This window comes from Streptomyces sp. NPDC029674, assembly GCF_044903205.1.
Lineage (GTDB): Bacteria > Actinomycetota > Actinomycetes > Streptomycetales > Streptomycetaceae > Streptomyces.
This window is the reverse complement of record NZ_JBJDPY010000002.1, coordinates 170,150-226,002: the sequence shown is the minus strand read 5'-3', so window position 1 is coordinate 226,002 and position 55,853 is coordinate 170,150. Positions and strand designations below refer to the sequence as shown.

53 protein-coding genes and 1 tRNA gene (2 of these 54 running past the window's edge) are annotated in these 55,853 nt (G+C 71.0%); 22 read left to right on the top strand and 32 right to left on the bottom strand.

All coding sequences use genetic code 11. The annotated features are described in order from the left end of the window. The 5 genes in view from ACI2L3_RS04900 to ACI2L3_RS04880 are tightly spaced (at most 4 nt apart) and all read right to left on the bottom strand, a layout consistent with a single transcriptional unit that may run on beyond the window. Positions 1-687, bottom strand: the 5' portion of a protein-coding gene (locus ACI2L3_RS04900) for a polysaccharide deacetylase family protein (protein WP_404750886.1). 102 nt of this gene lie to the left of the window's left edge; only the first 687 of its 789 coding nucleotides appear in the window; it begins with the start codon at positions 685-687; the stop codon falls past the left edge of the window. Continuing rightward, entirely contained in the window at positions 677-2,350 is a 1,674-nt protein-coding gene (locus ACI2L3_RS04895; protein ID WP_404750885.1) for a lipid II flippase MurJ, read from the bottom strand. The genes ACI2L3_RS04900 and ACI2L3_RS04895 overlap by 11 nt, the downstream gene beginning before the upstream one ends. After that, positions 2,347-3,744 (bottom strand): O-antigen ligase family protein, encoded by a 1,398-nt coding sequence (locus ACI2L3_RS04890; RefSeq protein WP_404750884.1) that lies wholly within the window; start codon positions 3,742-3,744, stop codon positions 2,347-2,349. The genes ACI2L3_RS04895 and ACI2L3_RS04890 overlap by 4 nt, the downstream gene beginning before the upstream one ends. A 4-nt stretch (positions 3,745-3,748) precedes the next feature. Further along, entirely contained in the window at positions 3,749-5,245 is a 1,497-nt protein-coding gene (locus ACI2L3_RS04885) for an exopolysaccharide biosynthesis polyprenyl glycosylphosphotransferase (RefSeq protein ID WP_404750883.1), read from the bottom strand. After that, entirely contained in the window at positions 5,242-6,387 is a 1,146-nt protein-coding gene (locus ACI2L3_RS04880) for a glycosyltransferase (protein WP_404750882.1), read from the bottom strand. The genes ACI2L3_RS04885 and ACI2L3_RS04880 overlap by 4 nt, the downstream gene beginning before the upstream one ends. Before the next feature lie 392 nt (positions 6,388-6,779). Between ACI2L3_RS04880 and ACI2L3_RS04875 the strand changes: the two genes are divergently transcribed. The 7 genes from ACI2L3_RS04875 to ACI2L3_RS04845 all read left to right on the top strand — a co-directional run bounded on the left by ACI2L3_RS04875 (position 6,780) and on the right by ACI2L3_RS04845 (position 11,087). Continuing rightward, positions 6,780-7,019 carry a chaplin gene (locus tag ACI2L3_RS04875; protein WP_404750881.1) on the top strand — a complete coding sequence of 80 codons (240 nt, stop codon included), beginning with the start codon at positions 6,780-6,782 and terminating at the stop codon, positions 7,017-7,019. Between the two features lie 237 nt (positions 7,020-7,256). After that, positions 7,257-7,844 (top strand): hypothetical protein, encoded by a 588-nt coding sequence (locus ACI2L3_RS04870; protein WP_404750880.1) that lies wholly within the window; start codon positions 7,257-7,259, stop codon positions 7,842-7,844. A 215-nt stretch (positions 7,845-8,059) separates the two neighbouring features. Then, positions 8,060-8,338 carry a hypothetical protein gene (locus ACI2L3_RS04865; RefSeq protein WP_404750879.1) on the top strand — a complete coding sequence of 93 codons (279 nt, stop codon included), beginning with the start codon at positions 8,060-8,062 and terminating at the stop codon, positions 8,336-8,338. Positions 8,339-8,579: 241 nt separating this feature from the next. Then, the gene (locus tag ACI2L3_RS04860; RefSeq protein WP_404750878.1) at positions 8,580-9,080 is read left to right on the top strand and encodes a DUF5949 family protein; all 501 of its coding nucleotides are present in this window, start codon (positions 8,580-8,582) and stop codon (positions 9,078-9,080) included. Next, complete coding sequence (locus tag ACI2L3_RS04855; RefSeq protein ID WP_404750877.1) at positions 9,080-9,754, top strand: vitamin K epoxide reductase family protein; 675 nt, start codon at positions 9,080-9,082, stop codon at positions 9,752-9,754. The genes ACI2L3_RS04860 and ACI2L3_RS04855 overlap by 1 nt, the downstream gene beginning before the upstream one ends. Positions 9,755-9,795: 41 nt before the next feature. Then, a complete protein-coding gene (locus tag ACI2L3_RS04850; protein ID WP_404750876.1) occupies positions 9,796-10,200 on the top strand; it encodes a tyrosinase cofactor in 405 nt (134 codons plus the stop codon). 17 nt (positions 10,201-10,217) lie between these two features. Then, positions 10,218-11,087 (top strand): tyrosinase family protein, encoded by an 870-nt coding sequence (locus tag ACI2L3_RS04845; protein ID WP_404750875.1) that lies wholly within the window; start codon positions 10,218-10,220, stop codon positions 11,085-11,087. Between the two features lie 64 nt (positions 11,088-11,151). Here the strand turns inward: ACI2L3_RS04845 and ACI2L3_RS04840 are convergent, their stop codons facing one another. Beyond that, positions 11,152-11,484, bottom strand: a complete 333-nt coding sequence (locus ACI2L3_RS04840) for a chaplin (protein ID WP_404750874.1) — start codon at positions 11,482-11,484, stop codon at positions 11,152-11,154. A gap of 269 nt (positions 11,485-11,753) precedes the next feature. On the opposite strand from ACI2L3_RS04840, the gene ACI2L3_RS04835 reads away from it, so the two are divergent. Next, positions 11,754-12,050 (top strand): hypothetical protein, encoded by a 297-nt coding sequence (locus ACI2L3_RS04835; RefSeq protein ID WP_404750873.1) that lies wholly within the window; start codon positions 11,754-11,756, stop codon positions 12,048-12,050. A 15-nt stretch (positions 12,051-12,065) separates the two neighbouring features. Here the strand turns inward: ACI2L3_RS04835 and ACI2L3_RS04830 are convergent, their stop codons facing one another. Continuing rightward, on the bottom strand, positions 12,066-12,725 hold the full coding sequence (locus tag ACI2L3_RS04830) for a M23 family metallopeptidase (protein WP_404750872.1): 660 nt from the start codon (positions 12,723-12,725) through the stop codon (positions 12,066-12,068). An 84-nt stretch (positions 12,726-12,809) separates the two neighbouring features. Continuing rightward, positions 12,810-13,232 (bottom strand): STAS domain-containing protein, encoded by a 423-nt coding sequence (locus tag ACI2L3_RS04825; RefSeq protein ID WP_404750871.1) that lies wholly within the window; start codon positions 13,230-13,232, stop codon positions 12,810-12,812. A 270-nt stretch (positions 13,233-13,502) separates the two neighbouring features. Between ACI2L3_RS04825 and ACI2L3_RS04820 the strand changes: the two genes are divergently transcribed. After that, a complete protein-coding gene (locus ACI2L3_RS04820; RefSeq protein ID WP_404750870.1) occupies positions 13,503-14,732 on the top strand; it encodes an FAD-dependent monooxygenase in 1,230 nt (409 codons plus the stop codon). On the opposite strand, the gene ACI2L3_RS04815 is transcribed toward ACI2L3_RS04820, so the two are convergent. The 4 genes from ACI2L3_RS04815 to ACI2L3_RS04800 all read right to left on the bottom strand — a co-directional run bounded on the left by ACI2L3_RS04815 (position 14,729) and on the right by ACI2L3_RS04800 (position 16,681). Next, complete coding sequence (locus ACI2L3_RS04815) at positions 14,729-15,094, bottom strand: hypothetical protein (protein ID WP_404750869.1); 366 nt, start codon at positions 15,092-15,094, stop codon at positions 14,729-14,731. The two genes, ACI2L3_RS04820 and ACI2L3_RS04815, sit on opposite strands and share 4 nt — an antisense overlap. Before the next feature lie 85 nt (positions 15,095-15,179). Continuing rightward, positions 15,180-15,434 carry a hypothetical protein gene (locus ACI2L3_RS04810; protein WP_404750868.1) on the bottom strand — a complete coding sequence of 85 codons (255 nt, stop codon included), beginning with the start codon at positions 15,432-15,434 and terminating at the stop codon, positions 15,180-15,182. Between the two features lie 90 nt (positions 15,435-15,524). Next, on the bottom strand, positions 15,525-16,118 hold the full coding sequence (locus ACI2L3_RS04805) for a hypothetical protein (RefSeq protein WP_404750867.1): 594 nt from the start codon (positions 16,116-16,118) through the stop codon (positions 15,525-15,527). 113 nt (positions 16,119-16,231) lie between these two features. Next, positions 16,232-16,681 (bottom strand): DoxX family protein, encoded by a 450-nt coding sequence (locus ACI2L3_RS04800; protein ID WP_404750866.1) that lies wholly within the window; start codon positions 16,679-16,681, stop codon positions 16,232-16,234. A gap of 185 nt (positions 16,682-16,866) precedes the next feature. Here ACI2L3_RS04800 and ACI2L3_RS04795 point away from each other — a divergent pair, with 185 nt between their 5' ends. Continuing rightward, a complete protein-coding gene (locus ACI2L3_RS04795; protein ID WP_404750865.1) occupies positions 16,867-18,090 on the top strand; it encodes an amidohydrolase family protein in 1,224 nt (407 codons plus the stop codon). A 55-nt stretch (positions 18,091-18,145) separates the two neighbouring features. Beyond that, complete coding sequence (locus ACI2L3_RS04790; RefSeq protein WP_404750864.1) at positions 18,146-19,081, top strand: FkbM family methyltransferase; 936 nt, start codon at positions 18,146-18,148, stop codon at positions 19,079-19,081. A gap of 7 nt (positions 19,082-19,088) precedes the next feature. Here the strand turns inward: ACI2L3_RS04790 and ACI2L3_RS04785 are convergent, their stop codons facing one another. The 9 genes from ACI2L3_RS04785 to ACI2L3_RS04745 form a co-directional block, all read right to left on the bottom strand. Continuing rightward, positions 19,089-19,850, bottom strand: a complete 762-nt coding sequence (locus ACI2L3_RS04785; protein ID WP_404751323.1) for a glycosyltransferase family 2 protein — start codon at positions 19,848-19,850, stop codon at positions 19,089-19,091. A 281-nt stretch (positions 19,851-20,131) separates the two neighbouring features. Next, positions 20,132-24,139, bottom strand: coding sequence for an AAA family ATPase (locus ACI2L3_RS04780; RefSeq protein ID WP_404750863.1), 4,008 nt, complete (start codon positions 24,137-24,139; stop codon positions 20,132-20,134). A gap of 484 nt (positions 24,140-24,623) precedes the next feature. Then, a complete protein-coding gene (locus ACI2L3_RS04775; protein ID WP_404750862.1) occupies positions 24,624-25,433 on the bottom strand; it encodes a GAF and ANTAR domain-containing protein in 810 nt (269 codons plus the stop codon). Between the two features lie 219 nt (positions 25,434-25,652). After that, on the bottom strand, positions 25,653-26,558 hold the full coding sequence (locus ACI2L3_RS04770; RefSeq protein WP_404750861.1) for a phosphorothioated DNA-binding restriction endonuclease: 906 nt from the start codon (positions 26,556-26,558) through the stop codon (positions 25,653-25,655). 50 nt (positions 26,559-26,608) lie between these two features. Then, on the bottom strand, positions 26,609-28,117 hold the full coding sequence (locus tag ACI2L3_RS04765) for a hypothetical protein (protein ID WP_404750860.1): 1,509 nt from the start codon (positions 28,115-28,117) through the stop codon (positions 26,609-26,611). Between the two features lie 469 nt (positions 28,118-28,586). Then, positions 28,587-28,835, bottom strand: coding sequence for a hypothetical protein (locus ACI2L3_RS04760; RefSeq protein WP_404750859.1), 249 nt, complete (start codon positions 28,833-28,835; stop codon positions 28,587-28,589). A 978-nt stretch (positions 28,836-29,813) separates the two neighbouring features. Then, on the bottom strand, positions 29,814-30,170 hold the full coding sequence (locus ACI2L3_RS04755; protein ID WP_404750858.1) for a hypothetical protein: 357 nt from the start codon (positions 30,168-30,170) through the stop codon (positions 29,814-29,816). Between the two features lie 669 nt (positions 30,171-30,839). Beyond that, positions 30,840-30,913 (bottom strand) — tRNA-Pro (locus tag ACI2L3_RS04750). Between the two features lie 108 nt (positions 30,914-31,021). Beyond that, positions 31,022-31,948 (bottom strand): metallophosphoesterase, encoded by a 927-nt coding sequence (locus ACI2L3_RS04745; protein WP_404750857.1) that lies wholly within the window; start codon positions 31,946-31,948, stop codon positions 31,022-31,024. Between the two features lie 128 nt (positions 31,949-32,076). On the opposite strand from ACI2L3_RS04745, the gene ACI2L3_RS04740 reads away from it, so the two are divergent. Next, entirely contained in the window at positions 32,077-32,541 is a 465-nt protein-coding gene (locus tag ACI2L3_RS04740; RefSeq protein ID WP_404750856.1) for a GatB/YqeY domain-containing protein, read from the top strand. Between the two features lie 126 nt (positions 32,542-32,667). Here ACI2L3_RS04740 and ACI2L3_RS04735 read toward each other — a convergent pair whose 3' ends face one another. Further along, positions 32,668-34,986 (bottom strand): transglycosylase domain-containing protein, encoded by a 2,319-nt coding sequence (locus ACI2L3_RS04735; protein ID WP_404750855.1) that lies wholly within the window; start codon positions 34,984-34,986, stop codon positions 32,668-32,670. Positions 34,987-35,370: 384 nt separating this feature from the next. Between ACI2L3_RS04735 and ACI2L3_RS04730 the strand changes: the two genes are divergently transcribed. Beyond that, entirely contained in the window at positions 35,371-35,715 is a 345-nt protein-coding gene (locus tag ACI2L3_RS04730; RefSeq protein WP_030782081.1) for a WhiB family transcriptional regulator, read from the top strand. Positions 35,716-35,839: 124 nt separating this feature from the next. Here the strand turns inward: ACI2L3_RS04730 and ACI2L3_RS04725 are convergent, their stop codons facing one another. Together ACI2L3_RS04725 and ACI2L3_RS04720 are read right to left on the bottom strand one after the other, a co-directional pair. After that, positions 35,840-37,117, bottom strand: a complete 1,278-nt coding sequence (locus ACI2L3_RS04725; RefSeq protein ID WP_404750854.1) for an ArsA family ATPase — start codon at positions 37,115-37,117, stop codon at positions 35,840-35,842. Further along, positions 37,114-38,094, bottom strand: coding sequence for an ArsA-related P-loop ATPase (locus ACI2L3_RS04720; RefSeq protein WP_404750853.1), 981 nt, complete (start codon positions 38,092-38,094; stop codon positions 37,114-37,116). Before ACI2L3_RS04720 ends, ACI2L3_RS04725 begins: the two co-directional genes overlap by 4 nt. A gap of 82 nt (positions 38,095-38,176) precedes the next feature. On the opposite strand from ACI2L3_RS04720, the gene ACI2L3_RS04715 reads away from it, so the two are divergent. The 4 genes from ACI2L3_RS04715 to ACI2L3_RS04700 all read left to right on the top strand — a co-directional run bounded on the left by ACI2L3_RS04715 (position 38,177) and on the right by ACI2L3_RS04700 (position 40,769). Continuing rightward, positions 38,177-38,338: a DUF4177 domain-containing protein gene (locus tag ACI2L3_RS04715; protein ID WP_003975360.1), complete on the top strand. Its 162-nt coding sequence runs from the start codon at positions 38,177-38,179 to the stop codon at positions 38,336-38,338. Beyond that, on the top strand, positions 38,335-38,805 hold the full coding sequence (locus ACI2L3_RS04710) for a RidA family protein (RefSeq protein WP_404750852.1): 471 nt from the start codon (positions 38,335-38,337) through the stop codon (positions 38,803-38,805). Before ACI2L3_RS04715 ends, ACI2L3_RS04710 begins: the two co-directional genes overlap by 4 nt. 115 nt (positions 38,806-38,920) lie before the next feature. Next, positions 38,921-39,796, top strand: a complete 876-nt coding sequence (locus ACI2L3_RS04705) for an NUDIX hydrolase (RefSeq protein WP_404750851.1) — start codon at positions 38,921-38,923, stop codon at positions 39,794-39,796. Positions 39,797-39,938: 142 nt separating this feature from the next. Next, complete coding sequence (locus ACI2L3_RS04700; protein WP_404750850.1) at positions 39,939-40,769, top strand: MBL fold metallo-hydrolase; 831 nt, start codon at positions 39,939-39,941, stop codon at positions 40,767-40,769. A 66-nt stretch (positions 40,770-40,835) separates the two neighbouring features. Here the strand turns inward: ACI2L3_RS04700 and ACI2L3_RS04695 are convergent, their stop codons facing one another. Continuing rightward, positions 40,836-41,510, bottom strand: coding sequence for a Crp/Fnr family transcriptional regulator (locus ACI2L3_RS04695; protein ID WP_016642758.1), 675 nt, complete (start codon positions 41,508-41,510; stop codon positions 40,836-40,838). Positions 41,511-41,870: 360 nt separating this feature from the next. Here ACI2L3_RS04695 and nth point away from each other — a divergent pair, with 360 nt between their 5' ends. The 3 genes from nth (at position 41,871) to ACI2L3_RS04680 (ending at position 44,974) form a co-directional block, all read left to right on the top strand. Next, positions 41,871-42,905, top strand: a complete 1,035-nt coding sequence (nth, locus tag ACI2L3_RS04690; protein WP_404750849.1) for an endonuclease III — start codon at positions 41,871-41,873, stop codon at positions 42,903-42,905. 154 nt (positions 42,906-43,059) lie between these two features. After that, positions 43,060-43,719, top strand: a complete 660-nt coding sequence (locus ACI2L3_RS04685) for an NUDIX hydrolase (RefSeq protein ID WP_404750848.1) — start codon at positions 43,060-43,062, stop codon at positions 43,717-43,719. A 49-nt stretch (positions 43,720-43,768) separates the two neighbouring features. Continuing rightward, positions 43,769-44,974, top strand: a complete 1,206-nt coding sequence (locus ACI2L3_RS04680) for a MarP family serine protease (RefSeq protein ID WP_404750847.1) — start codon at positions 43,769-43,771, stop codon at positions 44,972-44,974. A gap of 30 nt (positions 44,975-45,004) precedes the next feature. On the opposite strand, the gene ACI2L3_RS04675 is transcribed toward ACI2L3_RS04680, so the two are convergent. From ACI2L3_RS04675 to ACI2L3_RS04650, 6 genes are all read right to left on the bottom strand, one after another. Then, positions 45,005-45,193 carry a hypothetical protein gene (locus ACI2L3_RS04675; protein ID WP_362999345.1) on the bottom strand — a complete coding sequence of 63 codons (189 nt, stop codon included), beginning with the start codon at positions 45,191-45,193 and terminating at the stop codon, positions 45,005-45,007. Between the two features lie 119 nt (positions 45,194-45,312). Next, a complete protein-coding gene (locus ACI2L3_RS04670; RefSeq protein WP_404750846.1) occupies positions 45,313-46,254 on the bottom strand; it encodes an alpha/beta fold hydrolase in 942 nt (313 codons plus the stop codon). Beyond that, complete coding sequence (locus ACI2L3_RS04665; protein ID WP_404750845.1) at positions 46,251-46,748, bottom strand: phage holin family protein; 498 nt, start codon at positions 46,746-46,748, stop codon at positions 46,251-46,253. Before ACI2L3_RS04665 ends, ACI2L3_RS04670 begins: the two co-directional genes overlap by 4 nt. 52 nt (positions 46,749-46,800) lie before the next feature. Further along, positions 46,801-48,207 (bottom strand): Na+/H+ antiporter NhaA, encoded by a 1,407-nt coding sequence (gene nhaA / locus ACI2L3_RS04660; protein ID WP_404750844.1) that lies wholly within the window; start codon positions 48,205-48,207, stop codon positions 46,801-46,803. A gap of 382 nt (positions 48,208-48,589) precedes the next feature. Continuing rightward, positions 48,590-50,551: an acetate--CoA ligase gene (gene acs, locus ACI2L3_RS04655; protein ID WP_404750843.1), complete on the bottom strand. Its 1,962-nt coding sequence runs from the start codon at positions 50,549-50,551 to the stop codon at positions 48,590-48,592. Between the two features lie 201 nt (positions 50,552-50,752). Next, positions 50,753-53,110 (bottom strand): bifunctional SulP family inorganic anion transporter/carbonic anhydrase, encoded by a 2,358-nt coding sequence (locus ACI2L3_RS04650; RefSeq protein WP_404750842.1) that lies wholly within the window; start codon positions 53,108-53,110, stop codon positions 50,753-50,755. 297 nt (positions 53,111-53,407) lie between these two features. Between ACI2L3_RS04650 and ACI2L3_RS04645 the strand changes: the two genes are divergently transcribed. Continuing rightward, positions 53,408-54,679, top strand: coding sequence for a hypothetical protein (locus ACI2L3_RS04645; protein ID WP_404750841.1), 1,272 nt, complete (start codon positions 53,408-53,410; stop codon positions 54,677-54,679). 19 nt (positions 54,680-54,698) lie between these two features. On the opposite strand, the gene ACI2L3_RS04640 is transcribed toward ACI2L3_RS04645, so the two are convergent. Next, on the bottom strand, positions 54,699-55,679 hold the full coding sequence (locus tag ACI2L3_RS04640) for an ATP-binding protein (protein ID WP_404750840.1): 981 nt from the start codon (positions 55,677-55,679) through the stop codon (positions 54,699-54,701). 101 nt (positions 55,680-55,780) lie between these two features. Between ACI2L3_RS04640 and ACI2L3_RS04635 the strand changes: the two genes are divergently transcribed. Then, positions 55,781-55,853 carry the 5' portion of an oxidoreductase gene (locus ACI2L3_RS04635; RefSeq protein WP_404750839.1) on the top strand. 743 nt of this gene lie beyond the right edge of the window, so only the first 73 of its 816 coding nucleotides appear in the window; its start codon is at positions 55,781-55,783; its stop codon lies off the right edge, out of view.

The window sequence follows — 55,853 nt, the reverse complement described above, 5'->3', positions numbered from 1 at the left end:
GCGGGGCAGGGCGTACGTCCCGGCGAGCGTCCCCGGCGCGATCGCGCACCCGTACCGGTATCCGGCCTCGCGCACCGCGGTCACGACGCGCTCGTCGACGTGGCCGTACGGATAGCAGAAGCCCTGCGGCTCGGTGCCGGTCAGGTCGCGCAGCGCCGCACGGCTGCCGCTGATTTCGCGACGCAGCTGCCGGTCGTCGGCGGCGGTCAGGTCGACGTGGGTGAGACCGTGCGAACCGATCTCCATGCCGCACTCCGCCGCGTACCGGATGCCCTCGGCGCCGAGGAGCGGTTTGCGCGGGCCGAGCGGGTCCCAGGCGTTGTCGCCGTCGAGCCGGCCCGGCAGCACGAACAGGGTCGCGGTGCAGTCGTGCAGTCGCAGCAGCGGCAGCGCCTGCTCGGCGAAGTCGCGGTAGCCGTCGTCGAAGGTGAGGCCCACCAGGTTGTGCTCCCGGCCCTGCGCGCACGCCTCCAGCAGGTACCTCATCGACACGCCGCGCAGCCCCTGCCGCCGCATCCAGCGCAGCTGCGCGGCCAGCCGGTCGGGGGCGACGGTGATCTCGTACGGGTCGTCGGACGGGTCCGCGACGGAGTGGTACATCGCCACCCACGCCGGGTTGCGGGGTGGCCGGAACCGCAGGAAGGGCTCCGTACCGGACGGCGCGGGCGGAGTGAGGTCAACGGACATGACGCAGCTTTCTGCCGACGGAGCGAAGGGCGGTTGCCCAGGGCTGCGCCCCCAGGAGCAGGCCCAGGAGCGCGAAGGAGACGGCCACCACCGCGAAGCCCGCGAGGACCGCCGGGGCGGGTTGCGCCACGCCCCGCACGGCCGCCGCGCCGAGCAGCGTGGCGCCCGCGGCGGCGAGCACGAGCCGGCCCAGCTGCCCGACGACGGCCCGCTTCCTGATTGGTACGGTGCGCGGGCCCAGGCCGCGGAGCAGGAGCAGCGCGGTGACGCAGATGCCGGTCGCGTTGGCCCCTGCGATGCCGAGGACGCCCCAGGTGCCGACGGTCAGGAATCCGATGCCGGCGGTGGTGACGATGCCGAGGAACATGGCGTGGAGCGGGATCCAGGTGGTCCGGGCGCCGGAGAAGTGCGCGCGGGCCAGCGCGCCCACCAGCGTGTGGCCGAGCAGTCCCAGTGCGTAGACGCGCATGACCGAGGCGGTGGTGGCGGTGTCGCGGGCGGTGAAGGCGCCGCGCTGGAAGAGCAGTTCGACGAGCGGGGGAGCGGTGGCGATGACGGCCGCCGCACCCATCAGGACCAGGCACCCGGCCAGGACGACATCGCGCTCGACGCGCTCGCGGGCCCGCTCCGTCTCGCCCATGGCCAGCGCCCGCGCGACCACGGGAAAGGTGACCGTGCAGAGCATGAGGGAGAGCGCCATCGGCATCTGCGCGACCTTCTGCGCGTAGTTCAGGTGCGAGATGGCCCCGGCTGGCAGCGACGAGGCGAGGAACCGCTCGATGAGGACCTGCGACTGGCGGCACAGGGCGAAGAGCAGGACCGTCCAGATGATGGCCGTCTGGAGGGTTCTGGCGGGCTCGGCCCCGCTGGTGCTCGTGCTCGTGGTCTCGGTGTCGGTCGTGGTCTCGGGCTCGGGACGGTACGGGCGCCGCAGCTGCCGCCACAGCGAAGGCGCCTGTACGACGACCATGAGCGCGCCGCCCACGGCCACGCCCGCCGCCGCGGCCCGTACCCCCAGGGGCACCGCCAGGGCGAACAGGGCGGCGATGATGACCGCGTTGTAGGCGACGTAGACCGTCGCGGGCGCGACGAACCGCTGGTGGGCCCGGAGCGCCGCGCTGCAGTAGCCGGTGAGCCCGAAGGTCAGGGCGCAGGTGGCGGTCAGCCGGGTGCAGTCGACGGCCAGTCGGGGATCGGGCAGCCCGGGGGCCAGCACCGCGACCAGGTACGGCGCCGCGACGATCAGCAGTACGGCGGTGCCCGCGAAGCACAGGGTCATCCGGGGCAGCGACGCCCGTACGAGCTCGTGGACCGGGTCGGCGGACGTGCTGTCCGCGCGGCGCGTCAGCGCCAAACTGAACGCGGGCACGAGGAAGAAGGCGAGGCCGTCCTCGATGAGCAGCGTCGCGGCCAGTTCGGGGACCGTCCACGCCACGAGGAAGGCGTCCGTGTCGGTCCCGGCGCCGAAGAAGTGGGCCAGCGCCTGGTCGCGTACGAGACCCAGGAGCGAACCGGCGACGGACAGCACGGCCGTGACCAGCGCGGCCTTGGCGAGGAACGAGCCGCCGGTCTTCCCGCCCGCTCCCGGACCACCGCCGGAGCCCCCGGCCGGGCCCCTTTCCGCCTCCGCTTCCGGGGCGACCGGTGACGGCACGCCCGTCATCGCGTACCCCCTTCCCCGGGCCGCCCGCGCAGGCCGACCGCCCACCACGCCGCGAGGCCGAAGGCGACCCCGGTCAGGACGGTGGAAGGCCCGCCGATGTCGGCGTACACGAAGTCGGTCAGCTGCCAGATCAGCAGCCCGCAGGCCACCAGCGCGCAGTCCAGCTCCGGGCCGCCGGTGCCGCCGGGACCGTTCCGCCCGGTCCGCTGCCGCCGCCACCGGCGCACCCCGCACACCACGAGCGCCGCCCAGCCGCCGACCAGCGCGGTGAGGCCGAGCAGCCCCTGCTCGCCGAGTACGAGCAGGTACATGTTGTGCGGGGAAAGCAGCGGCTGGCGGACGAAGCCGCTGCCGGCGCCCGCGGTGTCGCTGGCGGCGGACAGGGCGAGCGAGGCGTGGCTGTCGCGGTGGTCGGGGAACCCCTTCAGGCCGACCCCGGTCAGCGGCTCCCCGCGCCACATGTCGACCGAGGCGGCCCACATCGTGTAGCGGTCGGTGACCGACTGGTCCGGTGCGCCGGTGACCTGGGTGATGCTGCTGAGGCGCTCCTGGAGCATGGCGGAGCCCACCCCGAGCCCGGCCACCAGGACGACGCCGGCGGCCGCCGCGGCAAGGAGCGCCCGGCCCGCCCGGCGCACCCCGCCGAGCAGCAGCACTCCGGTGCAGGCCGCCGCCGCGGCGATCCACGCGCCGCGGCTGAAGGACAGGGCGAGCGGCACGGTCAGCAGGGCGGCGCACAGCAGCGCCGCGGACCGCTGGCGCGGCGCGCGGGGGCGGAAGGCGAGGGCCAGCGCGCAGACGAGCCCGTACGAGACGACGGTGGCCATCCCCATGACGTCCGTGGAGCCGAACGTCCCGACCGCGCGGATGTCCTCGCCCATGTACGAGGCGCCGGTGCCGGTCAGGTTCTGGTGTACGCCGATGACGCCCTGCCACAGCCCGAGCGCCACGAACGACCAGGCGAGCAGGCGGAATTGGCGGGCGTCCCGGATCAGCAGCAGTACGGCGGCCGGCACCAGGACGAAGATCTGCAGATAGCGCGCGGCCCCGGCGACGCCGGTCGCGGCGGACGAGGCGCCGAAGGCGGCCATGGTGATGCCGACGACCGGCATCCCGAGGAGCACCGCGGCGGTGCGGGTCAGCGGGCGCCGCCCGGCCCGCACGGCCCGCGCGGCGCGTACCGCGCAGAAGCCGACGACCAGGGCGGACGCCGCGTCGGCCACGGTGCCGGTACCGCCGCCCCCGGAGGCGGCGGCCCCGGCGGGCACCGGCAGCGCGAGCAGGGCGACGAGCAGCACCACCGGCAGCACCGGAGCGTTCCGCCGCAGCTCGGGCAGCACCACGTCGAGCGGACGGGTGCCCCGGGCCGGGGCGGTGGGGGCGTGGGTGGTCACCGGCTCAGCTCCCCGTGCGGCGTACGAGGCAGCCGACGGTGCGCAGCAGGATGCACAGGTCCTGCCAGAACGACCAGCTGTCGATGTAGGCGTTGTCGAAGCGGCACCGGTCCTCGATGGAGGTGTCGCCGCGCAGCCCGTGGATCTGGGCGAGCCCGGTGATGCCGGTCGGCATGCGGTGCCGGTGGGCGTAGTCGGGGTAGGCCTGGCTGAACTGCGCGACGAAGAACGGCCGTTCGGGCCGCGGTCCGACGAGGCTCATGTCGCCCCGCAGTACGTTCCACAGCTGGGGCAGCTCGTCGAGCGAGGTGCCCCGCAGGAACCGGCAGAACGCGCTCATCCGGCGCTCGTCGGCGACGCTCCACCGGGTCGCCGCCTCCTGCTGGTCGGCGGGGCGGTGGGTGCGGAACTTCAGCAGGGTGAAGAGCTGCCCGTCCTTGCCGACGCGCTCCTGCCGGAAGATCACGCCGGGTCCCTCGACGGCCCGCAGCACCAGCGCGCAGACCGCGAGGACCGGCGCGGCCGCGAGCAGCAGGACGCCCGACACCGCGATGTCCAGGAGCCGCTTGCCGAACCCGGTCCCGTGGCACCCGGCGGTCAGCGGACGGCAGGCGAACCCGGCCACGTACTGCCGGGGCCCGTCCGGTCTGTGCCCGCCCTCCGCGCAGTGCGGGTCGAGCTCCCACAGGTCGCAGCCCAGACCGTGCAGCGCCGGCAGCCACCCGGTGAGCCCGGGACCCCGTCCGGCGAGGAGGAACACGGCACGGACGTCGTTCTGGATCACCGCCCGGTGGAGTTCGTCCTCCGTGCAGAGCACCGGCAGCTCGGGCCCGGACTCCGCCGCCGCCTCACGATCACCGTCCTCTTCCTGTGGCGGGTCCCCCGTCTCGCTGACGATGCCGACCGGCCGCATGCCGCAGCCGGGGCGCCGCAGCAGCGCCGCGGCCACCCCGCGCGCCTGCCCGCTCGGCCCGAGGACCAGGACCGGGCTGGGCCTGCGCAGGGTGGCGGCCCGCCGCTGCCGGTGGACGAGCGCGCGCCCGCAGAAGCTCAGCAGGCACTGCGCCGCGGCCATGCCGAGCAGCGTGCCCGGCGGGAGCGGCCCCGCCCCGGGCAGCGCGGACGCGAGGACCGCGGTGAGGGACCAGCCGAGCGCGATCCGCCCGGCGAGCGACGGCAGCCGGCCGAGCGTGTCGGGCAGCGCGGCGTACTCGTACAGGCCGCCCCGCGCGTTCAGGAGCAGCACACTGGCCACCAGCAGGGGCGCCAGTACGGCCTGCTGCCGCGGGTCGTCGAGGAGCAGCAGCCCGAGGAGGGCGGCGGCGCAGTCGGCGGCCACCAGTGCGGCGGCCGAGCGGCGGCGGCGGGCCGGCCGCCGTGCCGACGCCCCGGCGCGGCGGACCGTCGCCTCGCGTGGTGCGACGACGAAGGTTCCGGGTGGGGCCTGGGTGTCCTGCCGTGGCTGAGCCGATGAGGAGGCAACGGTCCGTTCCGCACTCACGTGGTGGTGCACTCCCTGTATCCGGTGGGCGCCGTGCCCAGAAGCTCGCCGTAGACCGCGTCGATCGCGGCCGCGGCACACCGTGCGTCGTGGTGGTCCAGTACGTGCCTGCGGCCCCGCCGCCCCAGCTCGGCGCGGAGCTCTCCGTCCCGCAGCAGGGCGACCAGCGCCCGCGCCAGGGCTTCGGGGTCCTCCGGCGGTACGAGGGCGTGCGCGCGGTGGGCCGGCGGGAGGCTCTCGCGGGCACCGTCCACGTCGGTGACCACCACCGGACGGGCACAGGCCATGGCTTCGAGCGGGGCCAGCGCCATGCCCTCCCAGCGGGACGGCAGGACGACCACGTCGGCCGCCCGGTACCAGGGCGCGGCGTCGGCCGCCGCCCCGGCGAACGCCACCTCCGGCCCGGCCCACTCCCGCAGCCGCTCCCCGTCGAGCCCGTCGCCGACCAGCACCAGCCGGGCCCCGGGCACCCGCGCGGCCACCGCGGGCCAGGCGCGCAGCAGCACGTCCTGCCCCTTCTGCCGGCAGAGCCGCCCGACGCACACCACGAGCGGCCCGCCCGCGGGGTCGTGACCGTCGGGCGCGACCCCGTCGGGCGTGAACCGGCCGGTGTCCACGCCGTTGGGGACCACCGTGTACGAGCCGACGACACCGGCCCGCAGGCCGGTGACTCGCTCGGCCTCGCTGACGCAGACGATGCGCGTCGCCCAGCGGGCCGCGCGGCGCTCCCAGAGGCGGGCCACGAGTGCGGTGGGGCCGCCCACCGCCTCGAAGGACCAGGCGTGCGGCTGGAACACCGTGGGGATGCCACCGCGCAGCGCGAGGCGCGCGGCGAGCCCGGCCTTGGCGCTGTGCGCGTGGACGAGCGCGGGCCCCGCCGTACCGATGACGCGCTTCAGGTCCCTCACCTCGGCCGCGAGGCGGGGGCCGGGGGAGCGGGACGCGCCCCAGGGGTGGACGCGGATGCCGAGGGCGCCCAACGCCGAGGCCAGGAAACCGTCCTGAGGGCACGCCACATGTACGTCCGTACCGGCGGCGGCCTGCGCCGTGGCCAGGTCGACGACGACCCGCGCCACGCCGCCGTCCACGGGCTGGCTGACGTGCAGGATCCGAGGGGGCGGGGGTGCTGAAGGCAGAGGCATGCGCGTCTCCCTTGAGTCAGTGCGGAGCGACGCGGGGCTCACCACGGAGAAGTTGGGGCGATGTGCGGCGAATGTACGAATCAGTAGGCGTATGAGTGGAATGTCCTAAAGGGAAGCGCAACTGTAACCGCTGAAGCGAGCCGCTCCGGCGACCTCGGTACGTGTGTCGGATTGGTGAAGAGGGCCGCGGACGGCATCCGTACGTGTGATCGGTGGCAGCACGGGGCAGCGGAGGTCCCCGGCGCTCCGGCGGACCCGCGGCGCCGTCACCGCAATGAATCGCGCCCCTTATCACCCGTCTGGGCGCACAACTCGGCGTCGAGGTCGGCAGTTGATGCCTCTAGACGGGCATCCCGCCCGTACGTCGCATCATCACCAAGGAGCAGCACCCCATGTCGCGTACCACCAAGGCTCTCGCCCTGTCCGCCGTCGCCGCCGCAGCCGTGGCCGGATCCGCGGGTGTCGCTGCCGCCGACGCCGGCGCGCAGGGAGCCGCCACCAGCTCCCCCGGCGTCATCTCGGGCAACGCCGCGCAGGTGCCGGTCCACGTCCCCGTCAACGTGTGCGGCAACAGCATCAACGTCATCGGCCTGCTGAACCCGGCGTTCGGCAACCAGTGCGCCAACGACTGACGCACCGTCCGATCTGAACGGCCGTCCCCGTGCGAACGGGGGCGGCCGTTCCGCGTGCCCCGAATGGAGTGTGCGCCCCCCGGCCGCCGACCGACCGTCACATCCCCGCCTCACCTGCGCGGATGTCCTCACGTCCGGAGCGAGCCGGGGGCGCCGCCGGGGGCCGCTCGGTTGCGGGCGGCGTACGCGACTCCCACGGTGATCACAAGATCCGACGCATCACCGAAAGGGAACACTATGCGCGCTCTGCCCGTACGGCGCCTCGCGACCACCACCCTGTGCGCGACGCTGATCCTCGGCACGGCAGGCCCGGCCTTCGCCTCCGAGGGCGACGCCACCCGCGACGACGCCCGGACCGCCCCGCGCGCTCCCGCCCCCGATGCGAAGGCGCTGCTCGGCCAGGTCCAGCAACTCGACAACCCCGGCGGTGTCCTCACCCCGATCACCGACCTGCTCACCGCGGTGCTCACTGCGAAGGACCACAAGCTGGCCCCCGAAGACGTCGAGAAGCGCACCCCGGAGGTGCGGCAGGCGCTGGACGCCGTCGCCCCGGCGCAGCTCGGACCGAAGGAAAACTCCGCGGCCAGGCTGCAGAAGGCGGTCGACGACCTGCTCAGGTCGGCCTCGGACGGCGACTCCAAGTCCGCGCTCGGGGGCATCACGCCGGTCATCACGGGCCTGGTCGACACCCTCCTCGCCACCGTGCTCGGCGACGGCCTGCTCAAGCAGAACACCCCCGCGGCGCCCAAGTCCCCCGGCGAGGACCTCACGGACACGGAGACCGCGCCCGAGACGGCCGCCCTCCCGCAGATCTCCGGGCTCTGAGGCGCCTCTTCACCGGTAGTCAACCGCCGCAATAAAAAGGCCGGTTGATATGAGGATGGACGCGGTCTTCATTCGAGTGGGCCCCCGGAAGTTTCAGGGCCAGGGGTTTCCGTACCGGCCCGCGCTCGTTAGTCCCGGTGAAGAGAGACGACAGGCAATCGATGCCTGAACGGTGCTCGCCAAAGGCGGCCCGCGTCGCCGAAGAAAGGAACCCGATGAAGGCCCTGAAGGCTGCCGCTGTCCTTGCCGGTTCGATCGCCATCGCCGGCTCCGCCGCTCCCGCGTTCGCCGACAGCCTGACGCCCACCAGCCTGAACGGTGGTCTGGAGAGCATCGCAGGGCAGTCCCTGCTCGACTTCAAGCCGGTGGGCACGAACATGCTCGACACCAAGAACAAGGACTCCGTCATCAACACGGTCAAGGACACCGCGGAAGGCCTGAACTCCGCCGGCGGCCCCACCGAACTCCTCGGCGGACTTCCGCTCGCCAAGTAGAGCCCGCCGAATTCCCGGGCTGAGGACGCCAATTGGCTGCACAGGGTGAAGTAACCCCTACGGGCGGCACCGATCGCCGTCCGAGGTCGCGCAAGGGCCGGTCACCTCTTCCACGGACCGGCCCTTCGGCGCGTCACCGGAGCCGACCGGGTGACCCCATCGTGTGATGGCGGGCCCGGGTTGGGCCACACGGGTGACAACCGGACCGGACCCGTCCGTCCGCGTCTATACGGTTCCCCCCATGACCTCAACATCCAGCGAACAGCGCCCCTTTCATGAGACTGACCTGGGAACCCTGGCTGTGCTCGCCTGGAGCGGCGAGCACCCCGAGGACGACAAGGACATGCCCTTCCTGCTGGCCTACTCCCTCGGTGACGCCGAGGGCGGCCCGGAGACCACCGCCGAGGCGCTGCGCACCGTCCTCGACGAGGCGGGGCTGCCCATCGGAGGCCCTCTCGTCGACGGGGCACGCCACCCCTCCCTGCCGGTGAGCCTGCTCGTCCAGAGCGACCAGGCCGTCGTCAACATGCCCCAGCTCAACGCGCAGTGCGTGGTCCCGCCGGAGTGGCTCGCCGCCGTCAAGCTGCGCGGATACGCCTACTTCATGGCCACCACGCGCGCGTGGCCGGAGGCCAAGCCCGGCGAGCCCGTCCCGGAAGACCGCCTCCGCGAGTTCGCCAGTGCCGAGGAGACCCTGCTCAACGCCACGCACTGCCTGCTGCCCGCGCGCAGCCTGCGCTGATGCGCCGCACCACCCAACTGCCGCCCCGGGTGCCGCCGCAGGCCGTCGGCGGCCCCGGCGCGGACCCCGCCGCCACCCCCGCACCGGACGGCACCCGCGAGCAGCGGGGCGGCCGGCGGCTCGGTCTGCTCCTCGTGGTCACCGGCGCGGCGGGGCTGCTGGCGGCGTGGGTCATCACCCTCGACAAGCTCAGACTCATGGCGGACCCGGACTACGTCCCCGGGTGCAGCCTCAACCCGGTGGTCGCCTGCGGCAACATCATGCGGAGCGAGCAGGCGGCGGCCTTCGGCTTTCCCAACCCGCTCCTCGGCCTCGCCGCGTACGCCGTCGTGATCTGTGTCGGCGCCGGCCTGATCGGCGGCGCCCGCCACCCCCGCTGGTACTGGCTCACCTTCCACGCGGGCACGGCATTCGGTGTCGCGTTCTGCGGCTGGCTGCAATTCCAGTCCCTCTACCGAATCAATTCCCTCTGCCTGTGGTGCTGTCTGGCCTGGGCCGCCACCACCCTCATGTTCTGGTACGTGACAGCACACAACGTACGTTCCGGAATTCTGCCCGCACCCCGGAGCCTCCGTACTTTCATGGCGGAATTCACCTGGGTATTTCCCGCCGCGCACCTGGGCATCATCGGCATGCTGATCCTGACGCGCTGGTGGGACTTCTGGACCGGCTGAACACCGGTGGAACCGCACGGCGAAAGGACGGGCCCGACCCGATGGAGAAGCGCCTGGCCGACCGGGTGACCCGCCGCCACCTCATCGGGGCCGCGGCCACCGCGCTCCTCGGCGCCGCGGGCATCGTCCGGGCCCTGCCGGACCCGCCAGGACCGGACCGGCCGCCCGCACCGGGCCCGCCGGCCGCATCCGCGGAGCCCCCGTTCGACGAGACGTACCGGGGCCGGCGCATCCAGGGGGAGCCCATGGCCGGGGAGGCCGGGCACGGCTCCGGCGCCTGGCACGTCACCGTCGACGGGCGGCGGCTCGCGCTGCTGCGCCGCGCGGACGGCAGCTACCTGAGCATGGTGGACCACTACGAGTCGTACGCGACGCCGCTGGCCGCCGCCCGCGGAGCCGTCGACGAACTCGGCCCCCACCAGGCCCTGAGCGGCCGCGGCCACTGAACGCCGAAGGGACGGGCATGGTCCACCAGCGCAAGAACCAGCGGAACCTCGGCCGGGCGGAGCGGCGCCGCTTCGTCGACGCGGTGCTGAAGCTCAAACGCCGGGGCGAGTACGACGAATTCGTCCGCATGCACATCGACTTCTACGTGTCGGACGGGGAGCAGCGCCTCCGCGTCGCCCATATGACCCCGTCGTTCTTCCCCTGGCACCGTCGCTTCCTGCTCGAGTTCGAGCGGGCCCTCCAGCGCGTCGATCCCGGTGTCGCCGTGCCCTACTGGGACTGGACGAAGGACCGCAGCCCGGCCGCTTCACTGTGGGGGGCGGGCCTGATGGGCGGGAACGGGCGGCGCAGCGACCGGCAGGTCATGACCGGGCCGTTCGCGTACAAGCACGGGCAGTGGGTCATCAGGGACGGGGTCACCGACGGGGACTTCCTCACGCGTGACCTGGGGCGCCCCAGGGATCCGATCGCCCTGCCCACGGCGCGGGACGTGGCGCGCGCCATGGCCGACCCCCGCTACGACGTGCCGCCGTGGAACTCCACGTCGCCGAAGGGCTTCCGCAACAAGCTGGAGGGGTGGACGTCGGCGCGCGGCAAGGAGCGGTGGCAGAACCACAACCGGGTCCACCGCTGGGTCGGCGGCCACATGCTGGGCGGGGCCTCGGTGAACGACCCGGTCTTCTGGCTCAACCACGCCTTCGTGGACCTGCTGTGGGACCGCTGGCAGCGCAGGCACCCCGGCTCCGCCCCCTACCTGCCGGAGCGGCCGCCGGGCCCCGGCTCGTCCGAGCACCGGCGCATCGTCGCCCGCGACGAGCCGATGCCGCCCTGGAACGTCACGCCGGGCCGGCTGCTGGGGCACAAGGGCCTGTACGCGTACGCATGACGGACCCGTACGCGTGAGGAAGCCCCCGGCGGCAGGCGCATCGGGGGCTTCGTCGGGGTTCGGGTCAGCCGCCGTAGCCGGAGTTGCCGCCGTTGGGGGCGCCGTGGCCGCCCTTGTGGTGACCCTTGTGGTCGCCCTTGTGACCGCCCTTGTGGCCACCGTTGTTCACGCAGGGGTTGCCGAAGGTGGGGTTCAGCAGGCCGATGACGTCGACGGTGTTGCCGCAGAGGTTCACCGGGACGTGGACCGGGACCTGGAGCAGGTTGCCCGAGATCACGCCGGGGGAGTTGGCGGCGGCACCCGACGCGCCGGCGTCCGCCGTGGCCATGCCGGCGCCGCCGAGGACGACTGCTCCGGTGGTGAGGGTGACAGCGGCTGCCTTCGCGATGCGAGACATCACGTTCTCCTTTGATTCGGATAGAGCGGCTGCCCACACGCAACCGCATATTGTCCAACGGCATTCGTCAAGGCGAAGTCACGGCCCGGAAGCGCGGCGCGAACACGCTGAACCAATTCTTGCGGAATTTCGGGGACGTATTCCCGCGAGACATGCGGGCCATTAGTGGGACGACAATAAGTGGGAAAAGTAGCCCGGTCGGGTGGCGGTGGCGCGCGCGGCCGTCGGCCGACCCGTGACCTTCGGGCGGTTCAGCCGGTTCTGAAAACATGACATCAGCACGACGACTCATCGCCGCCGTCTCGCTGGCCGCCGGAGCGGTGGCCCTGGCCACCCCGGCAGCCCAGGCGTCCGCCCCCGCCCCCACTCAGGACACGGGAAAGATGGAGGTGCTCGACACCGTCGACGGCCTCGGGAGGGTCGGCATGCCCGCGGACCAGGCAGCCCGTATGCCGCACCTCAAGGACCAGCTCACCGGCCTGAACCAGCTGAACGAGCTGAACCGGCTGCGCACGCTCACCGACCTGGTGGCTCCCATCACGAACCTCGTGCCCGGCATCCAGTAGGCCGGTGGGCGACGGTCAGAGGAGCCGCACTCCGCGATCGGCCAGGTAACTCACCGGATCGATGTCCGAACCGTATTCCCGCCGGGCCCGTATCTCCAGATGGAGGTGCGGGCCCGTGGCGCGTCCGGTGGCCCCGGTGCTGCCGACGAGGTCCCCGGCGGCTATGTCGGCCCCCTGGCGCACCGCGATGCTCGACAGGTGGGCCACGAGGGCGTAGTGGCCGTCCGGCATCCGGACCGTCACGGCGTTGCCGTACGCGCCCGACCACCGGGCGACGAGGACGACGCCCCCGCCCACGGCGTAGGCGGGCGTCCCCGTCGGGACGGCGAGGTCGATGCCCGTGTGGTGCCCGGCGAGCCAGTCGCCGCGCACTCCGTAGGCCGCCGTGACCCTGAACGCGCGGCGCAGGGGCAGCGCGTACTGCTGCGGCGGCCCCTCGGGGATCGCGCGGTTCCGGGACGGGCCGTAGAGGTCGTCCGCCGCTGCCAGGCCGGCTTCGAACTCGGCGTCGTATCCACCGGTGCAGACGTGGTCCGACGAGGAGTGGTCCGACCGGGCGACGGCGCGGGACGCTGTCGCCGGGAGCGCGCCGCCGGCCAGCAGCGCCGCCGCGGCACTCAGAGCACGACGCCGTGTGGGGGCCGCTTCCGCCACGCTCGCTATGTCCTGTTCCATGCCGCCACCTCACTGGTGCCGGGCCGGGACCGCATCTCGGGTGACCCGCCCGGCGTATGGCGCCCGGGCCGGCCCCGCCCCGGTTCAGGCCGGCGGGGACACCCCTTCGCCCGTGCTGAGCTCGGCCGGTGGCGGCCAGTGGGGACGGGCCGGCTCGGGGAGGGAACGCAGGGCCTGGCCGACCGAGGTGTGCGAGGAGAACAGGGCCGTGCTCCCGCTGTGCTCGAGCAGCGCGGCCAGCCGGCGGCCCACCCCGGCGAGCATCAGCTCACCGGCCCGCCGCCGCAGCAGCCAGTGCAGGGCGAGCAGGCAGTTCAGGCCGCGCGAGTCGCAGAACGTCAGCGCGGTCACGTCGAGGACGATGTGGCGCCGGCCCGCGTCGACCGCGCCGGCCAGGGTGTCCATGAAGAACTTCTCGGAGGCCTGGTCGAGTTCGCCGCTGAGCCGCAGCACGGCGCAGAGGTCGGAGTGGGCGAGGCGCGCAATGGACAGACGGTGGGACGGCATGCCCATCACACCTCCAGGGGCCGTCAGGTACGCCGGTCCGACGGCAGGCCGCCGGACCGGCTCGGGAGATCTGCTCTCCGGGTATACAGGATCGACAGGGAGACGTCAGCCCACCGGGGCCAAGTCACAGCTGACACCCGGCGCCGGAACCCGGCCACTCGAAACGGGCAATTCACCCGTCCGTCCGGCAGCGGGACACACCCCGGACGCCGCCCCGACGCATACGTTGGTGCTCCCCGGTCCCCCTCCCGAAAGTCGACAGGAGCGCGCGTGAAGATCGATTGCGCCGGTGGCGGGCCCGCCTCCCTGTACCTGGCCATCCTCGCCAAACTCCAGGACCCCGGCCACGAGATCACGGTCCACGAGCGGCACGCGGCCGGCAGCAGCTACGGCTGGGGCGTGACGTACTGGCCGGATCTCCTCGCGGACCTGCACGCCCACGACCCCGAATCCGCCCGGCTCATCGAGGAGCACTCCGTCCGCTGGCAGGGCGGATTCGCCTATGTGGGCGACCGGACGACAGCGCACGACGGCGACCCCGGGCACGCCATCAGCCGCCACCGGCTGCGGACGATCCTCGCCGACCGGGCCCGCTCACTGGGCGTACGCCTGGAGTTCGGCCGCGAGATCGGCAGCCGCGCGGAGCTGCCCGGCGCGGACCTCGTCGTCGCGGGCGACGGTGCGCACAGCAGGCTCCGCACGGAACACGCGGACCGGCTCGGCACCCGGCTCACGACGGGCGCCAACCGGTTCATCTGGCTCGGCACGACCCGCGTCTTCACCGCGTTCACCTTCGCCTTCGTCGAGACCGACTACGGCTGGATCTGGTGCTACGCCTACGGGTTCAGCGCCGGACACAGCACCTGTGTCGTCGAGTGCTCCGCCACGACGTGGGCGGCGCTGGGCTTCGACCGGCTCGGCCACGACGAGGCCCTGCGCCTGCTGGAGAAGCTCTTCGCGGACCTGCTCCAGGGCCATGAGCTGCTGGGCCGCAGGGACATCGAGAGCCACGCCCAGTGGCAGGCCTTCCCCACCGTCACCAACGCGTCCTGGTCGCACGGCAACCTCGTCCTGATCGGCGACGCCGCCCACACCACGCACTACTCCATCGGGGCCGGCACCACCCTCGCGCTCCGCGACGCGATGGGCCTGGCCCGCGCGCTGCGGACCGTCACCGCTCCGGCGGAGCTCCCCGCCGCCCTCGCCACGTACGAGCGGGAACGCAAGCAGGCCCTGCTCTCCGTGCAGAGCGCCGCCCGGCACAGCGCCCAGTGGTACGAGAACCTGCCGCGCTACATGGCTCTGGAGCCGCACCAGATGTTCGCGCTCCTCGGCCAGCGGCACTCGCCGCTCCTGCCGTACGTGCCGCCGCAGCTCTACTTCCACGTGGACCGGGCCATCGGCCGCATGCAGGCCCTGCGCTGGCTCAAGCAGCGCCTGGGCCCCAGGCTCGCCCGCACGCTGCAGAGCCGCCGCGCCCAGGAGGGGAGCGGGCCCTAGGGTGTGCCGCGGGCCAGCCGGGTGAGCGTACGGACCAGGCCGCCTGGTCCGCGTTCGTGTGCGGGGACGGTGTCGCCGTGGCCGTCGGGGGAGACGGCGCCGACGACCGCGTCACCCCCGAGCACGACCAGCTCGCTCGGCAGGCCGAGGTCGCGCGCCCGGTGGACGACCGCGGCCGCGTCCCCGGAGAAGCGGGCGCTGAGGTCGATGACCAGCACGTCGGGCAGCAGCACCCGGGCCCGGGCGAGGGCCAGCGAGCTGTCGTCGGTGTGGGACAGGACGCACACCTCGGGGATGCTCTCGATCCGGGCGATCAGATCCTTCTCGTTCTCCCGCCCGACCAGCACCAGCACGGTAAGCACGCCCCCATCCTCCTCCGGGCGCCCGCCCGTGTCCTGGGCGAGCCGCCGGAGGAGGGGCGGTGTCCGTGGGTGCGGCTCAATACGCCTAGCGTCCGGCGGCGGCGTCGGTGCTGGTCCGTACCGACTCCATCCCCATGTCGACCACGTTCAGGGCGGTCTTGCCGCCGTCCAGGACCTGCCGGCCCGTCTCGGTCGGGTCCATCAGGGTCTCGCCGACGACGTGTCCCACGTTGCGCTCCCCCTCTTCGGCCGGGGCCGCGGCGGCGTGGGCGGGGGCGGCCGTGGCGACGGCGGCGGCGAACAGGGTCAGGGCGGTCAGCATGCGCTTGGAGTTGTTCATGGTCTCTCAAACGGCACAGAGCGCGGGAAGGTGCGCCGACACCGCCGGTAACCCGGGCAATTCCACCGTGCGAGCGATCCGCCGCGCGGTTCAGAAGTGCAGCATCGACATGAGTTCGGGGCTGCGCAGGCCGGTCGACATCTCCGGGAGGCGCCGGTCCGGCCGTACCCAGCCCGCGCGCTCGGCGGCGGCGACGGCGGCCGCCTCCGCCCGGTCCGCCGCGGCGTTCAGCGCCTCGTCCGCGCCGAGGGCGTCCCGGCCCGCCGCCGTCGACGCGGCCTGCGACGCCGCGAGGGCGGCACGGCAGGCGGCGACGGCCGGCTCGCTGTCGCCGTCGTGCGCCCGGCCCAGCTGGGCGGCCTGCGCGGCGGCGGCCGCGGCGTTGCGCGCGCAGCGGGAGTCCGCCGCCGGGTCGGGGGCGGACTCGGAGAGCACGGCGAGGGCTTGGACGGCGACGCGGGCCGCGTGGGCGGCCTGCCAGGAGGCGTTCCGCTCGGCGGCGTCAGCGACCACGGCGTTCCCGGCGTCCCCGGCATCGCGCTGCTCGATGGAGTGGCAGACCGACGCGGCGCGGAAGGCGGCGCTGCCGGCGCGGGCGGCGTGAGCTGCTCGCAGGGCCGCCTTGGGGTCGGTCCCGGGGGCGGCCCCGGGGGAGGGTGCTTCGTCGTGGGCGCGGTCGCTCATGGCCATCTCCTCGTCCGTGGGCGGGGGGCGTGCCGGGTGACCCCGGCAGGGTGACAGCTGGGACGTCAACAGGCCATACGCGTGCGGTGTACGGCTGCGGCCCCACCGGCCGGTCAGACCAGAATGCCGAGGGCCGAGTCCAGCGACCACGTCTGCCAGCTCCAGGTGAAGAGGGCGACCAGGGAGGCCAGCGCCATCATGAGGTTCTGGCCCTGCTCCGCCCAGTCGTGGATCATCAGGACGAGGTAGATCAGGTTGAGGACGAGGCCCGCGACGAGGGCGACCGGGGTGAGGAAGCCGACGATCAGGCCGAGCCCGAGGGCCAGTTCGGCGTAGGCGACGACGTACGCCATCAGGCGCGGGTGGGGCTTCACCACGACGTCGAAGCCCTTGCGGACGGCGGGCCACCGGTGTTTCTCGGCGATGCCCGCGGCCCACCCGATACCGCCGCCGCCGAACCACTCCTTCTTGTCCTTGTGGCGCCAGCTCTCCAGCCACCACAGCCCGATCCCGATCCGGAGTACGGCCACCCACTCGGCTCCGCCGAGCCAGATCGTCTGCATCGCGCCTCCCGCTCCGGCAATCTGACGAGGCGTCAGTTCAGCGGATCGGGCCGCAACGCGCAAGGGGTCGAGTTGCGGGCGGGCGCTTGCCGTCGTCCGGGTGAGGCCATAACCTCGATCCGACGGAATCTGATGGAGCGTCAGATAAGGGTCGTGGAAACCGGCAGGCAGTAGGGGGCACAGCAGTGGTCAGCAGCGAGGTCGGCACCAAGGAACTCCCCCGCGTCATCAGCGTGGACGATCACGTGATCGAGCCCGCGCACCTCTTCGAGAAGTGGCTCCCCGCCAAGTACCGCGACCGGGGCCCGAAGCCCTTCACGGCCGGCATCGGCGAGCTGGAGTACATCGGCGGGAAGTACAGGTTCACGACGGATCCGGCGGGCCAGATCACCGACTGGTGGGAGTACGAGGGCAACATCTTCCCGTACAAGCGCATCATCGCCGCCGTCGGCTTCTCGCGCGATGAGATGACGCTGGACGGCATCACCCGCGAGCAGATGCGCAAGGGCTGCTGGGACCCGCAGGCACGCCTCGCCGACATGGACCTCAACCACGTCGAGGCGTCCCTCTGCTTCCCGACCTTCCCCCGCTTCTGCGGGCAGACCTTCTCCGAGGCGAAGGACAAGGAGGTCGGGCTCGCCTGCGTCCGGGCGTACAACGACTGGATGGTGGAGGAGTGGTGCGGTGACAGCGGCGGCCGGCTGATCCCGCTCTGCCTGATCCCGCTCTGGGACGTGGAGCTCGCCGTCGCCGAGATCAGGCGCAACGCCGCGCGAGGGGTGCGGGCCGTCACCTTCAGCGAGATCCCGACGTATCTGGGGCTGCCGTCGATCCACTCCGGCTACTGGGACCCGTTCTTCGCGGCGTGCGAGGAGACCGGGACCGTCGTGAACATGCACATCGGCTCGTCGTCGCAGATGCCCGCCGCGTCCCCGGACGCGCCGCCCGCGGTGCAGGCCTCGCTCTCCTTCAACAACGCGATGGCGTCGATGATGGACTTCCTCTTCAGCGGCGTCCTGGTGAAGTTCCCGCGGCTGAAGCTCGCGTACAGCGAGGGGCAGATGGGCTGGATCCCGTACGCCCTGGAGCGCGCCGACGACGTGTGGGAGGAGCACCGGGCGTGGGGCGGCGTGAAGGATCTGATCCCGGAGCCGCCGTCGACGTACTACTACCGGCAGATCTTCTGCTGCTTCTTCCGCGACAAGCACGGCATCGAGGCGATCGAGACCGTGGGCGTCGACAACGCCACCTTCGAGACGGACTATCCGCACGTCGACTCGACGTGGCCGCACACCAAAGAGGTCGCGGCCGACCATGTCGGGCACCTGCCGTACGAGATCCAGTACAAGCTGCTGCGCGGGAACGCGATCCGCATGCTGGACCTGCCGTTCGACCGGACCGGCCGGTAGGCGGCCGACGGCGGATCGATACGGTTCATCCGACCCCCGACGGAGAGGCGATCGGATGAGCACCCCCCGGATCAGCACCCCCCTTTCGGAGACGCTGGTCACGCTCGGCCGCAGATACGTGCGTGACGCGCCCGGCACCTTCGGAAAGGCGGCGCTGGCCGCCCGCTTCCTGAACCCACGCCTTCGGGAGAGCCCTCGCCGCCGTGTCGTCGCCGACCGGTACGGCCACCGGTTCGCCGTCGACACCCAGGACCTCATCCAGCGCTACGTGTACCTCTTCGGGGCGTGGGAGCCGCACATGACGCGGTGGCTGCGCGGGCGCCTCGGCGCCGGGGACGTGTTCGTCGACGTCGGCGCGAACGTGGGCTACTTCGCCGTCCTCGGCTCCGGGCTCGTCGGTCCCGAGGGGCGGGTCGTGGCGATCGAGGCGTCCCCCGACTTCCACCGCCGTGTGCTGCGGCACGCGGAACTCAACGGGTGCGCCAACATCCGCGCGGTCAACGCGGCCGTCTCGGACGAGCACAAGCGGCTCACGTTCATCCTCGCCAGCTCGAACAACATGGGCGCGAACAGCATCGTCCCGTACGACGGGCCCGCCGAGTCCACCTTCGACGCGGACGCCACGCCGCTGCCCGAACTGCTCGCGCCCGACGAGCTCGCCGGGGCACGGGTCATCAAGATCGATGTGGAGGGGGCGGAGGGCGGCGTCATCAGGGGACTCGCTCCGGCCCTCGGCCGGCTGCGGCACGATGTGGAGATCGCCGTGGAGGTGACCCCCGACCGCATGACGCAACTCGGCGACTCCGTCGAGGAGTTGCTGGACACCATGCGGAAGGAGGGGTTCCACCCTTACCGCCTGATCAACGAGTACGCGCCCGACGGCTACCCGGGCGCGATCCGCCGCCCCGCGCCTCCGGTGCGGTGGCGGCAGCCGGTGACCGGCGAGACCGAGCTGGTCTTCTCGCGGATCGACGCGGAGACGCTGGAGTGAGCAGCCGTCAGCCGGTGCCGGGCGGGAAGCGCCAGGGGAAGCCCGCGAGCGCTCTGGCCCTGGCCTCCACCACCGCCATCCGCGCCGCGCGCTCAGCCGTGTCGACGTGGGCGCTCTGGCCGGTCGCCTGGCCCTCCCACTTGCGGTAGAACAGGCCCACCTCGGAGGAGAACCAGCCGCGGGACACGGCGTCGAGCGCCAGCAGCAGGCCCGTGTCCTCGGAGGCGGGCAGCGCCATCCAGCCGCCCAGGGCGAGGAGCAGGTCACGGCGGACGCAGAGCGTCGCGGGGTGGACCGGCGCACGGTAGTCGTGGCTCGCCCAGTGGTCGAGGACCGTTCCGCGCTCGACGGGCCCGTGCGCCGGGTCGCCGGGGAACCCGACCGTGGAGCCGTCGGGCAGCAGGTCGAGCGCCCGGGAAGTGGCCCACCCGATGGCCGGATCACCTTCGAGCGCCGCGAGGTCGCGGGCCAGCGCGCCCGGAGCGAGCCGGTCGTCGGCGTCCAGGATCTTCACGTACTCACCGTCGGCGTGCGCGAGCGCCATGGTCCGCGCGACTCCGGGACCGCCGGGCCGCCCCTGGCGGAACGACACGCGCCCGTCGTCGGGGACGTGCGGCGCGACCCGGTCGCCGCGGCCGTCCTCCTGGATGAGCCAGTGCCACTCCCAGCCCGCCGGGAGCTCCTGCTCACGGAGCGAGTCGTACGCGTCGGCGAGGAACGGCGCCGAGGGCGCGTGGACAGCGGTGACGATGATGATCCGCCGGAGCACGGCAGTCACCACCTTTCCAGGCAGAGTCGACGAGTACGCCAAGAAGTTTCGGTACGAAACGATCTCACGCCTTAAAACCTGAACGGGTGACCGCACATACGCGCCGACAGCCGTGTACTCGAATAGTGCTGGAGTAATGGAAGGGCCCGACCGCTGGCGACGGGGGATGCACCAGCGATCGGGCTCTGGTTACAAGAGTAACAAGGCTTATTGCGCGGCGGGAGTCAACTCTGCGACTCAATCATGGAGTTGTGATCGGGATCACGCCGGGGAGCGGGCCGTTACTCGTCGCACGGCGGGTCGAACGAGAGGCGGGGAAGATACTCATCCCATTTCTCACGCGTCAGAACACCCCGCGTGGTCGAACAAATACGGCTGACCGCTTCATCCGTGTCCAGGTCCCACAACCGGACCGTATCCGTCCCGCTCGACACCCCGAGCAGGTGGCTCTTCGGGCTGAACGCCAGGAAACTGCCCGTCTTGGCGTTGGGGCTCATCGACTGCCCGATGGGCGAGACGTCCGAGGGGTCGCCGACATCCCAGAGCCGGACCGTGTTGTCGTTGCTGCCCGTCGCCAGGGTGCGGCCGTCCTCGCTGAACGTCAGCGACACCACCGCGTCGGTGTGCCCCGTCAGGGTCGCGTCGAGGCGCGGCTTCTTCCGGCGGTCGGTGACGTCCCAGAGCCGGACCGTCCCGTCGTCGCTGCCGGCGGCCAGCGTGCGGCCGTCCGGGCTGTATGCGATCTCGTTGACCGGCCCCAGATGTCCCTTGAGGGGCGCGCCGAGCCGGGTGACGTGGCGGGGGTCCGTCACGTTCCAGCGCCGGACGGTGGCGTCGGCGCTGCCGCTGACGAGCGTGCGGCCGTCCTTGCTGAAGTCGAGCGAGTTGACGTACCCCTGATGGCCGGTGAGCGGCGGGCCGAGTCTGCGCATGCGCGACGGCGAGCTGACGTCCCACAGCTGGATGGTGCGGTCGGTGTCCGCGCTCGCCAGCACGCGCCCGTCCGGGCTGAAGGCGAGCGCGGCGGCGAACCGCGTCCGCAGCGCGACGGGCGGACCGTACGAGACGGGATGCTCGGGATCGGCGACGTTCCACAGCTGCACCGCGCGGTTGCCCGTGAGCACCGCGAGTGTGCGGCCGTCCGGCGAGAACAGCGGCGAACGGACATCCCCCTCCCCGGGCCGCAGCGGCTTGCCCAGCGCCACCGGCCGATCGGGGCGCCGCACGTCCCACAGCCGGACCTTCTCGTCCCCCGCCCCGGTCGCGAACACCTTCCCGTCGGGGCGGAACGCGCCGATCCGGCCGAGCATGTCCGCCGTCGAGATCGACCAGAGGCGCACCTTGTTGTCGCCGGTCCCGGTGGCCAGCGTCCGCCCGTCCGGGCTGAACCCGAGGGCGTACATCTCCCCGCTGCTGCCCGAGAGCGGCTCACCGACCTGCGACGGACGCGCGGGGTCCCGGACGTTCCACAGACTCGCCGTGCTGTCCGCGCTGGCGGCCGCGAGCATCGTGCCCGCCGGGTTGAAGGCCACCGACCACAGTGGGCCGGTGTGGCCGGTGAGCGGTGTGCCGAGCGCCTTGCCGCGACGGGGGTCCCGCACGTCCCAGAGCCGGATCGTATTGTCCACGCCACCGCTGGCGAGAGTGGAGCCGTCCGGGCTGAAGGCGACGGAGTGCGTCGTGCTCGTGTGCCCGCGCAGCACCTTGCCGATCGGCTCGGGGCGGCGCCGGTCGGCCGTGTCCCAGAGCCTGATCGGGCCGTTGTCGCCGCCGGCCGCCAGCGTCCGCCCGTCGGGGCTGAACGCCACGGACCGCACGGCCGCGGTGTGACCGGTCAGCTTGGCGAGCGCCTTCGGCCGGGCCGGCTCCGCCACGTCCCACAGGCGTACGGCGTGATCCTCGTTGGCGGAGGCCAGGGTGCGCCCGTCCGGGCTGAAGGCGAGCAGATAGATGGTGCCGCCGCGCCCGGTCACCGGCGAGCCGAGCGGCCGCGGCCGGCGCGGGTCCCGTACGTCCCACAGCCGGATCGTGCCGTCGTCCGAAGCGCTGGCGAGCGTCTTGCCGTCCGGGCTGAAGACCGCGGTGCTCACCCAGCTCTTGTGACCGGTGAGCGGCTTGCCCAGCGGTTCGGCGTTCGTCGGGTCCGACACGTCCCACAGCCGGACGGTCCTGTCGTAGCTGGCGGTGGCCAGAACCCGCCCGTTCGGACTGAATGAGGTGAGGTACACGGCACCCTTGTGACCCAGGAGCGGTGTGGCCAGCGGCGCGTTCACGATCGAGATCAGCCGGTTCCGTACGCCCTCGTCGCCGGGCCGCAGCCGGTGCGCCACCAGGTCCAGCTGCGCGGACAGCGACGGATCCGTGTGCTGGGCCCGGTCGGCCTCGGCGACGACCTGCTGGAACACCGCGTCGTCCCGCTGCTGCCGCGCCACCACCGCCGATACGACGGCCACCATCGCCAGTACGACGAGGACCGCCACCGCGCCCCGGCTGAGCCAGACCAGACGCCTGCGCAGCCGGCCCGAAGCGGCCAGGAACTCCACCGCGACCCGGGTCAGATACGTGTCGCCCGCGCTCTTCGCCCAGGCGCTCGCCTGTTCGAGCCGGGAGCCCCGGTAGAGCAGCGACGAGTCGCGCCCGGAGTCCTCCCAGGCCTTCCCGTCCTCCTCCAGACGCTGGCGCAGCAGATGGTCGTTCCGGTCCTCGTCGATCCACTCGCGCAGCCGCGGCCAGGCGTGCAGCAGCGCCTCGTGCGTGATCTCCACGGTCTCCGCGTCGAGGGTCACGAGGCGGGCGCGGACCAGCGCTTCGAGCGATTCCTCCGTCTTGTGCGGGTCCGTCGACTCCTCCGCCAGCTGGCGGCGCGTCCCGCGCCTGCGGGTGGCCTGGGTGTCCTCGCCGAGCCGGACGAGGCGGAGCAGCAGCAGCCGCGCGGCCGTACGGGCGGCCGGGTCGAGGCCGGACCAGGCACGCTCGGCGGTCGCCGCCACCGCGCCCTGGATGCCGCCCGCCGCCCGGTATCCGGCCAGCGTCAGCCGCCCCGTCTTCCGGCGCTGCCAGGTGGCGAGCAGCGCGTGGGAGAGCAGCGGCAGGACACCGGCGTCGTGCGCCCCGCGCGGCCCGTCCGTGCTCACCTCCCGCACGATCAGCTCCGCGAGACCGGGTTCGAGCTCGAGCCCGACGGCCTTGGCGGGACCGGTCACCGCCTTGCGCAGCTCGCCGGTGGTCAGCGGCCCGAGCACCATGTGCCGGTGCTGGAGCGCGTCGGCGAGTTCGGGATAGCCGAGGCACTCCTCGTAGAAGTCGGCACGTATGCCGAGGACCACAAGGGCGGGGGCGCCTTCCCCCTCCCCGCCGGGACTGCAGGCGGCATGGAGCAGTTGGATGAAGGCGCGCCGCTCCGACTCGTCCGGGCAGAGAGTGAAGGTCTCCTCGAACTGGTCGACGATGATGACGGGGCGGGTGGCAGGGGTGCGGGTGGTGCGTTCCGTCCAGGCGGTGACGGACTCGCGTACAGATCGGCTGAATTCGGGCGTGACGGGCTCGTCGGCCGTGCCCTCCTCCGGGACGGCGTGCGCGAGCTCGGGTATCTGCCGGAGCAACTCGGCGAGAGGCTCGCTGCCCGGTACGAGCTGCAGGACAGGGCCGGTGGTCCGGCCGCCCTCCTCGTCCAGCGCGCCGTTGCGCAGCGTGGGCACGAGGCCGGCGTTCAGCAGGGACGACTTTCCCGCGCCGGACGCGCCCACGAGCATGACCAGACCGCCCGTCGCCTCCGCCGCGCGGAGCTGGCGGACGAGGGCCTCCGTGCTCCGCTCCCGGCCGAAGAACCACTGGGCGTCCTGCTGCCGGTACGAGGCGAGCCCCCGGTACGGGCAGACGCTCGGGGCGGCCGGATCCTCGGCGCCCGGCGCGTCCCTGTCCTCCTCGGAACCCGGGGCGCGCTCGCCGACCGGATCGGCCACCGCGCGCTCCCACAGGCGGTGCCACTGGGCCATGTCGTAGAGGCCGGCGGAGACGGGCGCGGGACGTTCGCGCCGCGCCTCGGGGATCAGCACGTGCAGCACCGCGGCGAGCGCGGCGAACTGGGCCGGCACGTTCTTCGCCCGCCGCCAGTCGCTGATGCGCTGGGCGGACACCCGTACGGGCCGCCCCCGCTCGTCGACCCGCTGGAGCCGGACGACCGCTTCGGCCACGCGCTTGAGGGGCGGGTTACCGGCTTCCTTGTACAGCAGCGCGAGACGTTCCGCGAAGCTCGTGCGTGCCCCTGAGTCGGAACTCAAGGCCCCCACCCCTTACTTCCGCCGCGCGTGGACATCCGGACCGGAAAACTCACTTTATACGGCTGACCTGCGCGAAAGAGGTCCGGACAAGGGCGCACCCTCCTCTGCGGGATCGGCAACTGGCAGGATTTCGTCGCAGTAGCGAACCAACCACGCAGCGTCCTGGCAGGTCACCAGCTCAGTGCTCGCGGAGACGGCGCACGCCACCGATCGTTCTGAGCCGGGCTTGCGTCACAGTGACGACGGGCTCGTCGCGTGGCCCGAGAGATCAGTGCGGCCGGTCATATGTGGACCATGTCCACATCAAAGACTTCTCCCGACTTCCTCTGATCCGCGCCGATACGAAGTTGCTCCACGGTCGGCGTTGTACGCGTCGATCGGTGCCGGTCCCCACGAGGGGAGGGACCGGCACCGGTCCGACGCGGCCCCCCTCCTTCCGGACCCTCCCATTCGGACCCTCTCCTGCCCCATTCGGACCCGCCCGCTCCTGATCTCAGGACCGGGTGACGGCCGGACCGGGGTCGGTGCCGGCGGGCGGTGCGAGGGTGACGGTGCCGTCGACGATGTCCCGCGCGAGGTCGGCCAGCGGCAGGCGATGGTGCCGGGCGTGGGCGCGCATCCGGTGGAAGGCGGTGTCCGGATCGGTCCCGTGCCGCGCGGTCAGAAAGCCTTTCGCCTGCTCGATGATGGTGCGGGTGACCAGCGCCGTCTCGAGCTGGGCCCGCACGGTGCGGTGCTGGTCGAGGGTGGTCTGCTGGAGCAGGGAGATGGCGGTGGCGTCGGCGAGGGCCCGGGCCAGGCGCCGGTTGGACTCCAGCAGGGGCCCGGGGACGCGGCGGAAGAGGTTGAGTACGCCGAGGGTCTCTCTGCGCAGCCGGATCGGGGTGGCGTGCACGGAGGTGTAGCCGTCGGGGCGGGCGCGGGCGGTGAACCGCGGCCAGCGCGGTGAGACCGTGCCCCTGAGGTCGTGATCGACCGGGCTGACCTCGCGGAAGGCGGTGCAGCAGGGCCCTTCGAGGGCGTCGAGTTCGAAGAGCTCGATCAGGCGGACGCGCTCGGAGGAGGCGGCCACCAGGGTCAGCGGCCCCTTCGGCAGGGCGAGCATGACGCCGGCGTCACCGATGTCGAGCAGGTCCATGCAGTGCTCGGCGACGCGGTAGAAGAACTCGGCGGGATCGAAGTCGTCGACCAGGGTGTCGGCCAGATCGATCAGCGCGGCGGTGATCCGCTCCTCACGCGGCAGCCCGGCGGCCGGTCCGTTGACCGAGGGCGGTTCCTGCGGCGGAAAAGACGATTCGGGCATGACGGCCTCCGGTCGGGGGGGGGGAGAGGGCCAGTGACCGGGGCCGGAAGCACACAACGGGGGCTGGGCGGAATACCACCCGACAACGACCTGACCTACCGCCAAGCTACTCCCCGCCAGGAACGCGAACCAGGCGCTCGGCACCTTTCACATATGCCTGCCGCAGGTGACTCCCACTCGGCTCCCGGGGCGCGGGCCTTCCCGCCGCCTCTCCTGGCCTCAGGCAGAGCGACTGGCCGCGGCAGGACGTGGACTGCCGTGGAAGACCTGGCTGGTGTGCCAGGAGCGGTGGATCGCGGCGACGGGGCGGGCACCCGGTTGAGGTCCGACGAGTGGCCGGCCGGCAAGCGCTATGACGTGCTCGCGGGCGGCCGGGCTGTGGCCGACGAAGCGCTGCGAGACCAGGACGCGGTGCCCCTCGCCGACACCCAGGACGCCCTTGTCGAACAGCTTGTGGTGCAGCGAGCACAGGCACAGCCCGTTGTCGACGTCGTCCGGTCCGTCGAACGCCCACCAGCGCACGTGCGCGGCCTCCAGCCCAACCGGCACCGCACCGATCCTGCCGTCGTAGCCGCAGAACGCGCACCGGTACTCGTAGGCCGTCAGGACCCGCTCCCGCATCCGCGGATCCCGCCGCCTCCGCACGGCGGCCGCCAGCTGTCCGGTCTCCGCCGGCTCCAGCTCCAAGCCGACGGATTCACACAGGTCACCATGGAGCGAAGGCGGAAAATGCAGGTCGAGCAGGACCCGTACCATCCGGCCGAGCAACTCCGGCTCACGCCGCAACGCCACCCGCAACTCCGGCGCCAGCCGCCCCGCGGCCCCCGCGGCCCGCAACTCCCGCACCCCGCTGCCGGGACTGCCCGGCCCACGATCGGTGCGCACCTCCCACACACCGTCGCTCACCAGGTGGTGGAACGGATACGCCGGAGTCGTCCTGTTCGCCGGCCCGTACTCGGCCAGCAACCGCTGCAGATCCTCCTCCACCGCGCTGTACCGCAGTTCACCACCGGCATCCTGCTGAAACCGGCCAAGGGCATACAGCAACAACAACGGCTTGTGCGGAGCGCGGGTCCCACTTCTGGTCCACTGCCTCAGCCTCGCGGTGCGCTCCAGCCAGTCCATGATGGGCGATCGTAGCCGCGGCGGAGGTCGTCCTGGGATCCACATCGCCCTCAAGCGGGGCAAGAGCGCCCCGGACTCGCGACATTCAGTACCTTCACCTGTCCGGCGGGGACACGTAGAGGCCGGCCGGTCGAGGGGTTCCACAGAACTACGTTGTCCTCGGCGACTCCGAACGAGAGGTACGGGGTGCGGGGTGAAAGCTTTCCACCCCGCTCGTTGAGGGCACGGGCCGAGACGGTCGGACGCACGCAGACCCAGTCCGCCGAGATACCGAAGTACGGCGGTGCCTCGGTGCGCCGGCTGGCCGCCTCCGTCAGTTTGTCCGCTGCCTGCTGAGGTGACGCGAGAGTCCACTCAACTGCGATGAGCAGGGCAAGGACGAGCGTGAGGGCGGCCATGGTGCCTGCGGAGACGCTCCGTGGGCGTATGAAGTGGAAGTAGCGCAGAACACCCCAGGCGGCGGCCACGAGGAAGACGGCAGCGAGGATGGGCCACAACAGCTTCACGGCTGCCGCGAGTTGATACACACCGCTGACCGCCGTCTCTTCAGGGGTCAGGGAAAGCTCGTCGGCGTAGCCGTCCTGCAAGATCCGTCCGGTGAATGGCAGTGCCGCGACGAGCAGTGTGGCGAGCAGCGGCAGGACGGTCACGGCCAGAACCTGCCATCGCCAGCGGCGGCCCAGCAGGATCAGACCGGTCACATAGAAGGCGATGACCGCCACCACCCAGGCGGTTCGCGGCTCGACCCCGTCGATGAACCCCGGGACACCGAGTGCGTAGACGGCCACCGCCAAGGTGGCCACGACACAGGAGGCCAGACAGCCGAGCTTCGTGCGGGCCGCGGGCAACGTGAACGCCGTCCACCAAGCGGGGACCGCGCAGATGAGAGCAAGAAGCCAGCACACCGCCGCGACCGGGGGCTTCGTGTGCTGGGCGGTCGTCAAGAAAAGAGCCATGGCGAGCAGAGGCACGCCGAAGAGCGCCAGCGCCCGGTTCAGGGCGTCTTCCCGGTGCTGGACAGTGCCGACGCGCCCTCTGCCGTCGAGGGGCCGCACGCTGATGTCGGAGCGTGGCCCGTCCGCGCGCAGGTGCCGCGCGAGGTGCAAGGCAGCGTCCCTACCCGCATGGATGCGGACGCGAACGTCGAGGAGCCCGGTGCGTGTGGCGCACCACCGCGCGACTGCCCGCCAGTACCGACGGAATCCCTGCGCGGCAGCGCTCTCGTTCCGGCGTCCCGTCGAGTGCGCCTGCCACTCGGGCTCCATCACGCGATCGGTCTCGTCGAGCCGGAACAGGCGGCCGTACAGAACTGCCTGTGCGGACCGGCTCAGCTCCGTGACTTGCCAAGCGGCTTCACGGTCAGCACGCCAAGAGGAACCGGTGACCGGAACCCGCACCCAGAAGAACTCGCTGACCCCGGCAGCGGGGCCGAAAGCCCGGCGTACCGTGCGCCGTTCTTTGGCACTGAGCTCGTGACACGGCCACCCCAGCTCCTGAATCCTCTGCCTGGCTCTCTCCCACTGAGGCTGTCCGCCTTGCACTTCGACCAGGGCGGTCACGGTGCAGTCCGGTCCGCGGGGAACCATTGAGTACCTCTCCCTTCACTGGAATGGGGTGACACGTGCAGCAGTTGGCGATGCGATGCGATGCGCTCTGCTCTGCCCAGCAGCTGCCCGCTCAATGATCGCGACTTGGCAGGGCGGTTGCCGGACCTTTCTGCATCGTGATGTCGTCATTGCGGTACCGGAGCTGTCGCAGGCTCCACTTGACGGCGGTGATGAGGTTCTTCGGGGACGGCGAAGAAGCGGTTGGCCATGATGGATCGCCGCAGGGTGGAATACGTCGGCGTGGCTCGCGAGCGGAGGTCTTCGTGGTCCCAGCTCACTCCCGTACACGGCTTGCGCGTCGATGCCTTCGGCGAGCAGACGCAATGGGAGTTGGCGCTCGACGCTCGTCTGGCGATGTACTTGGGCCTCTGCCGCCGGACGGGATGGGTCCGGCAGCAGAGGCCCGCGTCACGACCCTGCCTTACTTCCGGGTACTGACGCCTCGTTCCAAGGATCCGGCGCCGATGAGGGCGATGCCTGTTTCCGCGTGGCCGGTCAGGGAGAGGACCACACCGGCGGTGCAGCAGACTGCGGACAGCCCGACGGTGACCCAGGCGAGGACGTCCTGTGAGTGCGGGCGCTCCGCAGGCATCTCGTCCGGCGTGTGCGGCTCGGTCGGCGGCGTTCCGTCCGGCTGCGGGTCATCCGGGTGGCCGTTTGTAGTGGGCATGGCAAACCTTCGTTTCTCGGGCGTGCGGCAGCACGCGGTGAATGGGTGAAGGGACCTTGGACCGGCGGGGAGTTAGCCACGCAAGTCCGTTGGCCGTGTCCGGTGGCGCCCCCGGACACGGAGGAGACTGCACCGCGCGGGGAGCCGATTCGAGTTCTCGCGAATTTGCCGGCAGCCGCTGTGGTGCCCCTCCGGCATGTGCTGTTCGCCGTCCTCATTCACGGCTTCTGACCTGCGACTTTGCGAGCTCTGGCTCTTGAATGAGTCGCGTGATGCCGCCACGGGCTCGGGTTTTCGCGGCTGCTTGAATCGGCCCGACCCTGCTGCTACGGCCATCGGCTGTACCCCGCGGCCCCATGCACGTCCCTGTCCTTCGCGCCCTACATGCCTGGGGGTAAGCCGCGCAACTGGCATGACCAGGCAGTTCGGTTACCTCGGTCATCGCCGAGGTGAAGGTCGGCCTGCCGACCTTTTCGGCGCGCTGCGCCCATGTCACTTCAGGCACGCGCAAGCTTGGGGAGCGCGGTTCGCCAGGTGGAGGTCGTTCGAGTGGGCGGCCCTGGCAGGTCTGGCTGGATCCACGTGCGGTTCCTCGAAGGTGATGCCGCCGGCCTTCAGGAGTGGGTCAGTTCCGGCTCTCTCGTAGCACCGTGGGCGGAGGTTGATACGTTCCGTGACTCTCCCCGGGGCGCACGCGGCGCGCAGCACGCTCGAAGAAGCAACGCCACCCGCTGGAAGCCACCGGGGAGCCGCTTCCCGAGGGCGAGTCCCCTCCCAAGGCGCAGGGCGTCGGCTACACCACGGAAGCAGGATGGGGATCAAAAGCCATCGGGCTGGATTGCTGGAGAGTCGGAGAACTCTTCGGGGAATATCCAGACGCGCACCGTCCTGGAGGGGGCCTCGATGAAGCCTGGAGTTCACACTCCCCAGAGGCTCACCGCCCAGTATTCACGGAGCGCATTCTTGTGAGGCGATCCGTCACTTGTCTCCTCGAAGAGGGCCAAAATGCGATGGCGCATCGAGCCATTCATAATCTTCGTGCCATTTACAGCCTCCGGCGTAAATTTTCCCAATTCCGCCGTTGATCAGGAAAAGCTTGCATGGAACGCCGTACTCGATGGAAGCGCCTGCAGGTAGGTCCTCCCCTGAGACCGGGAGCTCGTCAATAGTGAGCTCATTCAACTCATGCGGGAGCTCCATGTGGCGAACTCTCGAAAACAGGACGTCAATGCGCTTGTCCATGTCATCTCGCTGCCCGCTTCGCAGCAAAAGCTGCGCATAGCTGAACGTGTAGTGCCAAACCTGAAAGTTGCGTTCCCAGCTAGCGATTTGCATTCTTGATGCTCCGTATTCATTCGCGCGCGCTCATTCACGTGCCACACGGCCTTGCGGTCGGCTGCTCGTACGCGATATGCCGCACCAGGGCCAACACATCGTGGGTCAGCGTGAGTCTGCTCCTTCACGGCGCCTTCCCGGGAGCCCTGATCCCGATCGGGAACGCTCCTCTGCGATGCCTACCCCTGCGGCTCCGCCTGAGGCTGGCCCCGTCAGGACTTCGCGCTGAGCGCTTCCTTGATCTCGGCGATATGACGCTGCGTTGCCGCCGTGTTCTTCTGCTGACGCGCTTGCGCTCCTCACCACGTCCTCACACAGGACTACGGAAGCCATGCTGACGTGACGGCCCCCGACATCGCCTGTCCAAGCGCTCGGTGACGCCCGTTGACCGGACTTGGGCGCAAGCGGTCGCCATGACGTCACCGCCCGGTATCGAGCCGGTTCTGACGAGGCATGGCCAGTGCCGCAGCATTGGGTCGCTCCGCACCCACTTCACGAGCGCGCACACGGACAAGGCCCGGCGGCAAGGTGCTCAGGCCGACGCAGCCACAGCCCTCCGGGAGACCCCGACCAAGATCTTCTCCCAGATTTCTCCCAAACGGTCACCGGAGACGCAGCAAGGGCCTGACCCTCAGAGAGGATCAGGCCCTTGACCTGGTGTTTCAGCTGTCGGGGTGGCGGGATTTGAACCCACGACCTCTTCGTCCCGAACGAAGCGCGCTGCCAAGCTGCGCTACACCCCGATGTCGTTGCTCCACTGGCCTGGCGGGCAGGTCGTGGCGACATCGATTACTTTAGCGGACGGGCGGCCGGAGACGAAATCCGGTTTCCTGAGCCCCGGGGGACGGGCCTCAGACCCGGGGGGCCAGCGTGAGCAGCGTCGCCTCCGGAGGGCATGCGAAGCGCATCGGGGTGTAGCGGCTCGCCCCGCATCCGGCGGACACGTGCAGGAACGACTGCCGGCCCTCCGCCTCGTGCCGGGAGAGGCCCTTCACGCGGTCCGTGTCCAGGTCGCAGTTGGTGACCAGGGCTCCGTAGAAGGGGATGCAGAGCTGGCCGCCGTGGGTGTGGCCGGCGAGGATCAGCGGGTAGCCGTCGGCCGTGAACGCGTCCAGGGAGCGCAGGTACGGCGCGTGCACGATGCCCATCGAGAAGTCGGCGCCGGCGTCCGGGCCGCCCGCCACGTGCGCGTACCGGTCGCGCTTGATGTGCGGGTCGTCCAGGCCGGTGAGGCCGATCTCGTAGCCGTCGATCTTCAGTGAGCCGCGGGTGTTCGTGAGGTTGACCCAGCCCGCCTCGTCGAAGCCGTCGCGCAGGCCCTCCCACGGGTTGTGGACGACGCCGACCGCGGGGGCGTTTCCGTTCAGGCCGTGCTTGCCCTGCGCCTTCTCGAGCAGGTAGCGGGCGGGGTTACGCAGCCTCGGGCCGTAGTAGTCGTTCGAGCCGAAGACGTACGCCCCGGGGAACTCCATCAGCGGGCCGAGCGCGTCCAGCGTCTCCGGGACGCCCTCCGGGTCGGACAGGTTGTCGCCCGTGTTGATCACGAAGTCGGGCCGCAGACCGGCCAGCGAGCGCAGCCACCGCTGCTTCTTGCGCTGGCCGGACACCATGTGGATGTCGGAGACCTGAAGGACCCGCAGGGGCCGCATCCCCGACGGCAGTACGGGCACGGTGACCCGCCTCAGCCGGAAGGAACGGGGCTCGATGCCGAACGAGTAGGCGAGACCGGCCGCGGCCGTCGCCGTGATGCCCAGAGGTACTGCGTATCGCGCGCGCATTCCCCCATCGTGTCAGACACCGTCAGCACGTCGGCCGGAGGGCGTTCGAGCCCAACGCCCGCCCACAAAGGGCCCGCCCGGCGGAAATCGAGGGGCAGGCAGCTCCCCGCACCTGCCACAATCAACCCATGACCACGCTCAAGGCGAAGCTGCACGAAGACCTCACCGCCGCCATCCGGGGGCGCGACGAGCTGCGCTCCTCGACGCTCCGGCTGACCCTCACCGCGATCACGAAGGAGGAGGTCGCGGGCAAGGAAGCGCGCGAGCTCTCCGACGACGAGGTGCAGAAGGTGATCGCCCGCGAGGCGAAGAAGCGCCGCGAGGCCGCCGAGGCCTTCGCCGACGGCGGCCGCGCCGAGCAGGCCGCGAAGGAGAAGGCGGAGGGCGAGATCCTCGCCGAGTACCTCCCCAAGCAGCTCTCCGACGACGAGCTCCAGGAGATCGTCGCCCAGGCCGTGGAAGAGGCCAGGGCCGCCGGCGCGGAGGGGCCGCGCGCCATGGGCCAGGTCATGAAGATCGTGAACCCGAAGGTCGCGGGTCTGGCCGAGGGCGGCCGCGTCGCCGCCACGGTCAAGAAGCTCCTCGCGGGCTGAGAGCGGATCGATCGGATCGATCACTCAGTCGGTACGTGGATTCGGTACGCCGATGAGGGCGCCCCCTGCTTCAGGGGGCGCCCTCATCCACGTACAGGAGAGATCACAGAGCGGGGAACGGGGAGACTACCGGGGCCAGCCGCCGCCGATCCCGCCCCCGATGCCGTTCCCGCCGCCACCCTGGCCGCCGCCGTTCCCATTCCCGCCGAGGACGTCCGGCGGGATGGAGAAGTCGGGCCACGGCTCGCCGCCGCCCCCACCACCGATCCCGCCACCGCCACCGCCGCCGCCGCCGTGACCGCTGCCACCGCCGTTCCCGTTGCTGCCGTCACCGCCCGGCTTGCCGTCGTCGTGGCCGCCGCCGTGGTCCCGGTCCTTGTCCTTGCCCCCGCCGGGGATGTGGACCGTGTTGAAGCCCGGTGACGGCTTGCCCGCGAGGGCGCCGCTCATCGCGTCGCGCCAGATCGGGCCCGGCACCTCGCCGCCGAAGACCTTGTCGTACGGGACTCCGCCGATGGTGATGTCGACCATCTGCCGCTTGTGCATCGGGTCACCGACCCAGACCGCGCCCGACATGTTCGGGGTGTAGCCCACGAACCAGGCGGCGTAGCGGTAGTCGGTCGTACCCGTCTTGCCCGCGCTCGGGCGGGAGCCGAGGCCGGCCTTCTTGCCCGTGCCGTCCTCGACCACGCCCTGGAGGAGCGTGTTGATGGTGTCGGCCGTCTTCTCCGACATGGCGCGCGAGCACGTCGACTTCGGCACCGGCAGCGACTTGCCGCCGAGCGTCGTGATCGACTCGATGGCGATCGGCGTGCAGTACGTTCCGCGCGAGGCGAAGGAGGCGTACGCGCCCGCCATCGTCAGCGGCGACATCTCCTGGGTGCCGAGGGCGATCGACGGCGCCTGCACGATCTCCTTGCCGTCGGCCCGCTTCACGCCCATCTTGTCGGCCATCTTCGTCACCGGGCAGATGCCGATGTCGCCGATGAGCTGCACGTAGTAGGTGTTGACCGACTTCGCGGTCGCTTCCTCCATGCCGTACGGGCCGACCTCGGACTCGTTCTCGTTGGTCAGCTTCGCGCCGCCCGAGTTCACCCACTGCTTGCCGTCACAGGCGGCCACCCGCTGCGGATACGGCATCTCGTACGGGGACGAGTAGCTCTGCCCCGCGGACTTGCCGCCCTCCAGGGCCGCCGCCGCGACGATCGGCTTGAACGTCGAACCGGGCTGGTAGCCCGCGCCGCCGCCCATGGAGTCGTCCACAGAGAGGTTGATCGTGGTCTCGTCCTTCTTGAAGCCGTAGGGACGGGACTGGCCCATGCCGAGGATCTTGCCCGTGCCGGGCTCGACGATGGTGGCGGCGGTCGCCACGTCGTCGGTCTTGTTCACGTGATCCTTTATCGAGGCCTGCACCGAGTCCTGGGCCTGCGGATCCAGCGTCGTGCGGACCTTCAGACCGCCCCGGTTCCAGACCTTGGCCCGCTCTTCCTTCGTCTTGCCGAAGACCGGGTCGTTGAGGAACACCTCGCGCACGTAGTCGCAGAAGAAGCCGGCGCCGCTGACCGAGGTGATGCAGCCGTTCTTGGGCCGGCTCACCTTCAGGCCGAGGTCGGTCTTCTTGGCCTCGTCGGCCTCACCCTGCGAGATGTCGTGCGTCTCGGCCATCCGCTGCAGCACCACGTTGCGCCGCTTGGTGGCCTCGGCCGCGTCGTTGACCGGGTCGTACCGGCTGGGCGACTGCACGATGCCGGCGAGGAGCGCGGCCTCCTGGAGCTTCAGGTCCTTGGCGTGCTTGGAGAAGTACCGCTGGGCCGCGGCCTCGATGCCGTACGCCTGCTGACCGAAGTAGGTGATGTTCAGGTAGTTCTTGAGGATGCGCTTCTTGCCCAGCTTGTCCTCGACCTGAATCGCGTACTTCAGCTCGCGGATCTTCCGGCCGAGCGTCTGCTGCGTGGCCTCGGCGACCTTCGTCGGGTCGTCGCCGGCCTCCTCCACGAAGACGTTCTTCACGTACTGCTGCGTGAGCGTGGACGCGCCCTGCGAGACGCCGCCGCTCTGCGCGTTCTGGTTGAGCGCGCGCAGGATGCCCTTGAGGTCGACCGCGCCGTGCTCGTAGAAGCGGGCGTCCTCGATCGCGACGATCGCCTTCTGCATGTACGGCGAGATGTCCTTGAGCGGGACGACCGTGCGGTCACGCGAGTAGACCGTGGCGATCGATCCGCCCTTGTTGTCCAGGATCGTGGTGCGCTGACTGAGCGGCGGCTGTTTGAGGTTGGCGGGGATCTCGTCGAACGACTCGACCGAGCCCTTGGCCGCCAGGCCCAGTGCCCCGGCCGCGGGCAGGGCGATCCCGGCCAGCACCGCACCCGCCAGGACGCTGACTCCTAGGAACTTCGCGGCCTGCTGAGTTGGTGACAGACCACCGCCCGAGCGCTTCTTTCCCATGAGGGCAGCCTACGTTCTGATTCGCCGGACAGGCCTTAATGCCTTGGCCTAAGCTGCTCCCAACTGTCACAGCAGTGCGGTTCGGCAACAAGCCCTTCGTCGCTCCCGGATCCGTCGATTTCCTGTCCGAATTCGCCTTGTGTGGCGCTCGGTGTCCGTTGTGACTCAACTGAACTGTCCCGGAATGCCGGGTTCCGCACGTATGTCGCCCGCTCACTCCGTCGGGTGATCTGCCGCTTACGCATAGTCCGTTCGGGCCATCCAAGATTGGGCCCGAAGGGGGTGTTGCGCTGTGCCCACCTTCCGTAACGTCCTCAACTGGCGGCGGTGCATATGCCGCTGCCGCCGTGGGGGAGCCTCGATTCGGGAGAGGACGGCGCCGGTATGGGCTGGGTAACCGACTGGAGTGCGCAGGCGGCCTGCCGCACTACCGATCCGGATGAACTGTTCGTTCAAGGAGCAGCGCAGAACAGGGCCAAGGCGGTGTGCACCGGATGTCCGGTGCGGACCGAATGCCTGGCCGACGCGCTGGACAATCGCGTCGAGTTCGGCGTGTGGGGTGGCATGACGGAGCGGGAGCGCCGCGCCTTGCTGCGCAGGCGTCCCACTGTCACCTCATGGCGCAGGCTCCTGGAGACTGCGCGCTCCGAGTACGAGCGCGGCGCGGGCCTGCTGCCCGTGGACTTGGAGGACGAGGAGACGTACGAGAGCTACGCGGCGGTGGGGTAGGCCGTCAGGGCGAGGAAACCCACGCGCGCGGTGCTGACGAAGCCACGCGCACAGTGATGCGAACCTACGCGCGGGGCGGAGAGTCCCGCGTCGGGGCGTCCGGGCCGGTGAACCCCACGATCCGTCAGCCCGCCAGCCGGTCCCCTACGGCCCGGAGCCCCGCGAGGTCATGCACGTCTCCGGGCAGCGCGGCCACCTCGGCCACCGCCACCTCGGGGTGCCGCGCGGTGAAGCGATCACGCGTGCGCTGCTCGCGGGAGAGCAGCTGCATGCGCTCCGCGTGCAGCCGCAGCAGGGCGGCGGTCAACTGCTCCACGGACGGGTCGGGAGAGCGTGAGGGATCCGGAGCGGGGCCTTCCGAAGGCGCCGGGTTCTCTGAAGTCGCTGGGTTCTCGGGGGAGTTACGAACCTCTACCTTCCCGTCCCCCTGATCCACAATGCCGCTCTCCTCAAGATTTTCCGCGGCGGCCAGCGCCCGCTCGGCCGACAGCTGGGCGGCGCCGCTGCCGTGCACCCGGTTCAGTACGAGCCCCGCCAGCGGCATGTCGTCCGCGGCGAGCCGCTCCACGAAGTACGCGGCCTCCCGCAGCGCGTCCCGCTCCGGCGAAGCCACCACGAGGAACGCCGTGCCGGGCGCCTGCAACAGCCGGTACGTCGCGTCGGCCCGCGTACGGAAACCGCCGAACATGCTGTCCATCGCCGTCACGAACATCTGCACGTCACGCAGCAGCTGCCCGCCGAGCAGCTTGCCGAGGGCCCCCGTCATCATCGACATGCCGACATTCAGGAACTTCATCCCGGCCCGGCCGCCCACCTTCGCCGGCGCCATGAGGAGCCGGATCAGCTTCCCGTCAAGGAAGGAACCGAGGCGCTTCGGAGCGTCGAGGAAATCCAGCGCCGAGCGCGACGGCGGCGTGTCCACGACGATCAGGTCCCACTCGTCCCGCGACCGCAGCTGCCCCAGCTTCTCCATCGCCATGTACTCCTGCGTGCCCGCGAAGCCCGCCGAAAGCGACTGGTAGAAGGGGTTGTTGAGGATCGCCTTGGCGCGCTCCCGGTCCGTGTGCGCCTCGACGATCTCGTCGAAGGTGCGCTTCATGTCGAGCATCATGGCGTGCAGCTCGCCGGCCCCGTCGACCGCCTTGACCCGACGCGGAACGTTGTCGAGCGAGTCGATGCCCATGGACTGGGCGAGCCTGCGCGCCGGGTCGATGGTGAGCACGACGACCTTGCGGCCCCGCTCCGCCGCGCGCAGCCCGATGGCGGCCGCGGTGGTCGTCTTGCCGACGCCGCCGGAGCCGCAGCACACCACGATGCGGGTCTTCGGGTCGTCGATCAGGGCGTCCACGTCCAGCGCGCGGCCGGCGGCCAGCGTCCGCGCCGCTTCCTGGCTGCTCGTCATGCGATCCCTTGCTTCCGCAGTTCCGTGGCGAGCTCGTAGAGGCCCGCGAGGTCCATCCCGCCCGGGAGCAGCGGGAGTTCGTGCAGCGGCTGGCCGAACCCGGCCAGCTGGGCGCGCTGGTCTCGCTCCAGGGCGTACCGCTCGGCGTACTCCGCGGCCTGCTCCAGGAGCGGCTCGACCAACCGCTCGGCGTTCCCGCCGCGCCGCGCCCCGCCGAGCCCGGCGGCGGACAGCGTCTTGGCGATGGCCGTACGAGGCGTCCGGTCGAGGCCCGCCTCCAGTGAGGCGTCGCCCAGCAGGGCCGGGCGCACCATGTTGACGACGACGCGCCCCACGGGCAGTTGCGCGGCCCGCAGCTCGGCGATTCCGTCGGCGGTCTCCTGGACCGGCATCTCTTCCAGCAGCGTCACCAAGTGCACGGCCGTCTCGGGGGACTTCAGGACCCGCATCACGGCCTGCGCCTGGTTGTGTATCGGCCCGATCTTCGCGAGCCCGGCGACCTCGTCGTTCACGTTCAGGAAGCGGGTGATGCGGCCGGTCGGCGGCGCGTCCATGACGACGCAGTCGTACGCGTACCGCCCGCTCTTGTCCTTGCGGCGCACGGCCTCACAGGCCTTGCCGGTCAGCAGTACGTCGCGGAGTCCCGGCGCGATGGTGGTGGCGAAGTCGATGGCGCCGAGTTTCTTCAGGGCCCGGCCCGCGCCCCCCAGTTTGTAGAACATCTGGAGGTAGTCGAGCAGCGCGAGCTCGGGGTCGATGGCGAGGGCATACACCTCCCCGCCCCCGGGAGCGACGGCGATCTTCCGCTCCTCATAAGGCAGCGCTTCGGTTTCGAAGAGCTGCGCGATGCCCTGCCTGCCCTCGACCTCGACGAGGAGGGTGCGTTTCCCCTCCGTCGCGAGGGCGAGCGCGAGGGCCGCGGCCACCGTGGTCTTGCCGGTACCGCCCTTGCCACTGACGACCTGGAGCCTGCTCACCCTTCCGAGCCTAACCAGTCGCCGCCCGGACCATGCAGGAGCCCACCCTGAGCAGCCCCTGACACCGACTACAGTCGGCCATATGACCAAGTGGGAATACGCAACCGTGCCTCTGCTCGTCCACGCCACGAAGCAGATTCTTGACACCTGGGGCGAGGACGGCTGGGAGCTGGTCCAGGTCGTCCCCGGGCCGAACAACCCCGAGCAGCTCGTGGCCTACCTGAAGCGGGAGAAGCAGGCATGAGCGGCGCCGTCGAGGCCCGCCTCGCCGAGCTCGGCCTGACGCTGCCGGAGGTCGTGCCGCCGCTGGCCTCGTACCAGCCGGCCGTCCGGTCCGGCGTGTACGTCTACACCGCGGGCCAGCTCCCGATGGTGGACGGCAAGCTCGCCGTCACCGGCAAGGTGGGCGGCGAGGTCACCCCGGAGGAGGCCAAGGACCTGGCCCGCACCTGCGCGCTGAACGGTCTCGCGGCGATCAAGTCGGTCGCCGGTGACCTGGACCGCATCGCGCGCGTCGTGAAGGTCGTCGGCTTCGTCGCGTCGGCCCCCGATTTCACCGGCCAGCCCGGCGTGATCAACGGCGCCAGCGAGCTCCTCGGAGAGGTCCTCGGCGACAAGGGCGTGCACGCCCGCAGCGCCGTGGGCGTCGCCGTGCTGCCGCTGGACGCTCCGGTCGAGGTCGAGTTCCAGGTGGAGCTCACGGAGGCGTAAAACAGTCCCTCCGGAGAAACACTCCCTCCGGAGTGGCTGTTCACACCAAGAGCCGCTCCGTAGGGCCCGATTGTTGCCTCTCGAACATCAGCCCACTAGGGGATAGCCTCCGCCCATGGCAAATGGGCAGTGGTACCCCCCGGAGTGGCCCGACCGCATCCGCGCCCTCGCGAGCGGCGAGCTGACTCCGGCCACCCCGCGCCGCGCCGCGACCGTCATGCTGCTCAGGGACGGCGCGGACAGCGGCGCACCTGAAGTACACATGCTGCGCAGACGCGCCTCCATGGCCTTCGCCGGAGGCGCGTACGCGTATCCGGGCGGCGGCGTCGACCCGCGCGACGACGACCACCTGGTGCGCTGGGCGGGCCCCACGCGCGCGTCCTGGGCGGCCCGGCTGGGCGTCGACGACGAGGCCGAGGCCCAGGCGATCGTCTGCGCGGCGGTCCGTGAGACGTATGAGGAAGCGGGCGTGCTGCTCGCGGGGCCGACTCCGGAGACGGTGGTCGGCGACACCACGGGCGACGACTGGGAGACGGACCGCGAGGCCCTGGTCTCCCGTGACCTCTCCTTCGCGGATTTCCTCGACCGTCGAGGCCTGTACCTGCGCAGCGATCTGCTCGCCGCGTGGGCCCGCTGGATCACCCCCGAGTTCGAGCCCAGGCGCTACGACACGTTCTTCTTCGTGGCCGCACTCCCCGAGGGCCAGCGCACCCGGAACGCCTCCACGGAGGCCGACCGCACGGTCTGGATCCGCCCGGCGGAGGCGGCCGCGGGCTACGACAAGGGCGAACTCCTCATGATGCCGCCCACGATCGCCACCCTCCGCGCCCTGGCCCCTCACCCGTCCCCCCGCGCGGCCCTGGCGGCCGCCCCTTCCCAGGACATGGCCCCGGTCCTGGCCGAGGCACGCCTGGAGAACGGCACGCTGGTCCTCTCCTGGCCCGGCCACGACGAGTTCACGAAGCACATCGCCGCGGGCAGCGAACGGTGACAGCGGGGCCTGCCGGACGGCTGAGCCCCGCAGGCCGGCCGAGTCCCACCCGCCGGCAGCCGCGAGTGCTCCGGAGGCGCCGTACCCACACCCGTACCCCCGCCCGCGCCCACACCTCCGCCAAGACAGGAGTCACCCCCGCATGACCGATGCCGCCGCCCTCCCCGGCCAGCCCCGCGGCGGAGTCCTCACCGGCCCCGCCACCACCCGCGCGGTCAACGTCCTCGCGCCCAACGCCTCGGCGATGACCCTGGACGGCACGAACACCTGGATCGTCGCCGAGCCGGACTCCCCGCTCGCGGTGGTCATAGACCCGGGGCCGCTGGACGACGCCCATCTGAGCCACGTCATCGAGACGGCCGAGAAGATGGGCAAGCGCGTCGCCCTGACCCTGCTCACCCACGGCCACCCCGACCACGCGGAGGGCGCGGCACGCTTCGCGGAGCTGACACGTACCCCCGTACGCGCCCTGGACCCCGCCCTGCGCCTCGGCGACGAGGGCCTGGCGGCCGGTGACGTCATCACCACGGGAGGCCTGGAGATGCGCGTCGTCGCCACCCCCGGCCACACGGCGGACTCGCTCTGCTTCCACCTCCCCGCCGACCGCGCGGTCCTGACGGGCGACACGATCCTCGGACGCGGCACCACGGTCGTGGCGCACCCGGACGGCCGCCTCGGCGACTATCTGGACTCCCTGCGCCGGCTGCGCTCCCTGACGGTCGACGACGGCGTCCACACGGTCCTGCCGGGGCACGGGCCGGTCCTGGAGGACGCCCAGGGGGCCGTCGAGTTCTACCTGGCACACCGCGCCCACCGGCTGGCCCAGGTCGAGACGGCCGTGGAGAACGGGCACACGGAGGCCGCGGCGGTCGTCGCACACGTGTACGCCGACGTGGACCGCTCCCTGTGGCCTGCCGCGGAGCTCTCGGTCAGGGCGCAGCTGGACTACTTGCGGGAACACGGCTTGATCTGATGGCCGGTACGCGCGAATGGGCCCCGCCTCCGAAGAGGCGGGGCCCATCCACGTAGAGACACGGTGTCAGCGCGACCGCTTGGCCAGCCGCTCCACGTCCAGCAGGATCACCGCGCGGGCCTCGAGCCGCAGCCAACCGCGGCCCGCGAAGTCCGCCAGCGCCTTGTTGACCGTCTCGCGGGAGGCGCCGACCAGCTGGGCGAGCTCTTCCTGCGTGAGGTCGTGCACGACGTGGATGCCCTCTTCGGACTGCACGCCGAAGCGGCGCGACAGGTCGAGCAGCGCGCGGGCCACCCGCCCCGGCACGTCGGAGAAGACGAGGTCGGACATCTGGTCGTTGGTCTTGCGCAGGCGCCGGGCGACGGCGCGCAGCAGCGCGGCGGCGACCTCGGGCCGGGCGTTCAGCCACGGCTGGAGGTCGCCGTGGCCCAGGCCGAGCAGCTTGACCTCGGTGAGGGCGGAGGCCGTGGCGGTCCGCGGGCCGGGGTCGAAGAGCGACAGCTCACCGATCAGCTCGCCGGGACCGAGCACCGCGAGCATGTTCTCGCGGCCGTCGGGCGAGGTGCGGTGGAGCTTCACCTTGCCCTCGGTGACCACGTACAGGCGGTCTCCTGGGTCGCCCTCATGGAAAAGAGCATCCCCGCGCGCGAGCGTCACCTCACTCATGGAGGCGCGGAGCTCCGCGGCCTGCTCGTCATCGAGCGCCGCGAAGAGCGGGGCGCGCCGCAGAACGTCGTCCACGAGTTCTCTCCTTGTCGACCTGCTCAGGGGATCTTGATTCCCCCGCATATCAGGGGTCCGTGTTCCCCATTTTGCCGGACGGTCCAAACAGTGTGATCAGTCACAAGTCTGCCGCACCGGCGTCGCAAGCTGTGCGGGAGGGGGCCAATTGGGGGCCGATCCATGGGGTCAAGGACGGATGTCGGTGCCGGGCTCTAGGCTGGCCGGGTGTCCAAAAAGCCGGTGAGAGCACAGGCCGAGGGGGCTGGGCCGGTGGCCGCCCCCCGCGATTCCGCTGTGGGCGAACATGCGTCCAACCCTCCCGGCAAAGCGACAAAACGGACAGCTTCCCCTGACGTCCCCGGCGAAGAGGTCGGCCCTGTGAACGCGAAGAACGCGCAGAACGCGACGGAGACGGCGCCGGAGAAGGCGGCGCCGGAGAAGGCGACGGCGAAGAAGGCGACGGCGAAGAAGACCGCGGCGAAGAAAACGGCGCCGGAGAAGGCGACGGCGGCGAAGAAGACCGCGCCCGAGAAGACAGCGCCGAAGAAGGCCCCGGCCAAGAAGGCCCCGGCGAAGAAGCTCCTGGCCAAGAAGACTCCGGCCAAGAAGGCCGCCACGGCCGGCACCCTCCCGAAGTCATCGGCGCCCCCGAAGCCCTCCACCGCCCTCGTCCGCCGCGCCCGCCGGATCAACCGCGAGCTCGCGGACGTGTATCCGTACGCCCACCCGGAGCTTGACTTCGAGAACCCCTTCGAGCTCCTGGTCGCCACGGTCCTCTCCGCCCAGACGACCGACCTGCGGGTCAACCAGACGACGCCGCGCCTCTTCGCCAAGTACCCGACTCCGGAGGACCTGGCCGCGGCCGTTCCCGAGGAGGTCGAGGAGCTGATCAGGCCCACCGGCTTCTTCCGGGCCAAGACCAAGTCGATCATGGGCCTGGCAAAGGCCCTGCGGGACGACTTCGGCGGCGAGGTCCCCGGCCGCGTGGACGACCTCGTCAAGCTGCCCGGCGTGGGCCGCAAGACCGCGTTCGTCGTCCTCGGCAACGCCTTCGGCGTCCCGGGCATCACCGTGGACACCCACTTCGGTCGGCTGGTCCGCCGCTGGAAGTGGACCGAGGAGACCGACCCGGAGAAGGTCGAGGCGGCCGTCGCCGCGCTCTTCCCGAAGAGCGAGTGGACGATGCTCTCGCACCGGGTGATCTTCCACGGCCGCCGCATCTGCCACTCCCGCAAGCCCGCCTGCGGCGCCTGCCCGATCGCCCCGCTCTGTCCGGCGTACGGGGAGGGCGAGACGGACCCGGAGAAGGCGCGGAAGCTGCTGAAGTACGAGAAGGGCGGCTTCCCGGGCCAGCGCCTCAAGCCGCCGCCGGACTACCCGGGCAAGCCGGCCCCGCCGCTCGCCGCGGAGTGAGGCGCCTCGGAGCGGAACGAACCACAGGGCCAAGAGCGTTGTCCAGAGACGGACGGGGGTGCCGATGACGCACGCGAGCGACACGACGGACAGCACGACCAGCAACACCCATACCAGTACGAGCACAAGTACAAGCACAAGTAACGGCAGCCCCATGCTCAGCACCGCAGGCCTGCCCGCATGGCTCGACCCTGTCGTCCACGCCGCGGAGACCGTCGAGCCGCTCCAGCTGAGCCGCTTCCTGCCCCCGGAGAGCGGCGCCGGCCGCCAGTCCGCCGTACTCATCCTCTTCGGAGAGGGCGAGAAAGGCCCCGAGCTGCTGCTGATGGAGCGCGCCGGGTCCCTCCGTTCGCACGCGGGCCAGACCTCCTTCCCCGGCGGCGCCCTCGACCCCGTGGACGGCGATCCCCAGGGTGAAGGCCCGCTGCGCGCCGCTCTGCGCGAGGCCGAGGAGGAGACGGGGCTCGACCCCCGGGGCGTCCAGCTCTTCGCCGTGCTGCCCCGCCTCTTCATCCCGGTGAGCAACTTCGTCGTGACGCCCGTGCTCGGCTGGTGGCGCACTCCGACGCCGGTGGGCGCCGTCGATCAGAACGAGACGGCGCGGGTCTTCACGGTCCCCGTGTCCGATCTCACGGACCCCGCGAACCGGGCGACGGCGGTCCATCCCCGGGGCCACCACGGCCCCGCGTTCCTCGTCGAGTCCGCCCTGGTCTGGGGTTTCACCGCGGGCGTGATCGATAGAATCCTGCACTTCGCGGGCTGGGAGCGCCCCTGGGACCGCAGCAGGCGGGTCCCGCTCGACTGGCACGCATGACAAGGTTGCGTGGAATGGGCGACCGCGACGCGAGGCGAGGATTGAATCGGTGAACGTGCTGGACGTCCTGCTGCTGCTCGCTGCCGTGTGGTTCGCGGTCGTGGGGTACCGCCAGGGCTTCGTGGTCGGCATCCTCTCGGTGATCGGATTCCTTGGCGGTGGCCTCGTCGCCGTCTATCTGCTGCCGATCATCTGGGACGCGGTCAAGGACGACGACGCGGCGACGGTGAGTACGACCGCGGCGGTGGTGGCTGTCGTCATCGTGATCGTCTGTGCCTCGATCGGCCAGGCCTTCACCACCCACCTCGGCAACAAGCTGCGCAGATACATCACTTGGCAGCCCGCCCGCGCCCTGGACGCGACGGGCGGCGCGCTGGTGAACGTCGTGGCGATGCTCCTCGTCGCCTGGCTGATCGGCTCGGCCCTCGCGGGGACGACGCTGCCGACGCTCGGCAAGGAAGTGCGCAACTCCAAGGTCCTCCTCGGGGTCTCGCGCGCGCTGCCGGGCCAGGCCGACACGTGGTTCAACGACTTCTCGTCGGTCCTCGCGCAGAACGGCTTCCCGCAGGTCTTCAGCCCGTTCTCGAACGAGCCCATCAAGGACGTGCGGCCCCCGGACCCCAAGCTCGCCAAGAGCAAGGTCGCCACGGAGGCCAAGCGCTCCATCGTGAAGGTCCGCGGTGAGGCCCGCAGCTGCGGCAAGGTCCTGGAAGGCACCGGCTTCGTCTTCGCCGACCGCCGCGTGATGACCAATGCGCACGTGGTCGGCGGCGTGGACGAGCCGACGGTCCAGATAGGCGATCAGAACCAGGTGTACGACGCGAAGGTCGTGCTCTACGACTGGGAGCGGGACATCGCCGTACTGGACGTGCCCACGCTGAAGGCGCCGCCGCTGCGGTTCACGTCGAAGGACGCGCCCAGCGGTGCCGGCGCCATCGTCGCGGGCTTCCCCGAGGACGGGCCGTACGACGTCCGTCCCGCGCGTGTGCGCGGCCGCATCCAGGCCAAGGGCCCGGACATCTACCACCGCGGCACCGTGCGCCGTGATGTGTACTCGCTCTACGCGACGGTCCGCCAGGGCAACTCCGGCGGCCCGCTGCTCACGCCCGACGGCAAGGTCTACGGCGTGGTCTTCGCGAAGTCCCTCGACGACCCCGACACGGGGTACGTGCTGACGACGGACGAGGTGCGCGAGGACATCGAGCGGGGCCGCACCGCCAACCAGGAGGTCGACAGCCAGGGCTGCGCCCTCTAGGACGGCGGTGGGAGGGCCCGGAGAGCGGGGTCAGTCGCGCGTGTGCCGAAGCCGCGCGGAGACCCAGCGGGCCCTCCGGCGGAGAATGCGGGGGATGCCCATCGCTTGAGGGGGGCCGTGCCGGCCCGGATCCTGCGACCCGCCCCTCTCGTGGTTGTTCAGCACTGCGGCCGAGCGGCGATTGCGTGCTACGTCACTGTAGTCGTGCGTCCAGCCCATACCCCGACGTGTGCCCGCGCCCCAAGGTCGGTAACCGCGCGCAGGGGCCCCAATTGGCCTATGCGCGAGGCAATTGGCGTTCGTAGGACTGGTGTTCGCAGCACGCCCAAGTCACCGCCTCAGCGGTCGGGCTCGGGGTCCTTCAGCCAGTTCACCAACTCCGTGGAGAACGCCACCGGATCCTCCTCGTGCGGGAAGTGTCCGAGGCCGTCGAACAGGCGCCAGCGGTACGGCGCTTCGACGTATTCGCCGGAGCCGGCCGCGCTCCGCGTGCGCATCACCGGGTCCAGCGAACCGTGCAGGTGCAGCGTCGGCACCCGCACCGGACGCTTCATGCGCCGGTTGAACTGGATGCCGTCCGGGCGCGCCATCGACCGCACCATCCAGCGGTACGGCTCGACCGAGCAGTGTGCCGTCGAGGGGATGCACACGGCCCGCCGGTACATCTCGATCGCCTCGTCGTCCGGCAGCCGCGGCCCCGACCAGTCCCGCACCAGCCGTCCCACCAGGGCACCGTCGTCGGCGACCAGCCGGCGCTCCGGAACCCACGGCCGCTGGAAGCCCCACACGTACGAAGCGGCCGCGGTCTGCTTGCGGTCCGACAGCATCGCCGAACGCCAGCGCCGCGGATGCGGCATCGAGGAGACGGCGAGGCGGCGCACCAGCTTGGGCCGCATCACGGCCGCCGTCCACGCCAGATATCCGCCCAGGTCGTGCCCGACGAGCGCCGCGTCCGGCTCGCCGAGGGAGCGCACGACGCCGGTGATGTCGAGCGCGAGGTTCGCCGGGTCGTAGCCGCGGGGCGTGCGGTCGCTGCCGCCCACCCCCCGCAGGTCCATCGCGACGGCCCGGAAACCCGCGTCGGCGAGCGCCACCATCTGGTGCCGCCACGTCCACCAGAACTGCGGGAAGCCGTGCAGGAGGAGGACCAGTGGCCCGTCCCCCATCTCGGCGATGTGGAACCGCGCGCCGTTCGCGGCCACGTCCCGGTGGGTCCAGGGGCCCTCGATGCGTACGACCGAGGCGGATGATTGGGCCGATGGGGTGGCAGGGTCCGTCATGAGGACGAGCGTGCCACAGTGGCCCCCGCCTCACCGACTCGGACGTCGACAGTACCCGCAGGGCTCACGGCACGGGGGTGCGGCTTGACGTTCCCCAGTACGGCGGCCGTCTCCTTGGCCGAAGCGGCGACCTTCTGCGGGCCCTTGCCCTTCTTCGCCTTCTTCGCGAAGACGACGCCGATCAGCGCGAGCAGCCCGGCCACCAGCACATTGGCGGCGAAGGACAGCAGGAAGCAGACGGCGAGGTTCCAGCCGCTCCAGGTACGGATGCCGTAGGCGAGCGCGAAGCTCAGCATGGGCAGCGAGAAGATGAGGACCGCGCCGGCCGCGGCGAACGCGCCACCGCCGATCGCGCCGCGCTTGACGTCCTGACGCAGCTGGGCCTTGGCCAGTGCGATCTCGTCGTGCACCAGTGCGGACATCTCACCGGTCGCCGTGGCGACCAGCTGGCCGAGGGTGCGCTCGGCGCCGACAGGACCGTCGGGTGAGCTCATCGCGTTCTCCCCTTTTTCTCTTCTGATCTCTTCTGAGATATGTCTGCTCAGATCATGCCGGACCGTTGCCATCCTCGCGTTCCCCACCCGGGACTTCGGCAAGCCTTCGGTGCTCCGCGGCCTTCTTCTCATAGATGGCGGCCATCCGGAGGTGGTACGCCGGATCGTCCATCTCGTAGATGTCGGGTACACCGCTGAGGTCGTCGTCGCGCTCCTCGTCCTCCCACAGCTTGCGGTACTTGGCGTTACGTACCTTCAGAAGGATCCCGGAGAACACGGCCGCGATGAGGGAACCGGCCAGCACGGCCGCCTTGATCTCGTCCGTGAGCAGCGGGTCCTCGGTGAAGGCGAGTTCGCCGATCAGCAGCGAGACGGTGAAGCCGATGCCGGCCAGCGAGGCGACCGCGAAGACGTCGGGCCACGCCAGGTCGTCGTTGAGCTCGGCCTTGGTGAAGCGGGCCGCGAGCCACGTGCCGCCGAAGATGCCGACCGCCTTGCCGATGACCAGGCCGAGGACCACGCCCAGCGTCTCCGGCTGGGTGAAGACGTCGCCGAGCGCGCCGCCCGAGACGACCACGCCGGCGCTGAACAGGGCGAACAGCGGCACGGCCAGGCCCGCGGAGAGGGGGCGTACGAGATGTTCGATGTGCTCGCCGGGGGAGTGCTCCTCGCCCGGGTCCTCCTTGTGGCAGCGCAGCATCAGGCCCATGGCGACGCCCGCGATGGTGGCGTGGATGCCGCTGTTGTACATCAGGCCCCAGATGGCGAGCGCCAGCGGAACGTAGATGTACCAGCCGCGCACCCGCTTCCTGAGCAGCAGCCAGAAGACGGCGAGGCCGAGGACGGCGCCGCCGAGCGCCGCGAAGTTGAGGTCGCTGGTGAAGAAGACCGCGATGATGAGGATCGCGAAGAGGTCGTCGACGACGGCGAGGGTGAGCAGGAAGGCGCGCAGCGCGGACGGCAGCGAGGTGCCGATGACCGCGAGGACCGCGAGGGCGAAGGCGATGTCGGTCGCCGTCGGGACGGCCCAGCCGTCCAGGGAACCGCCGCCGAGGGTGTTGGTGAGGACGTAGACGAGCGCGGGCACCGCCATGCCGCAGAGCGCCGCGACGACGGGCAGCGCCGCCGCCTTGGGATCGCGCAGGTCACCCGCGACCAGCTCGCGCTTGAGTTCGATGCCGGCCACGAAGAAGAAGACGGCGAGCAGGCCGTCGGCCGCCCAGTGCTGGATGGAGAGGTCGAGCCCGAGCGAGGCGGGGCCGAGGTGGAAGCCGCGTACCGAGTCGTAGGAGCCGCCGGCGGTGTTGGCCCAGATCAGCGCGGTCACGGCGGCGACGAGCAGCAGCATGCCGCCGACGGTCTCGGCGCGCAGGGCTTCCGCGACGAAGTTGCGCTCGGGGAGCGAGAGGCGTCCGAGGAACTTGCGCTGGTTGTCGGTGCTGCGTATGGGCGCGGACACGTGAGTCGACCTCCGGTCGGGTAGGCAGGGCTGAGCACATGCCGACCAGACTTCCCGGCGCACCTTGGTACTTCTCGTCGCGTCATCTTGTCGCGATGTTGACGCGATCCTTAGCTTACCTAACGTACGCCCGGACGAATCCAGTGATCTTCACCCTAAGTGCAAAAAGGGCACCCGGCGCGCCTGGCGCCGGGTGCCCTTCTCGTCGTACGGCTAGGCCTAGGGCGTGTCTTTCGGATCAGCCCGGGCCCGCGGCGTCTGGCACGGCGCCTCGCGGCGTTGTCGCATCACCCACGGACACCCGGTCCGCGGGCGATGCTCCGCCTTGCGATCCACCGCACCAGACGCCGCGGGCTGACCGGACCGATCCAAAAGACACGCCCTAGTCCTCGCTCGACGCGCTCGGCAGCTTCGTCTGGATGAGGTCCATCACGGACGAATCGGTGAGCGTCGTGACGTCACCGAGCTCGCGGTTCTCCGCGACGTCCCGCAGCAGCCGCCGCATGATCTTGCCGGACCGGGTCTTCGGCAGCTCGGCCACCGGAAGGACCCGCTTCGGCTTGGCGATCGGGCCGAGCGTGGCGCCCACGTGGTTGCGCAGGTCCGCCACGAGCCCCTCGTCCTCGGCGCTCGCCGTGCCCCGCAGGATCACGAACGCCACGATGGCCTGGCCGGTCGTCTCGTCCGCCGCGCCCACGACCGCCGCCTCGGCGACCGCCGGGTGCGAGACGAGCGCCGACTCGACCTCGGTGGTGGAGATGTTGTGCCCGGAGACGAGCATCACGTCGTCCACCCGGCCGAGCAGCCAGATGTCGCCGTCGTCGTCCTTCTTCGCGCCGTCACCGGCGAAGTACCTGCCCTCGAAACGCGACCAGTACGTGTCGATGAACCGCTGGTCGTCGCCCCAGATGGTGCGCAGCATCGACGGCCACGGCTCGGTCAGGACGAGGTAGCCACCGCCGCCGTCCGGCACCTCGTTCGCCTCGTCGTCGACGACGGTGGCGGAGATGCCCGGCAGGGCGCGCTGGGCGCTGCCCGGCTTGGTCTCGGTCACGCCCGGCAGCGGGGAGATCATCATCGCGCCGGTCTCGGTCTGCCACCAGGTGTCCACGATGGGGCACTTGTCGGCGCCGATGTTCTTCCGGTACCACATCCACGCCTCGGGGTTGATCGGCTCGCCGACCGACCCGAGCACCCGCAGGCTGCTGAGGTCGAACTTCGCGGGGATGTCGTCGCCCCACTTCATGAACGTGCGGATCGCCGTGGGCGCCGTGTACAGGATGGTGACCTTGTACTTCTGGACGATCTCCCAGAAGCGGCCCTGGTGCGGGGTGTCGGGGGTGCCCTCGTACATCACCTGCGTCGCGCCGTTCGCCAGCGGGCCGTACGTGATGTACGAGTGGCCGGTGACCCAGCCGATGTCGGCCGTACACCAGTAGACGTCGGTCTCCGGCTTGAGGTCGAAGACGGCGTGGTGGGTGTAGGCCGCCTGGGTGAGGTAGCCGCCGGAGGTGTGCAGGATGCCCTTCGGCTTCCCGGTGGTGCCCGAGGTGTAGAGGATGAAGAGCGGGTGCTCCGCGTCGAAGGCCTCGGGGGTGTGCTCGGTGGACTGCTTCTGCGTGGCCTCGTGCCACCACACGTCGCGGCCCTCGGTCCAGGCAACGTCCTGGCCGGTACGGCGCACCACCAGGACGTGGCGCACGCCGTCGACGCGGCTGACGGCCTCGTCCACGGCGGGCTTGAGCGCGGAGGGGTTGCCCCGGCGGTAGCCGCCGTCGGCGGTGATGACGACCTTGGCGTCGGCGTCCTCGATGCGCTTGGCGATGGCGTCCGCGGAGAAGCCGCCGAAGACCACCGAGTGGGCGGCGCCGATGCGGGCGCAGGCCAGCATCGCGACGACGGCCTCGGGGATCATCGGCAGATAGACGGCGACGCGGTCGCCCTTCCGCACCCCCAGCTCCGTCAGGGCGTTGGCCGCGCGGCTGACCTCGTCCTTGAGCTCGGCATAGGTGATGGCCCGGCTGTCACCGGGCTCACCCTCGAAGTGGATGGCGACACGGTCGCCGTTGCCCGCCTCGACGTGGCGGTCCACGCAGTTGTACGCGACGTTGAGCTTCCCGTCGGCGAACCACTTGGCGAACGGCGGGTTCGACCAGTCGAGCGTCTCCGTCGGCTCCGTGGCCCAGGTCAGCCGGCGGGCCTGCTCGGCCCAGAAACCGAGCCGGTCGGCCTTGGCCTGCTCGTACGCCTCCGCCGTGACGTTGGCCGCGGCTGCCAGCTCCGTCGGCGGCGCGAAGCGACGCTCCTCCTTCAACATGTTGGCGATGGACGGACGTTCGCTCATGTGCAAGCTCCCAACATGCGGATGACACACCGGGCCCGGCGTGGTTTAGACCAATATTTAGGCCCTGAAGAAGGTTGGTCAACCCCCTGCCGATCCTGGCACTCGGCACCCGGTAAATACAGGGGGTTCGGTGTGTCATGACGGGAGACCGGCGTATTGCCCCTGCTTGGCAACAGGCGAAGGGTCCGGGGCTGCCGGGAGCTACCCCGAAGGGGTCCGCTCCGCTTCGTCCTGCCCCGTGGCGGACACCTGGTCGAAGACCTCGTCCGGCAGCGGCTCGAGGCCGGTGCCCTCCGTCAGCAGGTACGCCTGCGCCTCACCGACGTGGAAGTACATGCCGTGCAGCTCGAGATCGCCCTCGGCGAGCCGGCGCGCCACCGACTCGTGGGCCTTCAAGTGCTCCAGCTGCTGCACCACATTGGTGAGACAGAGCTGCTCCACCGCGTCGGCGGGCGCCCGTCCGGCAAGGCGCGCCCACGCCCTGTCCTGCGCGCCCATCCGCTCCACACTCGGCAGCCCGTGCCGCAGCCACCGCTTCAGCGGTGTCTGGGCGCCGCCGGGCGGGGCGCTGAGCAGCGCCTGCATGGCGCCGCACCCGGAGTGCCCGCACACGGTGATGGACCGCACCTGGAGCACGTCGACCGCGTACTCGATGGCGGCGCCCACCGAGTCGTCCCCGCTCTCGGCACCCGGCAACGGCACCAGGTTCCCCACATTGCGGACGACGAAGAGGTCACCCGGCCCGCTCGACGTGATCATCGACGTGACGACCCGGGAGTCCGCGCAGGTCAGGAAGAGCTGCGCGGGCTGCTGCCCCTCGCGCGCGAGCCTGGCGAGCTCGCCGCGCACATGAGGCGCCGTGTTCCGCTGGAAAGCACTGATCCCGCTGGCCAGTTGGTGCCCACTGGGCCGCCGCACCGCCCGCTCGTCCCGCTGCCCCTCCTGCGGCCGGTCGCAGTGGTGGTTGCGCCACGGGGCCCAGGGCCTGCAGCAGGAGTGCGAGGAGCTGGCGGGCTCGGCGATGCGGGTCCCGGAGCGGCCGGTGATCTCGACGCTGCCGCCGTGCGCCGTGTGCGAGTCCTGCCAGCACTGCAGCGATTCGTACGCGGCGTGGTCCATGAAGGAGCCGTCCAGCTCCACGATGACGTCCGCCTTGTGCGGGACGAGGTGCAGCGCCTTGCTGAGCCGCGGCACCGCGAGGAACGTCAACTGCCCGCGCACGCGCACGCGATGAACGCCTTCGGCGTCCTGGCAGTGGGTGATCCGCGTGCGGGCGAGCCGGTGCAGCGAGACGGCGACGGCGACGGCGACGCCGAGTGCCACGCCTTCGAGGACGCCGAGGAAGACCACGCCGAGGGTGGTGACGGCGTAGACCACGATCTCGCGGTGGCGGGTGATGGTCCGGATGTGGTTCAGGCTGACCATCTGGATGCCGACGGCCATGACGAGGGCGGCGAGGGCCGCGAGCGGGATCAGCTCCAGGACGGGCACCAGGAGCAGCGAGGCCACCACTACCCAAACGCCGTGCAGCATCGTGGAGTTCCTGCTGACGGCGCCGGCGCGCACATTGGCCATGCTGCGCACCGCGACGCCCGCGACGGGGAGCCCGCCGAGCGCTCCGGACACGATGTTCGCCGAGCCCTGGCCGAGCAGTTCGCGGTCGAGGTCGGAGCGGCGCACACCCGGGTGCAGCTCGGTCTGCCCGGCGACGACCTTGTCGACGGCGACGGCGCCGAGCAGTGACTGCACGCTGCACACCAGCGTGATCGTGAGCACGGCCGCGACGAGCCCCAGCGCGGGCCCTTCCGGCAGTCCGACGAGCGCGTGACTGCGCCAGGACGGCAGGTCGACCTTGTCGACGTGGAGCCGGGCGAGCGAGGAGACGGCTGTCGCGGTGGCGACGGCGACGAGGGCCGCGGGCATGACGCGGGCCATGCGCCCCGCACGGCCGGGGATCCGCGGCCAGAGCAGCAGGATCGCCAGCGTCAGCACGCTGATCGTGAGGGCGGCCGGATGCAGATCGGCGAGCTGCGCGGGCAGCGCCCGGAGGTTGTCGAGCACGACGCTCTGCGGGGTGCCGCCGAGCACGATGTGCAGTTGGGCGACGGCGATGGTGACGCCGATGCCGGCCAGCATGCCGTGCACGACGGCGGGGCTGACGGCGAGTGCCGTGCGGGCCACGCGCAGGCACCCCAGGCCGAGTTGGGCAAGGCCGGCGAGGACGGTGATGGCGCAGGTGGTCCGCCAGCCGTACTGGTGGATGAGGTCGGCGGTGACCACGGTGAGCCCGGCGGCGGGGCCGCTGACCTGGAGCGGCGATCCGCCGAGCGCGCCGACGAAGATGCCGCCGACGGCCGCGGCGACGAGTCCCGCCTGGAGCGGCGCGCCGGTGGCCAGGGCGATGCCGAGGGACAGCGGCAGCGCGATCAGGAATACGGCGACCGACGCGGAGAGGTCGGCCCCCGCGATGCGGAATCGCTTGCCGGGTGGCGGGGCGTGGGGCTCGTGGTCGCGTGGCGGGTGAGCCGAGTCGGTGGTGCGAGTGACGCAGGCAGACATGGTTCCCGTCTCCTCCGGGGCAGCGCGGTCGCGGACAAGGGGTCCTCCGGAGTTCTCCGGAGGGCAGATCGCGGCCGTGGGTCACGGCGTGACAGCGGCGGGATTTCTCAACTCTCGGTAAACGAACCGTAATCCAGAGTAAAGGATCCGGGAGGACTTTCGGCGCAAATGGTGCAATTAGTCACCCTGATGAGTGAATAAAAAATTTAATCGGCTTGTCGAAACATCGGTTATCGAACCCCGTGCGAACTTCGGCGTGATATGACCCGACTCGTACGGAAAGCAGGTGGGCGGAACATGGCCGCCACCCGGAGGATCACCGCGAGCCTCACCGCCCTGGCGGCGTGTGCGGCGGCACTGTCCGGCTGCGCCGACGGAAGCACCGGTGCGAAGGAAGGCGCTCACGGCGCGAAGAAGGCGGCCGGTGCCCCGGCGCCCAAGAGCGCCGTCCGCATGATCGGTGACGGCTCCACGGCCTTCACCGGCAAGCAGCCGAACCTGCCGAGACCCGCCCGCCTGAAACCGGGCCAGAAGCCCCCGCAGTTCGTCGTCTTCTCCTGGGACGGGGCGGGCGAGGACAGCCAGAAGCTGTTCTCCCACTTCCGCGAGGTGGCCAAGCGGAACAACGCGACGATGACGTACTTCCTCAGCGGCGTGTACCTGCTCCCCGAGGAGAAGCGCAGGCTCTACAAACCGCCGCAGCACACGACCGGCAGTTCGGACATCGGCTTCAATGACCGGGGCGGGATCAAGGACACCGTGGAGCAGCTCCGCGGCGCCTGGCTCGAGGGCAACGAGATCGGCACGCACTTCAACGGCCACTTCTGCGGCAAGGGCCGCGGCGTGGGCGAGTGGTCCGTCAAGGACTGGAAGAGCGAGATCCGGCAGGCCAAGTCCTTCGTCAAGGCCTGGAAGACGAACACGGGCATGAAGAAGGCGAAGCCCCTGCCCTTCGACTACGACAAGGAACTGATCGGCGCCCGGACCCCGTGCCTCGAAGGCCGCAAGAACTTCATGCGGGCCGCCGGGGAGCTGGGCTTCCGCTACGACACCAGCGGCGTGAACGACCAGGTCTGGCCCAAGAAGAAGGAGGGGCTGTGGGACCTGTCGATGCAGCTCGTCCCGGTCCCGGGCCGCAAGTTCGAGACGCTCACCATGGACTACAACTTCATGGTCAACCAGTCCGGTTCGACCTCGCACGGCGACCCGGACATGCATGAGTACTGGGGCGACCAGATGCGTGACGGCCTGCTCCAGGGCTTCGACCGCGCCTACCGCGGCAACCGCGCGCCGCTGATCATCGGCAACCACTTCGAGTCCTGGAACGGCGGCACCTACATGCGCGCCGTCGAGGAGACCATCGAGGCCGTCTGCACCAAGCGCGACGTGCGCTGTGTCTCCTTCCGCCAACTCGCGGACTGGCTCGACGCGCAGGACCCGAAGACGCTGAAGAAGCTGACCGGACTGCGGGTCGGCAAGGCGCCGAAGCAAGGCTGGGCGGCGTTCCTCTCCGCCCAGCCCGCGCCGGCCCCGAAGGGGGTCCCGGGCGCTCCGGCGCTCAAGCAGTAGTCCCGCGCCTGCGGCCCGGTCAGGCCGTGGCGGTCATACGCTCACGCAGTACGAAGGCGGGGTCGACCTGGGCAGCCAGGTCGGCCCCCGTCCGCTCGTTGCCCCAACTCTGCGCGTTCTTCAGGTGGAAGTGGACCATCTGGCTGGTGTACCGCTCCCAGTCACGTCGTTCGTACGAGGCGTCGACGGCGTCCTGGAGCGCCCGCAGGGACCGGCGGTTGTCCTCCTCCAGGAGCTCGAAGCGCGGCGGGTGGCCCTTCTCCATGGCACGCACCCAGTCCGAGTGCCCGACGGTCACGAGGAGGTCGTCACCGACCTGCTCGCGCAGGAAGTCGACGTCGTCCTGGCCCTGCACCTTGTTGCCGACGACGGCGAGGCTGACGCCGAAGTCCCGTGCGTACTCCTTGTACTGGCGGTAGACGGAGACCCCCTTCCTCGTCGGCTCGGCCACCAGGAACGTCATGTCGAAGCGCGTGAACATGCCGGAGGCGAAGGAGTCCGAGCCGGCGGTCATGTCCACGACCGCGTACTCGTCGCGGCCGTCCACCAGGTGGTTCAGGCAGAGCTCCACCGCTCCCGTCTTGGAGTGGTAGCAGGCGACACCGAGGTCGGCTTCGGTGAACGGCCCGGTGACCATCAAACGCACCGTGGCGTCGTCGAGTTCCACGGGCCGGGCGCACGCCTCGTACACGGGGTTGTCCTCGCGCACCCGCAGGAGCCGTGAGCCCTCGCCGGGAGGCGTCGTCTTGATCATGGTGTCCGCCGAGCTGATGCGCGGATTCGAGCCCCGCAGGTACTCCTTGATCAGCGGCAGCCGGGCGCCCAGGGCGGGCAGCTCGGCGGCCTCCGCCTCGTCGAGGCCGAGCGCGGGGCCCAAGTGCTGGTTGATGTCGGCGTCCACCGCGATGACGGGTGCGCCGGTCGAGGCGAGGTGGCGGATGAAGAGCGAGGACAGCGTGGTCTTGCCGCTGCCGCCCTTCCCTACGAAAGCGATTTTCATAACCACAAAGCGTAGCGGCTCGCCTACGCCGAGTGCTCGGCCCGCGTGAAGAAGACCACTCCTTCGTGGAGCCGGACCCAGAAGTACGTAGGGTCGTACTCATGAGTACGACAGCCGATCCGCTCGCGGCCCTGGGCGCACTGCCCGGCGTGGCCGACTCCGTGGACTCCGTGC

What these genes read in the sequence shown, in the direction of transcription:
- ACI2L3_RS04755 (WP_404750858.1), bottom strand. Translation starts at nt 30,170, where the DNA reads ATGCAAATCGCTAGCTGGGAACGCAACTTTCAGGTTTGGCACTACACG.
- ACI2L3_RS04880 (WP_404750882.1), bottom strand. Translation starts at nt 6,387, where the DNA reads ATGCCTCTGCCTTCAGCACCCCCGCCCCCTCGGATCCTGCACGTCAGC.
- ACI2L3_RS04875 (WP_404750881.1), top strand. Translation starts at nt 6,780, where the DNA reads ATGTCGCGTACCACCAAGGCTCTCGCCCTGTCCGCCGTCGCCGCCGCA.
- ACI2L3_RS04715 (WP_003975360.1), top strand. Translation starts at nt 38,177, where the DNA reads ATGACCAAGTGGGAATACGCAACCGTGCCTCTGCTCGTCCACGCCACG.
- ACI2L3_RS04830 (WP_404750872.1), bottom strand. Translation starts at nt 12,725, where the DNA reads ATGGAACAGGACATAGCGAGCGTGGCGGAAGCGGCCCCCACACGGCGT.
- ACI2L3_RS04725 (WP_404750854.1), bottom strand. Translation starts at nt 37,117, where the DNA reads ATGACGAGCAGCCAGGAAGCGGCGCGGACGCTGGCCGCCGGCCGCGCG.
- ACI2L3_RS04835 (WP_404750873.1), top strand. Translation starts at nt 11,754, where the DNA reads ATGACATCAGCACGACGACTCATCGCCGCCGTCTCGCTGGCCGCCGGA.
- ACI2L3_RS04840 (WP_404750874.1), bottom strand. Translation starts at nt 11,484, where the DNA reads ATGTCTCGCATCGCGAAGGCAGCCGCTGTCACCCTCACCACCGGAGCA.
- ACI2L3_RS04810 (WP_404750868.1), bottom strand. Translation starts at nt 15,434, where the DNA reads ATGAACAACTCCAAGCGCATGCTGACCGCCCTGACCCTGTTCGCCGCC.
- ACI2L3_RS04670 (WP_404750846.1), bottom strand. Translation starts at nt 46,254, where the DNA reads ATGACGGACCCTGCCACCCCATCGGCCCAATCATCCGCCTCGGTCGTA.
- ACI2L3_RS04825 (WP_404750871.1), bottom strand. Translation starts at nt 13,232, where the DNA reads ATGCCGTCCCACCGTCTGTCCATTGCGCGCCTCGCCCACTCCGACCTC.
- ACI2L3_RS04805 (WP_404750867.1), bottom strand. Translation starts at nt 16,118, where the DNA reads ATGAGCGACCGCGCCCACGACGAAGCACCCTCCCCCGGGGCCGCCCCC.
- ACI2L3_RS04770 (WP_404750861.1), bottom strand. Translation starts at nt 26,558, where the DNA reads ATGGACTGGCTGGAGCGCACCGCGAGGCTGAGGCAGTGGACCAGAAGT.
- ACI2L3_RS04640 (WP_404750840.1), bottom strand. Translation starts at nt 55,679, where the DNA reads ATGAAAATCGCTTTCGTAGGGAAGGGCGGCAGCGGCAAGACCACGCTG.
- ACI2L3_RS04740 (WP_404750856.1), top strand. Translation starts at nt 32,077, where the DNA reads ATGACCACGCTCAAGGCGAAGCTGCACGAAGACCTCACCGCCGCCATC.
- ACI2L3_RS04790 (WP_404750864.1), top strand. Translation starts at nt 18,146, where the DNA reads ATGAGCACCCCCCGGATCAGCACCCCCCTTTCGGAGACGCTGGTCACG.
- acs (WP_404750843.1), bottom strand. Translation starts at nt 50,551, where the DNA reads ATGAGCGAACGTCCGTCCATCGCCAACATGTTGAAGGAGGAGCGTCGC.
- ACI2L3_RS04665 (WP_404750845.1), bottom strand. Translation starts at nt 46,748, where the DNA reads ATGAGCTCACCCGACGGTCCTGTCGGCGCCGAGCGCACCCTCGGCCAG.
- ACI2L3_RS04870 (WP_404750880.1), top strand. Translation starts at nt 7,257, where the DNA reads ATGCGCGCTCTGCCCGTACGGCGCCTCGCGACCACCACCCTGTGCGCG.
- ACI2L3_RS04800 (WP_404750866.1), bottom strand. Translation starts at nt 16,681, where the DNA reads ATGCAGACGATCTGGCTCGGCGGAGCCGAGTGGGTGGCCGTACTCCGG.
- ACI2L3_RS04845 (WP_404750875.1), top strand. Translation starts at nt 10,218, where the DNA reads ATGGTCCACCAGCGCAAGAACCAGCGGAACCTCGGCCGGGCGGAGCGG.
- ACI2L3_RS04685 (WP_404750848.1), top strand. Translation starts at nt 43,060, where the DNA reads ATGCTCAGCACCGCAGGCCTGCCCGCATGGCTCGACCCTGTCGTCCAC.
- ACI2L3_RS04745 (WP_404750857.1), bottom strand. Translation starts at nt 31,948, where the DNA reads ATGCGCGCGCGATACGCAGTACCTCTGGGCATCACGGCGACGGCCGCG.
- ACI2L3_RS04705 (WP_404750851.1), top strand. Translation starts at nt 38,921, where the DNA reads ATGGCAAATGGGCAGTGGTACCCCCCGGAGTGGCCCGACCGCATCCGC.
- ACI2L3_RS04850 (WP_404750876.1), top strand. Translation starts at nt 9,796, where the DNA reads ATGGAGAAGCGCCTGGCCGACCGGGTGACCCGCCGCCACCTCATCGGG.
- ACI2L3_RS04645 (WP_404750841.1), top strand. Translation starts at nt 53,408, where the DNA reads ATGGCCGCCACCCGGAGGATCACCGCGAGCCTCACCGCCCTGGCGGCG.
- ACI2L3_RS04865 (WP_404750879.1), top strand. Translation starts at nt 8,060, where the DNA reads ATGAAGGCCCTGAAGGCTGCCGCTGTCCTTGCCGGTTCGATCGCCATC.
- ACI2L3_RS04895 (WP_404750885.1), bottom strand. Translation starts at nt 2,350, where the DNA reads ATGACGGGCGTGCCGTCACCGGTCGCCCCGGAAGCGGAGGCGGAAAGG.
- ACI2L3_RS04855 (WP_404750877.1), top strand. Translation starts at nt 9,080, where the DNA reads ATGCGCCGCACCACCCAACTGCCGCCCCGGGTGCCGCCGCAGGCCGTC.
- ACI2L3_RS04775 (WP_404750862.1), bottom strand. Translation starts at nt 25,433, where the DNA reads ATGCCCGAATCGTCTTTTCCGCCGCAGGAACCGCCCTCGGTCAACGGA.
- ACI2L3_RS04700 (WP_404750850.1), top strand. Translation starts at nt 39,939, where the DNA reads ATGACCGATGCCGCCGCCCTCCCCGGCCAGCCCCGCGGCGGAGTCCTC.
- ACI2L3_RS04760 (WP_404750859.1), bottom strand. Translation starts at nt 28,835, where the DNA reads ATGCCCACTACAAACGGCCACCCGGATGACCCGCAGCCGGACGGAACG.
- ACI2L3_RS04675 (WP_362999345.1), bottom strand. Translation starts at nt 45,193, where the DNA reads ATGGGCTGGACGCACGACTACAGTGACGTAGCACGCAATCGCCGCTCG.
- ACI2L3_RS04710 (WP_404750852.1), top strand. Translation starts at nt 38,335, where the DNA reads ATGAGCGGCGCCGTCGAGGCCCGCCTCGCCGAGCTCGGCCTGACGCTG.
- ACI2L3_RS04735 (WP_404750855.1), bottom strand. Translation starts at nt 34,986, where the DNA reads ATGGGAAAGAAGCGCTCGGGCGGTGGTCTGTCACCAACTCAGCAGGCC.
- ACI2L3_RS04650 (WP_404750842.1), bottom strand. Translation starts at nt 53,110, where the DNA reads ATGTCTGCCTGCGTCACTCGCACCACCGACTCGGCTCACCCGCCACGC.
- ACI2L3_RS04860 (WP_404750878.1), top strand. Translation starts at nt 8,580, where the DNA reads ATGACCTCAACATCCAGCGAACAGCGCCCCTTTCATGAGACTGACCTG.
- ACI2L3_RS04730 (WP_030782081.1), top strand. Translation starts at nt 35,371, where the DNA reads ATGGGCTGGGTAACCGACTGGAGTGCGCAGGCGGCCTGCCGCACTACC.